The organism is Candidatus Allofournierella excrementavium, from assembly GCF_048526665.1.
In the GTDB taxonomy this organism is placed as follows: domain Bacteria; phylum Bacillota; class Clostridia; order Oscillospirales; family Ruminococcaceae; genus Allofournierella_A; species Allofournierella_A excrementavium.
Window position 1 is genome coordinate 57,168 of sequence record NZ_DBGFPE010000014.1, and the last position, 55,424, is coordinate 112,591.

Annotated in this window: 57 protein-coding genes and 1 tRNA gene (1 of these 58 only partly in view); 48 read left to right on the plus strand and 10 right to left on the minus strand. The window is 61.8% G+C overall.

From position 1 onward, the window contains the following. A protein-coding gene (holA, locus tag ACMI1Q_RS04045) for a DNA polymerase III subunit delta (protein ID WP_419502895.1) crosses the window boundary here: on the plus strand, window positions 1-818 show its 3' portion. 217 nt of this gene lie to the left of the window's left edge; 818 of the gene's 1,035 nt are visible here — the last part of the coding sequence; the start codon falls outside the window, past its left edge; it ends in the stop codon at window positions 816-818. Continuing rightward, window positions 815-1,414: a toprim domain-containing protein gene (locus ACMI1Q_RS04050; RefSeq protein ID WP_419502896.1), complete on the plus strand. Its 600-nt coding sequence runs from the start codon at window positions 815-817 to the stop codon at window positions 1,412-1,414. The genes holA and ACMI1Q_RS04050 overlap by 4 nt, the downstream gene beginning before the upstream one ends. 23 nt (window positions 1,415-1,437) lie before the next feature. On the opposite strand, the gene ACMI1Q_RS04055 is transcribed toward ACMI1Q_RS04050, so the two are convergent. Continuing rightward, complete coding sequence (locus ACMI1Q_RS04055) at window positions 1,438-2,391, minus strand: RluA family pseudouridine synthase (RefSeq protein ID WP_419502897.1); 954 nt, start codon at window positions 2,389-2,391, stop codon at window positions 1,438-1,440. Between the two features lies 1 nt (window position 2,392). Beyond that, on the minus strand, window positions 2,393-4,441 hold the full coding sequence (locus tag ACMI1Q_RS04060) for a DUF6311 domain-containing protein (RefSeq protein WP_419502898.1): 2,049 nt from the start codon (window positions 4,439-4,441) through the stop codon (window positions 2,393-2,395). Window positions 4,442-4,585: 144 nt separating this feature from the next. On the opposite strand from ACMI1Q_RS04060, the gene ACMI1Q_RS04065 reads away from it, so the two are divergent. From ACMI1Q_RS04065 to nrdR, 6 genes are all read left to right on the plus strand, one after another. After that, window positions 4,586-4,672, plus strand: a tRNA-Leu gene (locus ACMI1Q_RS04065). Between the two features lie 343 nt (window positions 4,673-5,015). After that, a complete protein-coding gene (locus tag ACMI1Q_RS04070; protein WP_330057796.1) occupies window positions 5,016-6,335 on the plus strand; it encodes a uracil-xanthine permease family protein in 1,320 nt (439 codons plus the stop codon). Window positions 6,336-6,579: 244 nt separating this feature from the next. Further along, window positions 6,580-7,857: an aminotransferase class I/II-fold pyridoxal phosphate-dependent enzyme gene (locus tag ACMI1Q_RS04075; protein ID WP_330057794.1), complete on the plus strand. Its 1,278-nt coding sequence runs from the start codon at window positions 6,580-6,582 to the stop codon at window positions 7,855-7,857. Window positions 7,858-7,986: 129 nt separating this feature from the next. Continuing rightward, window positions 7,987-8,271 (plus strand): autorepressor SdpR family transcription factor, encoded by a 285-nt coding sequence (locus tag ACMI1Q_RS04080; RefSeq protein ID WP_177521293.1) that lies wholly within the window; start codon window positions 7,987-7,989, stop codon window positions 8,269-8,271. Beyond that, window positions 8,255-9,304, plus strand: coding sequence for an SdpI family protein (locus ACMI1Q_RS04085; protein ID WP_419502899.1), 1,050 nt, complete (start codon window positions 8,255-8,257; stop codon window positions 9,302-9,304). The genes ACMI1Q_RS04080 and ACMI1Q_RS04085 overlap by 17 nt, the downstream gene beginning before the upstream one ends. Before the next feature lie 97 nt (window positions 9,305-9,401). Beyond that, the gene (gene nrdR, locus ACMI1Q_RS04090; protein WP_177521291.1) at window positions 9,402-9,878 is read left to right on the plus strand and encodes a transcriptional regulator NrdR; all 477 of its coding nucleotides are present in this window, start codon (window positions 9,402-9,404) and stop codon (window positions 9,876-9,878) included. Here the strand turns inward: nrdR and ACMI1Q_RS04095 are convergent. Both ACMI1Q_RS04095 and ACMI1Q_RS04100 read right to left on the minus strand, forming a co-directional pair. After that, window positions 9,858-10,226, minus strand: a complete 369-nt coding sequence (locus ACMI1Q_RS04095; RefSeq protein WP_177521290.1) for a DUF4363 family protein — start codon at window positions 10,224-10,226, stop codon at window positions 9,858-9,860. The genes nrdR and ACMI1Q_RS04095 overlap by 21 nt on opposite strands. Window positions 10,227-10,259: 33 nt before the next feature. Continuing rightward, on the minus strand, window positions 10,260-10,937 hold the full coding sequence (locus ACMI1Q_RS04100; RefSeq protein WP_177521289.1) for a YetF domain-containing protein: 678 nt from the start codon (window positions 10,935-10,937) through the stop codon (window positions 10,260-10,262). 71 nt (window positions 10,938-11,008) lie between these two features. Between ACMI1Q_RS04100 and ACMI1Q_RS04105 the strand changes: the two genes are divergently transcribed. From ACMI1Q_RS04105 to tyrS, 35 genes are all read left to right on the plus strand, one after another. After that, complete coding sequence (locus ACMI1Q_RS04105) at window positions 11,009-12,472, plus strand: spore germination protein (protein ID WP_419502900.1); 1,464 nt, start codon at window positions 11,009-11,011, stop codon at window positions 12,470-12,472. Beyond that, complete coding sequence (locus ACMI1Q_RS04110) at window positions 12,462-13,469, plus strand: hypothetical protein (RefSeq protein WP_419502901.1); 1,008 nt, start codon at window positions 12,462-12,464, stop codon at window positions 13,467-13,469. Before ACMI1Q_RS04105 ends, ACMI1Q_RS04110 begins: the two co-directional genes overlap by 11 nt. Further along, window positions 13,466-14,494: a hypothetical protein gene (locus ACMI1Q_RS04115; protein WP_419502902.1), complete on the plus strand. Its 1,029-nt coding sequence runs from the start codon at window positions 13,466-13,468 to the stop codon at window positions 14,492-14,494. Before ACMI1Q_RS04110 ends, ACMI1Q_RS04115 begins: the two co-directional genes overlap by 4 nt. Before the next feature lie 225 nt (window positions 14,495-14,719). Further along, window positions 14,720-15,652: an HPr(Ser) kinase/phosphatase gene (hprK, locus tag ACMI1Q_RS04120; protein ID WP_177521538.1), complete on the plus strand. Its 933-nt coding sequence runs from the start codon at window positions 14,720-14,722 to the stop codon at window positions 15,650-15,652. A gap of 21 nt (window positions 15,653-15,673) precedes the next feature. Beyond that, window positions 15,674-16,423, plus strand: coding sequence for a phosphatase (locus ACMI1Q_RS04125; protein ID WP_419502903.1), 750 nt, complete (start codon window positions 15,674-15,676; stop codon window positions 16,421-16,423). Continuing rightward, complete coding sequence (locus ACMI1Q_RS04130; RefSeq protein ID WP_177521537.1) at window positions 16,420-17,385, plus strand: ROK family protein; 966 nt, start codon at window positions 16,420-16,422, stop codon at window positions 17,383-17,385. Before ACMI1Q_RS04125 ends, ACMI1Q_RS04130 begins: the two co-directional genes overlap by 4 nt. A gap of 45 nt (window positions 17,386-17,430) precedes the next feature. Continuing rightward, window positions 17,431-18,327, plus strand: a complete 897-nt coding sequence (gene murB / locus ACMI1Q_RS04135) for a UDP-N-acetylmuramate dehydrogenase (protein ID WP_419502923.1) — start codon at window positions 17,431-17,433, stop codon at window positions 18,325-18,327. Between the two features lie 28 nt (window positions 18,328-18,355). Next, window positions 18,356-19,219, plus strand: coding sequence for an RNase adapter RapZ (gene rapZ / locus ACMI1Q_RS04140; protein ID WP_177521536.1), 864 nt, complete (start codon window positions 18,356-18,358; stop codon window positions 19,217-19,219). A 37-nt stretch (window positions 19,220-19,256) separates the two neighbouring features. Further along, window positions 19,257-20,174 carry a DNA-binding protein WhiA gene (whiA, locus tag ACMI1Q_RS04145; protein WP_419502904.1) on the plus strand — a complete coding sequence of 306 codons (918 nt, stop codon included), beginning with the start codon at window positions 19,257-19,259 and terminating at the stop codon, window positions 20,172-20,174. Then, window positions 20,167-23,625, plus strand: a complete 3,459-nt coding sequence (locus ACMI1Q_RS04150) for a DNA polymerase III subunit alpha (RefSeq protein ID WP_419502905.1) — start codon at window positions 20,167-20,169, stop codon at window positions 23,623-23,625. The genes whiA and ACMI1Q_RS04150 overlap by 8 nt, the downstream gene beginning before the upstream one ends. A gap of 206 nt (window positions 23,626-23,831) precedes the next feature. Next, a complete protein-coding gene (gene pfkA / locus ACMI1Q_RS04155) occupies window positions 23,832-24,806 on the plus strand; it encodes a 6-phosphofructokinase (protein WP_177521533.1) in 975 nt (324 codons plus the stop codon). Between the two features lie 221 nt (window positions 24,807-25,027). Beyond that, window positions 25,028-26,020, plus strand: coding sequence for a helix-turn-helix domain-containing protein (locus tag ACMI1Q_RS04160; RefSeq protein WP_419502906.1), 993 nt, complete (start codon window positions 25,028-25,030; stop codon window positions 26,018-26,020). A 207-nt stretch (window positions 26,021-26,227) separates the two neighbouring features. Further along, window positions 26,228-26,740, plus strand: coding sequence for a sporulation protein YunB (locus tag ACMI1Q_RS04165; RefSeq protein WP_419502907.1), 513 nt, complete (start codon window positions 26,228-26,230; stop codon window positions 26,738-26,740). A 53-nt stretch (window positions 26,741-26,793) separates the two neighbouring features. Then, on the plus strand, window positions 26,794-28,791 hold the full coding sequence (gene ligA, locus ACMI1Q_RS04170; protein ID WP_419502908.1) for an NAD-dependent DNA ligase LigA: 1,998 nt from the start codon (window positions 26,794-26,796) through the stop codon (window positions 28,789-28,791). Window positions 28,792-28,914: 123 nt separating this feature from the next. Further along, a complete protein-coding gene (locus ACMI1Q_RS04175; RefSeq protein ID WP_419502909.1) occupies window positions 28,915-29,814 on the plus strand; it encodes an ATPase, T2SS/T4P/T4SS family in 900 nt (299 codons plus the stop codon). After that, the gene (locus tag ACMI1Q_RS04180; RefSeq protein WP_330057769.1) at window positions 29,811-30,284 is read left to right on the plus strand and encodes a stage III sporulation protein AB; all 474 of its coding nucleotides are present in this window, start codon (window positions 29,811-29,813) and stop codon (window positions 30,282-30,284) included. Before ACMI1Q_RS04175 ends, ACMI1Q_RS04180 begins: the two co-directional genes overlap by 4 nt. Window positions 30,285-30,304: 20 nt before the next feature. After that, complete coding sequence (gene spoIIIAC / locus ACMI1Q_RS04185; protein ID WP_177521527.1) at window positions 30,305-30,499, plus strand: stage III sporulation protein AC; 195 nt, start codon at window positions 30,305-30,307, stop codon at window positions 30,497-30,499. Between the two features lie 5 nt (window positions 30,500-30,504). Then, complete coding sequence (locus tag ACMI1Q_RS04190; RefSeq protein WP_330057767.1) at window positions 30,505-30,885, plus strand: SpoIIIAC/SpoIIIAD family protein; 381 nt, start codon at window positions 30,505-30,507, stop codon at window positions 30,883-30,885. After that, the gene (locus tag ACMI1Q_RS04195; RefSeq protein ID WP_419502910.1) at window positions 30,882-31,937 is read left to right on the plus strand and encodes a stage III sporulation protein AE; all 1,056 of its coding nucleotides are present in this window, start codon (window positions 30,882-30,884) and stop codon (window positions 31,935-31,937) included. Before ACMI1Q_RS04190 ends, ACMI1Q_RS04195 begins: the two co-directional genes overlap by 4 nt. Before the next feature lie 2 nt (window positions 31,938-31,939). After that, entirely contained in the window at window positions 31,940-32,371 is a 432-nt protein-coding gene (locus ACMI1Q_RS04200; protein ID WP_419502911.1) for a hypothetical protein, read from the plus strand. An 11-nt stretch (window positions 32,372-32,382) separates the two neighbouring features. Continuing rightward, entirely contained in the window at window positions 32,383-32,910 is a 528-nt protein-coding gene (locus tag ACMI1Q_RS04205; RefSeq protein ID WP_177521523.1) for a hypothetical protein, read from the plus strand. A gap of 15 nt (window positions 32,911-32,925) precedes the next feature. Next, window positions 32,926-33,525 carry a SpoIIIAH-like family protein gene (locus ACMI1Q_RS04210; RefSeq protein ID WP_330057760.1) on the plus strand — a complete coding sequence of 200 codons (600 nt, stop codon included), beginning with the start codon at window positions 32,926-32,928 and terminating at the stop codon, window positions 33,523-33,525. Window positions 33,526-33,619: 94 nt separating this feature from the next. Beyond that, window positions 33,620-33,979 (plus strand): Asp23/Gls24 family envelope stress response protein, encoded by a 360-nt coding sequence (locus tag ACMI1Q_RS04215; RefSeq protein ID WP_177521521.1) that lies wholly within the window; start codon window positions 33,620-33,622, stop codon window positions 33,977-33,979. A 74-nt stretch (window positions 33,980-34,053) separates the two neighbouring features. Then, on the plus strand, window positions 34,054-34,485 hold the full coding sequence (nusB, locus tag ACMI1Q_RS04220; RefSeq protein ID WP_330057757.1) for a transcription antitermination factor NusB: 432 nt from the start codon (window positions 34,054-34,056) through the stop codon (window positions 34,483-34,485). 3 nt (window positions 34,486-34,488) lie between these two features. Further along, entirely contained in the window at window positions 34,489-35,421 is a 933-nt protein-coding gene (locus ACMI1Q_RS04225; RefSeq protein WP_419502912.1) for a glycoprotease, read from the plus strand. After that, window positions 35,414-36,649, plus strand: a complete 1,236-nt coding sequence (xseA, locus tag ACMI1Q_RS04230; protein WP_419502913.1) for an exodeoxyribonuclease VII large subunit — start codon at window positions 35,414-35,416, stop codon at window positions 36,647-36,649. Before ACMI1Q_RS04225 ends, xseA begins: the two co-directional genes overlap by 8 nt. Next, window positions 36,627-36,854 (plus strand): exodeoxyribonuclease VII small subunit, encoded by a 228-nt coding sequence (xseB, locus tag ACMI1Q_RS04235; RefSeq protein WP_177521517.1) that lies wholly within the window; start codon window positions 36,627-36,629, stop codon window positions 36,852-36,854. Before xseA ends, xseB begins: the two co-directional genes overlap by 23 nt. Continuing rightward, complete coding sequence (locus tag ACMI1Q_RS04240) at window positions 36,851-37,732, plus strand: polyprenyl synthetase family protein (protein WP_394979148.1); 882 nt, start codon at window positions 36,851-36,853, stop codon at window positions 37,730-37,732. The genes xseB and ACMI1Q_RS04240 overlap by 4 nt, the downstream gene beginning before the upstream one ends. 15 nt (window positions 37,733-37,747) lie before the next feature. Further along, complete coding sequence (locus ACMI1Q_RS04245) at window positions 37,748-38,215, plus strand: divergent PAP2 family protein (protein WP_177521515.1); 468 nt, start codon at window positions 37,748-37,750, stop codon at window positions 38,213-38,215. A gap of 16 nt (window positions 38,216-38,231) precedes the next feature. Continuing rightward, the gene (dxs, locus tag ACMI1Q_RS04250; protein WP_419502914.1) at window positions 38,232-40,112 is read left to right on the plus strand and encodes a 1-deoxy-D-xylulose-5-phosphate synthase; all 1,881 of its coding nucleotides are present in this window, start codon (window positions 38,232-38,234) and stop codon (window positions 40,110-40,112) included. Beyond that, window positions 40,096-40,893, plus strand: coding sequence for a TlyA family RNA methyltransferase (locus ACMI1Q_RS04255; RefSeq protein WP_394979144.1), 798 nt, complete (start codon window positions 40,096-40,098; stop codon window positions 40,891-40,893). Before dxs ends, ACMI1Q_RS04255 begins: the two co-directional genes overlap by 17 nt. A 22-nt stretch (window positions 40,894-40,915) precedes the next feature. After that, window positions 40,916-41,755, plus strand: a complete 840-nt coding sequence (locus ACMI1Q_RS04260) for an NAD(+)/NADH kinase (RefSeq protein WP_394979142.1) — start codon at window positions 40,916-40,918, stop codon at window positions 41,753-41,755. Between the two features lie 5 nt (window positions 41,756-41,760). After that, complete coding sequence (locus ACMI1Q_RS04265) at window positions 41,761-42,225, plus strand: arginine repressor (protein ID WP_330057824.1); 465 nt, start codon at window positions 41,761-41,763, stop codon at window positions 42,223-42,225. A 41-nt stretch (window positions 42,226-42,266) separates the two neighbouring features. After that, window positions 42,267-43,928 carry a DNA repair protein RecN gene (recN, locus tag ACMI1Q_RS04270; protein ID WP_419502915.1) on the plus strand — a complete coding sequence of 554 codons (1,662 nt, stop codon included), beginning with the start codon at window positions 42,267-42,269 and terminating at the stop codon, window positions 43,926-43,928. A 350-nt stretch (window positions 43,929-44,278) separates the two neighbouring features. Further along, window positions 44,279-45,499: a tyrosine--tRNA ligase gene (tyrS, locus tag ACMI1Q_RS04275; protein ID WP_419502916.1), complete on the plus strand. Its 1,221-nt coding sequence runs from the start codon at window positions 44,279-44,281 to the stop codon at window positions 45,497-45,499. Window positions 45,500-45,562: 63 nt separating this feature from the next. On the opposite strand, the gene ACMI1Q_RS04280 is transcribed toward tyrS, so the two are convergent. The 5 genes from ACMI1Q_RS04280 to asd form a co-directional block, all read right to left on the minus strand. Next, entirely contained in the window at window positions 45,563-46,027 is a 465-nt protein-coding gene (locus tag ACMI1Q_RS04280; protein ID WP_330058039.1) for an ACT domain-containing protein, read from the minus strand. 18 nt (window positions 46,028-46,045) lie between these two features. Continuing rightward, entirely contained in the window at window positions 46,046-47,266 is a 1,221-nt protein-coding gene (locus tag ACMI1Q_RS04285; protein WP_419502917.1) for a CapA family protein, read from the minus strand. Between the two features lie 10 nt (window positions 47,267-47,276). Beyond that, window positions 47,277-48,035 carry a 4-hydroxy-tetrahydrodipicolinate reductase gene (gene dapB, locus ACMI1Q_RS04290; protein ID WP_419502918.1) on the minus strand — a complete coding sequence of 253 codons (759 nt, stop codon included), beginning with the start codon at window positions 48,033-48,035 and terminating at the stop codon, window positions 47,277-47,279. 68 nt (window positions 48,036-48,103) lie between these two features. After that, complete coding sequence (gene dapA / locus ACMI1Q_RS04295; protein WP_394979133.1) at window positions 48,104-48,991, minus strand: 4-hydroxy-tetrahydrodipicolinate synthase; 888 nt, start codon at window positions 48,989-48,991, stop codon at window positions 48,104-48,106. Window positions 48,992-49,006: 15 nt separating this feature from the next. Then, on the minus strand, window positions 49,007-50,086 hold the full coding sequence (gene asd, locus ACMI1Q_RS04300) for an aspartate-semialdehyde dehydrogenase (protein ID WP_394979131.1): 1,080 nt from the start codon (window positions 50,084-50,086) through the stop codon (window positions 49,007-49,009). 200 nt (window positions 50,087-50,286) lie between these two features. On the opposite strand from asd, the gene queA reads away from it, so the two are divergent. The 5 genes from queA to ACMI1Q_RS04325 all read left to right on the plus strand — a co-directional run bounded on the left by queA (window position 50,287) and on the right by ACMI1Q_RS04325 (window position 54,328). After that, a complete protein-coding gene (gene queA, locus ACMI1Q_RS04305) occupies window positions 50,287-51,315 on the plus strand; it encodes a tRNA preQ1(34) S-adenosylmethionine ribosyltransferase-isomerase QueA (protein ID WP_419067358.1) in 1,029 nt (342 codons plus the stop codon). A gap of 18 nt (window positions 51,316-51,333) precedes the next feature. After that, a complete protein-coding gene (gene tgt, locus ACMI1Q_RS04310) occupies window positions 51,334-52,467 on the plus strand; it encodes a tRNA guanosine(34) transglycosylase Tgt (RefSeq protein ID WP_330058027.1) in 1,134 nt (377 codons plus the stop codon). Window positions 52,468-52,553: 86 nt separating this feature from the next. Further along, window positions 52,554-52,883: a preprotein translocase subunit YajC gene (gene yajC, locus ACMI1Q_RS04315; RefSeq protein ID WP_330058025.1), complete on the plus strand. Its 330-nt coding sequence runs from the start codon at window positions 52,554-52,556 to the stop codon at window positions 52,881-52,883. A 119-nt stretch (window positions 52,884-53,002) separates the two neighbouring features. Next, window positions 53,003-53,380: a TIGR04086 family membrane protein gene (locus tag ACMI1Q_RS04320; RefSeq protein WP_394979127.1), complete on the plus strand. Its 378-nt coding sequence runs from the start codon at window positions 53,003-53,005 to the stop codon at window positions 53,378-53,380. 93 nt (window positions 53,381-53,473) lie between these two features. Next, window positions 53,474-54,328: a hypothetical protein gene (locus tag ACMI1Q_RS04325; protein WP_419502919.1), complete on the plus strand. Its 855-nt coding sequence runs from the start codon at window positions 53,474-53,476 to the stop codon at window positions 54,326-54,328. Here the strand turns inward: ACMI1Q_RS04325 and ACMI1Q_RS04330 are convergent. Beyond that, entirely contained in the window at window positions 54,290-55,357 is a 1,068-nt protein-coding gene (locus tag ACMI1Q_RS04330; RefSeq protein WP_419502920.1) for a tyrosine recombinase XerC, read from the minus strand. The two genes, ACMI1Q_RS04325 and ACMI1Q_RS04330, sit on opposite strands and share 39 nt — an antisense overlap. Between the last annotated feature and the right edge of the window lie 67 nt (window positions 55,358-55,424).

Here is a 55,424-nt window from a genome sequence, read left to right on the forward strand (position 1 = left end):
CACGGCGCATCGTTTCGATGCCAAACCTGCAGCCCGCTTCCTACGGTGAAAAGGACCTGGAAGAGGTGTGCGACGTGCTGGCCAGCACAGAGAACGCCACGTTTGTGATGTTCAGCGTGTTCATCGAGGAACGCGGCCAGCTCAAGATCGGCAAACAGGCCAAAAAGCTCATCGCCCTTTGCGAAAAGGAAGGCTATGCGGCGCAGATGGTCCACCCCGGCCCGCAGCAGCTGCGGGCGCTTTTGCGCCAGCGCGCCCGGGAACAGGGCACCGAACTGTCAGAAAACGCCGCAGCCGCCATGCTGGAGCGGTGCGGCCAGGACATGTTCCTGCTGGAAAACGAGGTGGACAAGCTGGCCGCCGCCAGCGGCTACACCGAGATCACCCCCGCGCTGGTGGTGGAGATGGGCACCCGCAACCTGGAGGCGGATGTGTTCGACATGGTGCGCTGTGTGACCTCCCGCAACGCCGCCCGCGCCTGCGAAATGCTGGAGGTGCTGCTGCGCCTCAAAACTGACCCCATCGCCATCACCGCCGCGCTTGCCAGCAGCTTTGTGGATATGTACCGCGTCAAGGCGGCCCAGGCCCAAAAGCTGGACTACAACCGGGTCTGCAAGGATTTTGGCTACACCGGCAAGCCCACCCGCCTTCAGATCAGCGGCAGGAACGCGTCCAGCTACACCCTGGCTCAGCTGGCCGCCTGCCTGGAAGTGCTGGCCGAACTGGACGGCGATTTGAAGGGTGGTTCGCCCACCGCCCCGGACGTGCTGCTGCAAACAGCGCTGTGCCGCCTTGCGGCGGCGGGAGGCCGCCGATGACGGGCGAAAGGCCGCGTATCCGTCAGGTGCTGGTGGTGGAAGGCCGCTACGACGCGGCAGCCCTCACCAACGCAGTGGATGCGCTCATCCTGACCACCGACGGCTTTGGCATCTTCAAGGACAAGGAGACCCAGAGCCTTCTGAAAGAGTTGGGCCGTCAGCGGGGCGTCATTGTCCTGACCGACCCGGACGCGGCGGGCTTTCGCATCCGTCGCTTTGTGGCGGACCTTGTGGGGGCGGAACATGTGCGCCACGCCTATGTGCCCGCAGTGGAAGGCAAGGAAAAACGCAAAGCCGCTCCCGGCAAAGAGGGCCTGCTGGGCGTGGAGGGCTTTGACGTGCAGGCGCTTCGGCAGGCGGTTTTGTCCGCGGGAGGGCAGGAGACCGCCCGCCGCGCGGGACGCGTCATCACCTACGGCGACCTTTACGCCTGGGGCCTTTCCGGCACCGCCGGCAGCAGGGAAGAGCGCTACGCCTTTTTGAAGCACCTGGGCCTGCCGCCGCGGCTTTCCAAAAAGGCGCTGTGCGATGTGCTGAACAGCCTTTATACCTGGGAAGAGATCGACGAAATACAAAACGGACCGCAGCGGGGCTGATGCCCGCGCCGCGGTCCGTTCTTTTATTTCAGTTCGCCGTCCAGCAGCTGGCGGCAGTACCAGGGCTTTTCAAGCGTAAAGCATTTTCCGTTCACAGAAGCGAGGGAGGAAGGGCAGTCCGCCGGGAAGGTGAGCCGCCAGGCACACAGCGCCTGATACTTGAAGTGCAGCTGCCGGTTCACGGCGTTCTGACCATACTTTCCGTCCCCCAGGATGGGGCAGCCGATGCTGGCCAAATGGGCGCGTATCTGGTGGGTGCGCCCGGTGATGAGTTCCACCCGCAGAAGGGCCAACCGCCCGCTGACGGCCATTGTTTCGTAGCGGGTCTCGATGGGCACTGCGTCCGCCGCCGGGCGGTCCACCACGGTGACCCGGCCCTTTGCCGCATCCTTCTTCAGCCAGCCCGTCAATGTGGCGGCAGGGGGCTCCGGCCGCCCGAAGGTGACGCAGAGATACTCCTTTTTCAGTCGCCGTGCCCGGATGAGCTCGGTCAAATCTGCCAGCGCCTGGGCGGTCTTGGCCACCAGCACAAGGCCGCTGGTGCCGGTGTCCAGCCGGTGGCACAGCGCCGGGGCAAAGCCCTCGCCGGGGCGGTATTCGCCCTTTTTATAGAGATACAGCTGCACCCGGTGGATGAGAGTGTCCGGGTCGCTTTCGTCGTTCACCGGCAGGCCAGCGGGTTTGTCGGCGATGAGCAGCTGGTCATTCTCATATACAACTTTGGCGGGGTACTTCGCCCGCAAGAAAGCCGGGCCTTCCACGGGCAGCGCAGCGTTCAGCTGGTCGGGCAAAAGAAACAGCTTTATCTCGTCGCCCGCCTGCACACGGGTGGAGAGGGGCTGCTTTTTGCCGTTCAGCTTAATTTTGTTTTCCCGCAAGGCCTTGTTCAGGCGGCCCGGCGTCAGCACCGGGTACTGCTGCATCAGGTATTTGTCCAGCCGGGTGGGCAAAAGGCAGTTTACGCGCAGCACTTCCATGTTATTGAATCACCAGATCCTTTCCGGCCAGAGGGCGGGCGTCCGCTGTGTCCAGCGTCACCATCAGCCAGCCCTCATCGCTGTCGTCCACATCCAGAATGGGGTAGCGCTGTCCCGCGCAGAGGATGGCAGCGCCCGGGGTCAGGCGGCAGCGGGCAAGGGGCGTATCATAAAACAGCACTACTTTGTTTTCGTCCGCTTCCCGGCCGATGTCGGCCAGATTCAGGCTCAGAACGCCGTCAAACCAGTAGTCGTCGGAATAGTCCGCGATGCGCAGGGGAAAATCTTCGCTGTAAGTCACCGCAAGTTCATGGCTGTACCCGTCCAACCCCGGCGCGATCACATAGAGAGCGGGTTCGCTTTCGCTCTCGCCCTCCCGGGCATAGAGAGCGCCGCACCAGGCGCCCTGTTCTGCGGCGGCGTCTGCCAGCTGCAAAAAGGTCTCGGGCCTCTCGGTCACATACAGGCAGTCGGAGCGCATCTCCCCGGAGAGTACTTCGTCGATAAAGCCGGTACGGCGGGCCCCTGCGGCAACTTCGTCATAGCGGGCCACCACCGAAGTGTCGGTGCTGTTCATCCCCTCGTCAGCGGCATAAAGGGCCAGTTCCATCCCGGTCTGCGTCAGCGGGTCCAGAGCAATGAGAGTATCGTAACGCCCGCTCACCGTCTCAAAGAAATCGGTGGTCATGCTGAGCGCCGGGGTGGTGCCGGTGACAAGGTCGGTCTCAATAGGGGAATATTCCCGCAGGGATGCGGCCTTCTGGGCCAGCGCCGGACTCAGATCCACCAGCTGAACAACGCACAGACAGGCCAGGACCGCGATGCCTGCATGTTTGAAGCGCAACGCACCGCACAGCCGCATCAGCCCCGCCACCGCAGCCAGCATGATGAGGTAATAGACCGGCCAGAACAGCCGTCCGCTGCTGCGCAGGGTGGTGGCCAGCTCTACCAGCGCCTGCGGCAGGGGAATGCGGAAGAGGGTCGCGCCGTTGGCTGTGACCACATGGCTCACCGCAAAGGCGGTCAGGCATGCGCAGACGAACAGCAGCCAGCCGTGCCGGCGCGCAAGCGTCAGCAGCCGGGCGCGCAGCACCCAGAGGCCCCACACCGCGACCACTGCCGCGCCCAGCAGCACGCCCAGGCCCAGGTAGTTGAAACCGTCGTAGTTGCCGCCCGTCTGATTCTGCACGGGCAGGAACAGACTCCAGACAACGCCGCGGCTGGTGGGGTTCCAGAGGGCGTTCAGGTTCATGGAAAAATAGCCGTATTCGTTGCCAGCGCCGCCCGCGCCGGAACCCGTTGAGCTGAACACACCGAACAGCCAGCCCACGCAGGCAGTGGCCGCAAGATTCGCCGCCAGAAAAGCGGCGGGACGCAGAAGCCGGCGGTTACGCCAGGAATATCCCGCCACCAGCGCAAAGGTGATGGCGTAGGTCATGGGCACAAAGTAGGGGTGGATGGCGATGGCCAGCGCATTGACGGCAAAAAGTCCCTTGAAGGCAAAGCGGCTTTGCCGCATGCCCGACACATAGTAATAGAGCGCCGCCAGGATGAGGAAGTGCGCCGCCAGCGAGGTGTGGCGGAACGCCCGCTCCAGCAGGATGGGGCTGAACACAAAGGGCACAGCGCCCAGCAGCGCGGCAAGGTCCGAGCGAGTAAAAAGACCCACCAACAGCGCGGCAAACCCGCCCTGCAGCGCAAAGCACAGCGCGGTGTAAAGCCCGAAGTACTGGAACGTCTCCGGCAGCAGCGGGCTCAGCAGCCGGAAAAAGGCTGCGAAAAGCGGAATGGAATCGGTGAAGGCGATGCTGGTGCCGTCGGGCCAGTTCAGGTGGTCTGTCTCGCACAGCGGCAGCGAGATGGGGGACTGGCGGTAAAACAGCCAGCCGGCGTAATGTTGCTGCACGTCCTGCTCGATGTAGCCGCCGCGCAAAAACGTGTCGTTGGTCACGTCCAGCGCCGAAACGCCGTATAAACACAGAAAGGCTGCGAGCCCCAACAGGGCCCCCAGCAGAAAAAGGCGAATGTTACGCTTGTTGTTCGGGGTCATTGCAGCCTCCGTCATGGCCGCCCGGCTTTGAGCGGGCGGCGTGTTTTCATTATTATAAGGCATTGGCGGCAAAAATACAATTTCCCACCCCTCGTGTTGACTTTGCCGGGTGGGTATTGTATTATAAAATAGCTTTTTAGCTGCGCCGCTGTGGCGGAACTGGCAGACGCAAGGGACTTAAAATCCCTCGGTGGCAACACCGTACCGGTTCGATCCCGGTCAGCGGCACCACGCCGGAGCAAACCTCGGTTTGCTTCGGCGCTTTTCTTTTAACAGAACCCATCATGGCAGCATCTGCCCCTCCCGCAAAATTCCATAAAAAAGAGGCTTGCATTTTGTAAATGAAATTGCTATAATGTAAAAAATTTGCGAAGGGGGCGGCAGACATGCGGATGAAAAAATCGTTTCTGAAGAGTGAGCTGCTGGCTTTTTCGCCGGTTTTGTTTCCAGTTTTCAAAGAGGCATTGGTGTTTTAACACCAATGCCTCTTTTTTGAGCTTTCTATGCGCCGCGCCGGCGGGTCCCCGCAGGCTTTTAGAATAGAGCAGCAAAGAGCAAGAGGAGGAAAATGTAAATGAATGAGAAAGTGAACGAGGGCATTTTTGACGCCCGCCAGCTGGGCGTGCCCAAGATGATCATCCTGGGCGTGCAGCACACCTTCGCCATGTTCGGCGCGACAGTTCTGGTGCCGCTGCTGACCGGCCTGAATGTGTCCACCACGCTGCTGTGCGCGGGCCTGGGCACCCTGCTGTTCCACCTGATCACCAAAGGCAAGGTTCCCGCTTTCCTGGGTTCGTCCTTCGCCTTCCTGGGCGGTTTCGCCATCGTGGCTCCCATGGCCGCCGACGGCACCCCCAACACCGAGATGCTGCCCTACGCCTGCGGCGGCGTTGTGTTCGCGGGTCTTGTCTATCTGGTGATGAGCCTGCTCATCACTGTGTTCGGCATCGGCCGCATCATGCGCTTCTTCCCGCCCGTTGTGACCGGCCCCATCATCATCGCCATCGGCCTGATCCTGGCCCCCAGCGCCATCACCAACTGCGCCACCAACTGGCTGCTGGCCTTCGTGGCCCTGGGCACCGTTGTGGTCTGCAACATCTGGGGCAAGGGCATGGTCAAGATCCTGCCCATCCTGCTGGGTGTGCTTGTGTCCTACGTTGTGGCTCTGGTCACCGGCGCGGTGGACTTTGCGCCCATCGCCCAGGCCGACTGGTTCGGCATCCCCATCCACACCAGCGCCCTGGCCAAGTTTGACATCTCCTCCACCCTGACCATCATGCCCATCGCTCTGGCCACCATGATGGAGCACATCGGCGACATCGCCGCCATCAGCGCCACCACCGGCAAGAACTACATCCGCGAGCCCGGCCTGAACAAGACCCTGCTGGGCGACGGCCTGGCCACCAGCATGGCCGGCTTACTGGGCGGCCCTGCCAACACCACCTACGGCGAGAACACCGGCGTGCTGGCCCTGACCAAGATCTACGACCCCCGCGTGATGCGCATCGCTGCCGTGTTCGCCATTCTGATGAGCTTCAGCCCCAAGTTTGACGCGGTCATCAACACCGTGCCCACTGCCATCATCGGCGGCGTGTCCTTCATCCTCTACGGCATGATCAGCGCCATCGGCGTGCGCAATGTGGTCGAGAACCAGGTCGACTTCACCAACAGCCGCAACCTCATCATCGCCGCGGTCATCCTGGTCAGCGCTCTGGGCTTCAACAGCCTGGGCGGCCTGACCTTCCAGGTGGCCGGTGTGAGCATCACCCTGTCCGGCCTGGCCATCGCAGCCATCATGGGCATCCTGCTGAACGCCATCCTGCCTGGCAACGACTATCAGTTCGACAAGGTGGACACCGAGACTGCCGAGAACCCCATGAACATGCAGGTGTGAGCCTGACCCTCATCCCCAAAAGCAAGGCAGCCCCGCCGTTTGGCGGGGCTGTTTCAGGCTTGTTTGGCATTTTCGTACCTGCAAAAGGGGCGCGAAATGCTTGTTTCCCAAAAGGAATTGTACTATAATATCCGCATACGCTTTGGCAGCCGGGCTGCGCGGCAGGGGAAAGGCCGCGGTGCAGTGAGCAGACAGCCCGGCAGACGCATAAAGTGGAATATAATTTAAGAGGGGAATGGATGCAATGAAGGAGTACGGTTCCATGGACCGGGCCGCGCTGGAGGCAGAACTCGGCTTCCAGCAGAGCAAGTATGAAGCGTTCAAGCAGAAGGGCCTGAAGCTGGATATGTCCCGCGGCAAGCCCTGCCCGGAGCAGCTGGACCTTTCCGCCGACATGATGAAGCTGGAGAACTACATCGGCGAGAACGGTGTGGACACCCGGAACTACGGCTATCTGGAGGGCATTCCCGAGGCGCGGCGTTTCTTCGCCGACGTGATGCGCGTACCCAGCCCCGAGCAGGTGCTGGTGTGCGGCAACTCCGCGCTGTCCACCATGTATTACCTCATCGACCTGGGCTGGCGTGCGGGCTTTGTGGACTCCATCCGCCCCTGGCGCTTCTGCACCAACATCAAGTTTCTCTGCCCGACCCCCGGTTATGACCGTCACTTCAAGGTCACCGAGTACTTCGGCTTCCAGCTGATCCCGGTGCCCATGCTGGAGACCGGCCCTGACATGGACGTGGTGGAGCGTCTTGTGAAGGATGACGACAGCGTCAAGGGCATCTGGTGCGTTCCTGTGTATTCCAACCCGGACGGCTATTCTTACAGCGACGACACCGTGCGCCGTCTGGCCGCCATGGAGACCGCCGCGCCGGACTTCAAGATCTTCTGGGACGACGCCTACTGTGTGCACACCCTCACCGACGAGGTGTATGAGGTGCTGCCCATCCTGGACGAGTGCGCCAAAGCCGGCCATCCCGACCGGGCGATGATGTTCTGCTCCACCAGTAAAATGACCTTCCCCGGCGCGGGCGTTGCCGCCGTGGCCACCAGCCGCAAGAGCGTGGAGCACATCCTGAAGAACATGAGCTCCATGATCATCAGCTACGACAAGATGAACCAGCTGCGCCACGTGCGCTTTTTGAAGGACCGCAAGGGCGTTCTGGAGCACATGGCAAAGCACCGGGCCATCATCGCGCCGAAGTTCGACCTGGTGAAGGAGATCTTCACCCGCGATCTGGGCAGCTGCCCCGGCATCGCCCACTGGACCGACCCCAAGGGCGGCTACTTTCTGAGTCTTTACGTGATGGACGGCTGCGCCAAGCGCACGGTGGAACTGTGCAAGCAGGCGGGCGTCGTGCTGACCCCCGCAGGCGCTGCCTACCCCTACGGCATCGACCCCCACGACCATCACCTGCGCATCGCACCCACCTATCCCAGCCTCGCAGAGCTGGAGCAGGCCGCGACGCTGCTGTGCATCTGCGTGCGCATCGCCACGCTGGAAAAACTGCTGACCAAATAAATTTGCGCCTCAAAGGGCCGCTCTCCGAAAGGAGGGCGGCCCTTTTGTTTTCCCCCCCCATTGACAAGGCGAGAAGGCAGTGCTATATTACGTTTAACGATTAAGTTGAATGTTAAATGAGGTGACGCCATGGCGATGCAAGACACGCTTCGAGCCCTCGCCGACCCCACCCGCCGGGAGATACTGACGCTGCTGCGGGCCGGCCCGCTGACGGCGGGGCAGATCGCGGAACGGTTCCCGGTGTCGGCGGCGGCCGTCTCCCGCCATCTCTCGGTGCTGAAAGAGGCCGACCTTGTGCGGGACCGGCGGGAAGGAAAGTATATTTATTACGAGCTGAACGCGTCGGTGCTGGAGGAAATCCTTCTCTGGCTCACCACGCTGAAAGGGGAGGAGAACGATGAAACTCTTGAATAAACGCAAGGCGCTTGTTGGCTCCGCGCTCATCCTGCTGCCTGCGCTGGCGGGCATCGGGCTGTGGGAGCGGCTGCCCGGCGAAAGCTGCCCCGCAAAGCTGGCCTTCTGCCTGGGGATGCCCGCCGCAATGCTGGCGACCTATTGGCTGTGCCTGCTGCTCACCTTTCACACCAACCGGCAGAACGGCCAGAGCAAAAAGGCGCTGGAACTGGTCTACTGGCTGCTGCCCTTCGTCTCGCTGTTTTACTGCGCCGGCACCTGGGCGGTGGCGCTGGATGTGGAGCTGGGCTGGGAGCGTCTTGTGCCCGCCAGCCTGGGACTGCTGTTCCTCATCATCGGCAACTATATGCCCAAGATGAAGCAGAACCCCACGCTGGGCATCCGTCTGCCCTGGACGCTGGCCAACGAAGAGAACTGGAACCGCACCCACCGCTTGGGCGGTAAAGCGTGGGTGGCGGGCGGCCTTGTGCTGCTGTTGTGCTGCCTCTTGCCCGGGGCCGCCATGGTCGCGGGAATGATGGCGGCCATTCTTGTTCTGGCGGTGGTGCCCTGTGTCTATTCCTACTGGCTTTACCGCAAACAGGTCCGGGATGGCAGCTGGAGCGGGTGCCTGTTCAGATCGAAAGCGGACCGTGTTGTAACGGGCATCGTCCTTGCGATTTTGGCCGTTGCCGTGGTGGGCACGCCGGTGCTTCTCTTCACCGGAGACATTCATTTCACGGTGGGGGAGACCGCCCTGAACATCGAAGCAAGCTACTGGTCTGACGCCGAAATAGACTACGCCGACGTGGAGAGCATCGAATATGCCGAGGACATCCCCGCCGGAAGCCGCACCAACGGGTTCGGCTCGCCCCGCCTTTCCATGGGCTCTTTCCGCAACGACGCCTTCGGCTCATACACCCGTTATGCCTACACCGGCTGCGACGCCTGCATCGTGATGCAGGTGAAGGGGAAGACCGTGGTGCTCAGCGGAGCAGACGAAGTGGCCACAAAAGTGCTTTATGAAGAGCTGGACAGCAGGATTTTTGGCTGAAAATCTTTTCTTTGCGGGAAAATATGCTATACTGTTTGTATAGTGATTCAACGGCGGCGCTCCGCCCGCCCACTCACCAGCCAAGGAGGAAACTGCCATGAAATGTCCGTACTGCGGCGAACTGGATTCCAAGGTGATCGATTCCCGCCCCACCGAGGACGGAGAGAAAATTCGCCGCCGCCGGGAGTGCCTGAGCTGCGCCAAGCGCTTCACGACCTACGAGATCGTGGAGACCGTGCCCCTGATGGTGGTCAAGCGGGACCGCTCCCGCGAAGCCTTTGACCGCCAGAAGTTGCTGGGGGGCATGCTGCGCGCCAGTGAAAAGCGGGAGGTAAGCTACCAGACGCTGGAAGCCGCGGTGGACCGCATCGAGCAGACGCTGCTGAACAGCTACGAGCGAGAGGTCACCTCCATGCACATCGGCGAGCTGGCCATGGATGAACTGAAAAAGATCGACGAAGTGGCCTATGTGCGCTTTGCCTCGGTCTACCGGCAGTTCAGCGACATCAACACCTTCATGGACGAGCTGAAAGACATGCTCAACGGCCATTCCTCAAAGCATACTGAAAAATAAGTGCCCGGTCATCAGAATCTGCGTGCGGGCTTTTCCAAGCTCGCTCTGCAGGTCCTGTTGGTTATCCGGGCCAACATAGGCCGACAGCCCGCCCAGGCACATGGCGATGCCGCTGAGATAGTCCCGCTTGATGAACAGTGCCATCCAGTGCTCCCGCCGGGAGAAAAAGCCGTTCATCCCGTCGATGACCTCCAACGCCGCTTCGTAATTTCCGGCGACACTCAAAGCCCCAATTTGGTCCAGGTCATCCAAAAGTGTGTCGTTGGTGGTCTTCACCAGGATGCTGCTGGCCACGATGAGCACCGCAAGAAAAGCCAGCAGCCCGAAGGCTGCGCGCACCCGTTTCATCCAATCATCCTTTCTGACCGAGAGCCGCTGGTTTCAGCGGCTCTCTTTTTTGACCAGCTGCACCTGCCCGGAATCGTCCCCCAGCAGCAAAAGCACCTGCCGCAGGCTGCATTTGTTCTGGTGCAGCACCTTGTCCAGCCACTTTTCGTTCCTGCCGCACCAGGCCAGATTGTCCGCCAGTACCCGCCCGTCGATGACAAGGGGCACCATGGGCGTTCGCGCTTCGGGCGGCGGCACCTGCATATCCTCCCGGGTGGGGGTGTCCTTCTGCGGCATCCGGCTCACGCTCAGGGTGCCGTTGGTCTCCACCAGGGCGTAGTTTACTTCCGATGGGTCGAAAATGTCCTTGCCTCGCAGCGCTTCCAGCAGGTCGCTGGCGCTGAACCGAAGCTCCCGCAGGGTCTTCTGGTCGATCTTGCCGCCCCGTATCACCGCCACCGGCGTGCCGGACAATAGCTTTGCCGCCGTGGGGCTCATATAGCAAAGCGCAGAGGAAAACAGTTCCAGCACCACGATCAGGCAGACGGGCGCAAGGCTTGCCGCCAGCGGCACCTCGGGGGATTCGATGGAGATGGAGGCGAGGTTGGAAATGAGAATGGTGGACACCAGCTCCGAGGGCTGTAATTCTCCAAGCTGACGTTTGCCCATCAGCCGCATGGCGGCCACGATAAGCAGGTAGATCATCAATGTGCGAAGCACGAGCACCAGCATACAAAACTCCTCCCGGCAAATGGTTTTGACCCGGCGGGTGCGGGGCATACTAAGCAGCGAGGTGAAGAACGATGCCGCGACCCCTGACCGATTCGCTGGATGCGAATGTTGCCCACCTGAAAGAGATGTTTGGCAACTCCGCCGACCTGTATGCAAAGTCCGTCAACGTGCGGGGCGTGCCTTGCTGTTTGTGCTTCTTTGAGGGGCTTTCCACCCTGGAACGGCTGTGGGTAGTGATGCTCTCGATGCTGAACGAGAGCCATTTTGAGCCCGCAAACGGCCAGGACCTGTTCAACTACATCCAGCACCAGACCGACCTGCCGGTAGAAAATACGCCGGTGGAGGACTTTGAAGCCCTGCGCACCCAGCTGACCGCGGGCACCACCGTGATGCTCATTGACAGATGCCGTAAAGCAGTTGTGCTTTCCACGCAGAACATGCAGTTCCGCTCGGTGCAGGAACCCTCCGGCGAAGGGGACATCCGCGGCTCCCGGGAAGGATTCTGCGACCTTGTGCGCATCAACGTCAGCCTTGTGCGGCGGCTGGTGCGCACTGAATCACTCACCATCAAAATCTTCCCCGTGGGCAAGCGCACCGGCACCGAGGTGGCCATGTTGTACGACCGCACGCTGGCAAAGCCGGAATTTGTCGAAGCCATCGAGAAAAAGCTCAAGTCGGTGGACCTGCCGGTGTTGTTCGACAGCGGGTATCTCGCGCCCTATCTCCAGCGGGGCAGCTTCAGCTTCTTTCAGGAGGTAGGCTATACCGAGCGCCCCGTGACCGCCGCCGCCAAGATATGCGAGGGGAAAATCGTAGTTCTCGTGAACGCAAGCCCATTCGCGATGATCGTGCCGTATTTTTTCAATGAAAACTTCCAAAGCCTGGACGATTATGCCGGCAAGGCCTACTTCGCCAGCGCCGTACGGCTGCTCAAGTATACGGCGTTCTTTTTGTCGGTGCTGCTGCCGGGCCTGTTCGTCTCTATCGCGGAGTACACCCCGGAGCTGTTCCCGCCACAGCTTCTTTACAAGGTGGCTGCCGCCGAGACGGCCACGCCTTTGCCGCTGTTCATGGAGATGATGCTGGTCATCGTCCTTTTGGAGATCATCCGGGAGGCCGGCCTGCGCCTGCCCAAGCCCATCGGACACTCGGTGAGCCTCGTGGCGGCGCTCATCGTGGGAGACGCGGCCACCAAGGCGGGCATCATGAGCACGCCGGTGCTCATCGTAGCGGCCCTGACCACCATCTCCATCTTCGTCATCCCGTCGCTGTATGAGCCCGCCACCGTTCTGCGAGTGCTGTTTGTGCTGGCGGGCGGCCTGTTCGGGCCCTTCGGTCTGGTGACCATGTTCTTCCTGATGCTGGTGAGCATCTGCGGCATGCACTCTTTCGGCGTGCCCTACACCTCGCCGCTGGTGCCCTTTGGCCGCAGCGCCCTGCGGGACGGCCTTGTGCGCATGCCCTGGCAGCGGCTGGCGAGCCATCCCTTTGACGTGAACGACCTGCCCGGTGGTGAGGAAAACTATGAATCGTGAGTCCGTTTTTGAGCGAAAGCAGGCGGGAACGCTGGTCCTCGCCGCTTTTTTGACCGACAGCTTCATCCAGCCCTTTGGCAGGCAGACGGAAGTGCTGCCCGCCCGCACGGCCATTCTGGCGGGTGCACTGCAGTTCGCCCTTCTGTGTGCTGTGATGGCGGTCTATCTCCGCTGGTGCGGCAGCGAAAAGCCGGGGCCCGTCCGCTCGCTGCTCCTGTGCGGCGCGCTGGTGCTCTCCATCGCGCTGGAGGTCATTCAGGGGGAACGGTTCTATAACTATGTGATGCAGCAGCAGCTGGCGGCGCTTCTGTTCTTGATTTTGGTGTTCGGCGCGGCCTATTACGGCGCCTTTGCCGGGGTACAGGCCCTGGGGCGGGCAGCCTGGCCGGTGCTGGCGCTGGCGGCGACCTCGGTGCTGGTGCTGGGCTGGTCGGTGGCGGGGCAGATGCAGTTCAGCCACCTTCAAACGCCCGAGACCAGCGCCGGGACACTGGCAAAGCTGGCGCTCACACGCTTTTACCTGCCGCCGGAACTGCTGCTTTTGCCCTTTTTGTGCCCCAAAGGCGCCAGCGGAAAGGGCGCGGCCAAAATCATCGGAGCGATATTCCTGGCAAACAGCCTGTTGGCCCTGCTGGGCGAGATGACTATGGGCACGGCGTATACCAGCGAAAGCCAGCCCGTCTACACCATCGCGCGGCTGGGCGGCCTGTCGGTGTTCCGCCGGCTGGACGCACTGCATGTGGGAGTATGGCTGCTGCTGTTCCTCATTAAGATAAGCCTGTATTTTGCCGGATTCATCAAGCTTTGGCAGAACATCAAGCCGTGTAAAGGCCATTGCCCTTACTGGGTGGCGTTGGCGACTGTGATGGTGACATTTCTGGCGGTCTGGAACCAGAACGAAGCGGTGGCAATGGCTGTTCAGCAGGTCTTGCTGGCGCTGGTGCTGCTGGCGGCGCCGCTGAACTGTCTTTGGAATGAGAGGGGGAGGAACGCATGAAACGCTGGCTGGTTTGTTTTGCGCTGCTGGGGGCTGCGCTGTTGGTCGGATGCGCGAGCAGCGGACTGGGCGACAGGGTTTCAGTGAAAGCGGTGTATGTGGAGAAGGAGCGGCAGTATGAGGCGCGGCTGCTGGTGCTGGAATCCACCCCCAACGCCGACACGGGGCAGGTGAGCGAGCAGGCCCGCTGCCTTTCGGGCAGCGGCGAGACGGTGTACGAGGCGCTGCTGGACGCCGAGCAGAGCGAGAGCCGCCGCCTTTTTTACGGCCAGAGCGAACTGCTTTTCATCGGGCCGAAGCTGATGAAGGAAGGCGTGTTCGACGCCTGCCGGTACCTTGCCAGCAACACCAGCGGCAGACCGAACATGGCGGTCTACGGGCTGGACGCCGGCCCTGACGCCTTTGAGCGGCTGCAGGAAAAGGGGACCGACTTTCTCTCCAGTGTGCAACAGCTGGAAAAACGCGGCCTGTACAGAACATTTCTCTATCAGTTCAGCGGACAGAGCGACAGCGGCGTCATCCCCGGTCTGTCGGTGCAGGAGGGGAGCGCCGCCTTTGAAAAGCTGACCCTTTACCGTGAGGGTAAGCCCGACACCGTCTGGAAGGGGGCAAAGGCACAGCTGGCCCGTTTGCTGGCGGGTCAGGCAGACATGCTGGAGCTCACGCTGGAACCGCTCTCGGTGAGTTTTCAGGTGCGCTCGCCCAAGCTGCGCTTCGAGCCCGCGTTTTCCGAAGAGGGCATGGAGCTCTCGGTGCGTTTCAGCGGCGACATCCAGCGGCTTGTGAGCCCGGAAGGCGCCGCCCTTCCCGGGCAGGACCGGCAGCTGGAGCAGGCCATCGACGAGGAGGTGAAGTCCCTGCTGGAGGAACTGGTGGCCGACACCTTGGGCCGCCGGAACGACGTGTTCCTTTTGCGCAGCCGCTTTGCCAATCTGGACGAGGCGCTTTGCCGGGCAATGGAGGAAGACGGGCGAATGGCCCGGCCCGGCGCGGTGAACTTTTACTGCCTGCTGCGGATGGTTTGAAAACAGCGCGATCTGTGCCGGCTGCCCCAAAGAGCAGCCGGCACGTTCTCTGTGATGGGATACAAAAATCCATCCCGCACCGATTGAAAATTGCCAATCCCGGCTGTATATTATATAATGAGTTTATATGCAGGCAGGTGTGGGCCGTTCCGCCCGCACGAGCCGGAGCAAAGGGGCTTTGCGGTGCCCGCCCGGTCCTGCCGAATAAAAGAAAGGGTGTTCTGAATGCCAGCGTTTTCCGTACCACTGAGCGAACTTGCGGCCACCTTGAAAATGGATACCATCTATGCGCCCAAGGAACTGTCCGACATCCCCATCTACACCGCGGATGTGAACCGTCCGGGCATCATGCTGGCGGGGTACTACCAGTATTTTGACGCCAGCCGCATCCAGATCTGCGGCATGGTGGAGATCTCCTATCTGAAGGAGCTGCCCGAGGCGGACCGCCGCCGCCATCTGGAAAAGATGCTCTCTCTGAAGCCGCCCGCTGTCATCATCAGCCGCGGGCTGGAAGTTCTGCCGGAATTTCTGGAGTTTGCCCGTCAGTACGAGGTGCCGCTGCTGGTCTCCACCGAGAGCACTTCCACGCTGCTCAGCTCCCTCATCAACATCCTGAACGTGGAACTGGCCCCCCGCGTGACCCGTCACGGCGTGTTCGTGGAGGTCTACGGCGAAGGCATCCTCATCCTGGGCGACAGCGGCGTGGGCAAGAGCGAGACCGCCGTTGAGCTGGTGAAGCGCGGCCACCGTCTGGTGGCGGACGACGCGGTGGAGCTGCGCAAGACCTCCAACCGCACCATCGTGGGCACCGCGCCGGAGAACATCCGCCACTTCATCGAGCTGCGGGGCATCGGCATCGTGAACGTGGCCCGCGTGTTCGGCATCGGCGCGGTCAAGGTCAGCGAGCGGGTTGACCTGGTGGTCCAGCTGGAGCCCTGGGACAAGACCAAGAACTACGACCGCACCGGCCTGGAGAACGACACCTACGACATCCTGGGCGTGCAGATCCCCTGCACGGTGATCCCCGTCATGCCCGGGCGCAATCTGGCGGTCATTCTGGAGACGGCGGCCATCAACAACCGCCAGAAAAAGATGGGTTACAACGCGGCCAAAGAGCTGCTGGCCCGCCTCGGCCTTGAGGACGACGTGGGTATTTAACGGGAAAGGAAGCATAGTATTTTGTATCGTATCGCTGCGGACCTGCACACGCACACCCTTGTGTCCAACCATGCCTTCAACACCATCACCGAGATGGCGCGGGCGGCGAAGGAGATGGGCTACTGCGCCCTTGCGGTCACCGACCATGGGCCGGCCATGCCGGACTCGCCCCATATCTGGTATTTTTACAATGTCCGCCGTCTGCCGGACGTGCTGGAAGGCATCCCCGTGCTGAAAGGCGCGGAGGCCAACGTGATGGATGTGAACGGCACACTGGACCTTCCCTCGGAAGTGCTGAACGGGTTGGACTGGGTCATCGCCTCCATCCACACCGACTGCCTGCCCGGCACGCTCACGGTGGAACAAGCCACGGACCTCTGGCTCAAAGTTGCCGAAAACCCGGCAGTGGACATGATCGGCCATTCCGAGCAAGCCAGGCATGTCTACGATTACGAGCGGGTGGCAAAAGTGTTTGCCGAGCGTCACAAGGTGGTGGAGCTCAACGGCAACTCCTGGGCGGTGCGCCCGGAAGGGGCGGGCAACATGAAGGCGCTGGCACTGGCCTGCAAAAAGGCCGGCTGCCCGGTGGCGCTGAATTCCGACGCCCACTCCATCTATCAGATGCAGGCGGGGGTAGGGCATCTGGTCCGGCTGCTGGAGGAAATAGACTTTCCCGAAGAGCTGGTGGTCAACTCGTCGCCCCGGCGGCTTTTGGAGGAACTGAAACTGCACAATAAACCTGTTGTGGAACGTATAGGAGGAACATTATGAAAAAGTACACCATCGGCGTCGATCTGGGCGGCACCACCATCACCGCCGGCATTGTGGACGAGGACTGCCACATCATTGCCAAGTCCACCTGCGCCACCGACCTGCCCCAGCCTCAGGAGGCGATCGAGCGGAAGATTGCCGACCTCTGCAAGCGGGTGCTCACCGAGAATCAGCTCTCCTTTGACGACATTCAGTGGGTGGGCATCGGCACCCCCGGCAGCGTGAACAGCCAGCTGGGCGTGGTGGACTTCAACGCAAACTTCGGCTACCGCGACTGGGAGCTGCAGCACCACATGGAGGAGCTGCTGCCCTGCCAGGTCTTCATTGAAAACGATGCCAACGCGGCGGCTTACGGCGAATACATAGCCGGCGGCGCGAAGGGCGCGCGCTATGCGGTGGTCATCACCCTGGGCACCGGCATCGGAGGCGGCATCATCATCGACGGCAAGATCTTCGCCGGCTTCAACTATGCCGGCGCGGAGCTGGGCCATATGGTCATCCAGAAGGACGGCCGCCCCTGCATGTGCGGGCGCAACGGCTGCTGGGAGAAGTACGCTTCCGCCCGGGCCCTCACCGAGGACACCAAGGCAGCTCTGCTCTCTCATCCGGACAACATGATGTGGAAGCTGGTGGACGGCGACGCCAACAACACCAACGCCAAGACCGCCTTCGAGGGCATGCGCGCCGGCGATGAGCTGGCCAAGCGCCTCATCGACAAGTACGTGGAGTACGTCGCCTGCGGCCTGACCAACGTCATCAACATCTTCCAGCCGGAGATCATCTGCATCGGCGGCGGCGTCTCCCGCGAGGGCGAGACCCTGCTGGGTCCTGTGCGCCGTCAGGTGGACTGGGAGGACTACGCCCGCGACGGCAAGCGCCGCGTGAAGATCAAATCCGCCGAGTTGTTCAACGACGCCGGCGTGGTGGGCGCCGCCCGCCTGGGCGATCAGGTCAAGACCTGAGCCCCGCAAAAATCAATCGTTCGGAGGCTGAGCGCAGTGGAGCAGATAGAAGCCCTGTGTCAGGAACTGAAAAAAAGAAACATCGATTTTCTCCGGGATGAGCCGCTGTCAAAGCACACCAGCTTTCGCATCGGCGGCCCGGCCAGGGTGTTCTGCACCCCCAAAAACAGCGAACAGATGGCCGAAGTTGTCGGGCTGTGCCGTCAGAACGGCGTGCGGTATTATCTCCTTGGCAAAGGTTCCAACGTCCTGTTTTCCGATGCCGGATTTGACGGCGCCGTGCTGAACACCGCGGCCATGGCCGGCGCGCCCCGCTTTGAGGGGACGACCGTTTATGCCGATGCCGGCCTTGGGCTGAACACCCTGTGCAAGGCCGCGGCCGCCCAGGGCCTTTCGGGGCTTGAGTTTGCCTTCGGCATTCCCGGCAGCGTGGGCGGCGCGGTGTACATGAACGCCGGCGCCTACGGCGGCGAGATGCGTGATGTGCTCACTGCCGTGACCTTTCTGGACGAAACGGGCACTGTTCGCACGCTGCCCGCCGAGGAACTGGAACTGGGCTACCGCACCAGCATTTTTGAGCGCACCGGCTGGCACGTTCTCAGCGCGCAGCTGCATCTTGTTCCCGGTGACCCGGCGCAGATCGAGGCGGCCATGCAGGAACTGATGGCCCGCCGCGTGGAAAAGCAGCCGCTGGAATACCCCAGCGCAGGCAGCGCCTTCAAACGGCCCCAGGGCGCCTTTGCCGGCGCGCTCATTCAGCAATGCGGCCTGCGGGGCGCACGGGTGGGCGGCGCTGCCATCAGCGAAAAGCACTGCGGCTTTATCGTGAATCTGGGCGGGGCCACCTGCGCCGATGTTCTGGCGCTGGCGGACCTCGTTTGCAAAACAGTGAAAGAGCAGACCGGCTACACGCTGGAAAAAGAGATCCGGGTGGTGGAGTGAGCCCCGGAAAGAAAAAGGGAAGAGCAAAATGGAACTTTTGATCGTGACGGGTCTTTCCGGCGCCGGCAAATCGCTGGCGATGAATGTGCTGGAAGACATCGGCTATTTCTGCATCGACAACATCCCGGCGGGGCTGATGCCCCGCCTTGTGGATTTTGCCCAGCAGGGCGAGAACATGCTGCAAAAGGTGGCCGTGGTGCTGGACGTGCGCGGCTGCCGCAGCGCCGCCGATGTGGAGGAAGCGCTGGACGGGCTTGACAAATGCGGCGTAGACTACCGCATCCTGTTTCTGGACTGCTCCGAGGAAGTGCTTCAGCGCCGCTACAAGGAGACCCGCCGCATCCACCCTCTGACCAGCTACGAAGGGGTGCCCACCGCCCGCGCCATCGCAATGGAGCGGGAAGTGCTGCGCCCCCTTTTCGAGCGGGCGGATTTTGTGCTGGACACCTCGCTTTTGTCGCCCGCGCAGAACAAAGAGCGCATCTGCAGCCTGTTTTTGCAGGAAGAAAAGCAGGGGATGGTGCTGAACATCGTCTCCTTCGGCTTCAAATACGGCCTGCCCAAGGAGGCCGACATCGTTTTTGACGTGCGCTGCCTGCCCAATCCCTTTTATATCCCCGAGCTCAAGCCCCTCACCGGCCTGGACCAGGCGGTGGTGGACTATGTGATGAGCTTTGAGGAGTCGAAAGAACTTCTGCGCCGCATCCAGTCTCTGCTGGAATACTCGTTGCCCCTCTATGTCAAGGAGGGCAAAAGCCAGCTGACCATCGCGGTGGGCTGCACCGGCGGCAAACACCGCTCCATCACCTTTGCCCGGCTCATCGGCCAGTTCTGCACGGGCCTTGGCTACCATCCCGCGCTTCACCACCGGGACGCCGGCCGCACTGCCTGAACCGGCCCGTATCTTGCTTTGAAAGGAGGCGAAAGGCTTGAGCTTTTCCCAGGATGTAAAGAACGAGATCGTGCAGAAAAAGATCACCCGTGAGTGCTGCGCCCTGGCCGCAAGCTACGGCATCGCCTGCTTTGGCCGTTATTTCGACAGTAAAGGTCTTGTACTTCACACCGAACTTTTTGGCGTTGCGCAGTATGCGAAGCGCCTGTTTGGCATCTGCGGGGTCCACGGCGCCATCATCACGAAGGAGAGGCCCAGCGGCCCCCTTTATGAGTTCAAGGTGGACGACCCGCAGGAAGTGGACAAGATGCTGAAGCTGTTCCACTGCGAGGAGGAACAGGTCAGCCGCCACATCGACCCGCGGCTCATCCGCTGCGGGCATTGCTTTTCCGCATTTGTTGCGTCGGCATTCCTGTGCTGCGGCACCATGACCGATCCCAGCAAAGAGTACAATCTGGAATTTTTGTGCCCCCGCTATAATTTGGCAAAGGACCTGGAGGGCATTTTGGCAGAGCACGAGTTCACCCCCCGGCGCACCGTGCGCAAAGGCGTGAACGTCATCTACGTCAAGGCCAGCGAGCAGGTGGCGGACCTGCTCACCTTCATGGGCGCGGGCGGCGCCGCCATGCAGATCATGGACCACAAGATGTTCAAGGAGCTGCGCAACAAGACCAACCGCCTGAACAACTGCGAAATGGCCAACATCGACAAGGTGGTAACCGCCAACGTGGCGGCGAGAAAGGCCATCGAGTACTTACAGCAAAAGGGCGACTTCGACGCGCTGCCCGCCCCCCTGCGGCAGGCGGCGCAGCTTCGTCTGGACTGGCCGGACCTGTCGCTGGCGCAGCTGGTGCAAAAGAGCCCGGAGCCCATCAGCAAATCGGGCCTTTCCCACAGGCTGAAAAAGCTGGAGCAGCTGGCCGATGAACTGCGGCAAAGGAGAAACGATGTCTGAAAAGCAATTTGTGCACCTGCATGTGCACACGGAATACAGCCTGCTGGACGGCGCCTGCCGCATCGACCGCATGTTCGACCGCCTCAAGGAGCTGGGTCAGACCGCCATCGCCATCACCGACCACGGCGTGATGTACGGCTGCGTGGACTTTTACAAGGCCGCCAAAAAGGCGGGCGTGAAGCCCATCATCGGCTGCGAGGTCTATGTGGCCACCCGCTCCCGCTTTGACAAGGTGAACCGCATCGACGGCTCCAACCATCTGGTGCTGCTTTGCAAAAACGAAACGGGCTACAAAAACCTCATCAAGCTGGTCTCCGCCGGCTTCATCGAGGGCTTTTACTCCAAACCCCGGGTGGACAAGGAACTGCTGGAACAGCACCACGAGGGTCTGGTGTGTCTTTCCGCCTGCCTTGCGGGCGAGATACCCCAGGCGCTGCTTGCGGGAGACTACGAAAAGGCAAAGGCCGCCGCGCTCTATTTCAACGACCTGTTCGGTCAGGGCAATTTCTATATTGAAATTCAGGACCACGGCATCGACGCGCAGCAGCAGATTTTGCCGCTGCTCATCCGCCTTGCCCGGGAGACGGGCATCCCGCTGGTGGCCACCAACGACGCCCACTACCTCCGCAAGGAGGACAGCAAGATGCAGAGCATTCTCATCTGCATCCAGACCGGCAAGACCGTGCAGGACGCGGACAAGCTGGAATTCGAGACCGACGAGTTCTATCTCAAGAGCACCGAGGAGATGTACGACCTGTTCTCCATCGCGCCGGACGCCTGCGAGAACACCGTCAAGATCGCCGAGATGTGCGACTTTGACTTTGAGTTCGGCGTCACCAAGCTGCCGTATTTCGAAGCGCCTGACGGCATGGACAACCAGGTCTATTTCGAAAAGCTCTGCCGCGAGGGCCTTGTGCGCCGCTACGGAGACGTTGTGACCGACGAGATGCGCGAGCGTCTGGAATACGAGATAGACGTCATCCGCCGCATGGGCTACACCAACTATTACCTCATCGTCTTCGACTTCATCAACTACGCAAAACAGCAGGGCATCCCCGTGGGCCCCGGCCGCGGCAGCGGCGCGGGCAGCCTCGCGGCTTACTGCGTGGGCATCACCAACATCGACCCCATCCGCTACAACCTTCTGTTCGAGCGCTTTCTGAACCCCGAACGGGTGAGCATGCCCGACTTCGACGTGGACTTCTGCTACGAGCGCCGGCAGGAGGTCATCGACTATGTGAACGAGAAATACGGCCACGACCATGTGGCCCAGATCATCACCTTCGGGACCATGGCCGCCCGCGCTGCCATCCGTGACGTGGGCCGGGTGCTGGGCATGCCCTACGCCCAGGTGGACTCCATCTCCAAGATGGTGCCCATGGAGCTGAAGATGACCCTGAACCGGGCGCTGGAGGTCTCGCCGGAGCTGAAAGCCCAGTACGAGGCTGACCCGCAGGTGAAGGAGCTCATCGACACCGCCATCAAGATCGAGGGCATGCCCCGCCATGCCTCCACCCACGCGGCGGGCGTGGTCATCACCCGGGAGGCCGCCAACGAATATGTGCCGCTGGCCTCCAACGACGGCGTGCCCGTGACCCAGTTCACCATGACCACCATCGAGGAGCTGGGCCTTTTGAAGATGGACTTTCTCGGCCTGCGCACCCTCACGGTCATCAAGAACGCCGAGGAGATGGTGCGCCGCCGCGAGCTGGACTTCTCCATGGACAACATCTCCTACGACGACGCTGCCACCTATGACATGTTGGGCCGCAGCGAGACCGAGGGCGTGTTCCAGCTGGAAAGCACCGGCATGAAGCAGGTGCTCACCGGGCTGCAGCCGAAGAACCTGGAGGACATCATCGCCCTCATCAGCCTCTACCGCCCGGGGCCCATGGATTCCATCCCCACCTACCTGCGCAACCGCCACGAGCCGGACAAGGTGCGCTACAAAACGCCCCAGCTGGCCCACATCCTGGACGTGACCAACGGGTGCATCGTCTATCAGGAGCAGGTTATGCAGATCTGCCGTGAACTGGCGGGCTTCACGCTGGGCCAGGCGGACCTGGTGCGCCGTGCCATGAGCAAGAAAAAGCACGACGTCATGGAAAAGGAGCGCCAGCACTTCGTCACCGGCTGCGCCGCCAACGGCATCAGCGAGCAGGCTGCCAACGACATCTTTGACGACATGAGCAGCTTTGCGTCCTACGCCTTCAACAAATCCCACGCGGCCTGCTACGCCTACGTGGCGTTCCAGACCGCCTACCTCAAGTGCCACTATCCCAGCGAGTTCATGGCCGCCCTGCTCACCAGCGTGCTGGACAACACCGACAAGGTCATCGAGTACACCGGCGAGTGCCAGCGCCTCGGCATCAAGGTGCTGCCGCCCAGCATCAACGTCAGCGACGGCGGCTTCACGGTGGACGGCAAGAGCATCCGCTTTGGCCTGAACGCCACCAAAAACGTGGGCCGCAATCTCATCGCCGCCGTGGTGCGGGAACGAAAGGAAAAGCCCTTCACCTCGCTCTATGACTTCTGCCGCCGCCTGCACGGGCAGGAGCTGAACCGCCGCGCGGCGGAAAGCCTTGTGAAGTGCGGCGCCTTTGACGAGACCGGCGTCAGCCGCAAGGCAATGCTGGAGAATGTGGACGCCATCTTCAAGAGCGTGGAGACCGACGTGGGCCGCAACGTGGAAGGTCAGCTGGACCTGTTCAGCCAGCTTTCCGGCGAGAGCGCCGGCACAGCAGGGGAGGACTTCCACATTGAGGACCACGGCGAGTTCCCGCTGCCCGAATTGCTGAAAATGGAGAAGGAGGTCAGCGGTCTGTATCTGTCCGGCCACCCGCTGGACGGCTACCGCCAGCAGATCCAGAAGATCGGGGCCTGCCGCATCGCCGACCTGATGGGGGAGGAGGCCCGCCGCTACGACGGCAAGCACGTGAACATCGTGTGCGCGGTCATCAAAAGCAAGTTCATGACCACCCGCTCCAACACCATGATGGCCTTCACCAATGTGGAAGATTTGAGCGGCACCATGGAGATCATCGTGTTCCCCAAGGTGCTGGCGGACTGCCGCAGCGCGTTGCAGGACAACGCCGTGGTGGTCATCAACGGGCGGGTGTCGGTGAAGGACGAGGAGAATGCCAAGCTGGTGGCGGAAAAGATCACGCCCATCGAGGAGTATTCCGCAAACGGAGCCGCCGCACCGCGTCCCGCACAGGAAAAACCGGCCCGCAAGGGGATGTACCTCAAAGTGCCCAGCCGCAGCTGCCCGCAGTTTGCCAAGGTGGAGAATCTGCTCTCTATCTTTGAGGGCCCCTTGCCGGTGTATATCTATTTTGAGGACCAGAAACAGCTCACGCTCGCGCCCCGCAACCTGTGGAGCATGGAGCATGAACTTTTGACGTGTGAGCTGAAACGCATTTTGGGGGATGGAAATGTGGCGTTCAAATGAAAAAACGCCTGATAAAGCCATTCGCACAATTTGCGGCGTGCTGGTTTGACAAAATTTGTGAACATTTGGTCACATCTTTCTTTTGCGTTTTTGTTGCACCGATGGTATAATAGCCCTGTGGTAATCCACAGCTGTGAGGCCGCGGTGTTTTTCCGCGAAGAGCCTGTCGGCTTTTTTGTAATGAATCGTTTTAGGGGGGCTTTTTTATGGCAAAGGAAGTCAAGACGATTGGCGTACTTACCAGCGGCGGCGATGCGCCTGGCATGAACGCTGCGGTGCGCGCCGTTGTGCGTACCGCCCTTGGCCACGGCATGCGGGTGATCGGCATCCAGCGCGGCTTCAACGGCCTGCTGAACGGCGAGACCTACGAGATGAATCTGCGCAGTGTTTCCGAGATCATCCATCGCGGCGGCACTGTTCTGTATACCGCGCGCTGCCTTGAGTTCAAGACGGAGGAAGGTCAGCGCAAGGGCGCTGAAATGTGCGAGAAGCTGGGCATCGACGCGCTGGTGGTCATCGGCGGCGACGGCTCCTTCCGCGGCGCCAAGGCGCTTGCCAATCTGGGGATCCCCTGCATCGGCATCCCCGGCACCATCGATAACGACATCGCCTGCAGCGAGTACACCATCGGCTACGACACCGCCATGAACACCGCGGTGGAGATGGTGGATAAGCTGCGCGACACCACCCAGAGCCACGACCGCTGCAGCGTGGTGGAGGTCATGGGCCGCAACGCCGGCTACATCGCCCTGAACGTGGGCATCGCCACCGGCGCCATCGCCACCCTCATCCCCGAGCGGCCCTACGATCTGGAGCGCGACATCCTGGAGCGGATGCAGTTCACCCAGAAGACCGGCAAGAAGCACTTCATCGTGATTGTTGCCGAGGGCGCCGGCCATGCGCAGGATCTGGCCAACGAGATCCAGGCCCGCACCGGCATCGACTCCCGTGCCACCGTTCTGGGCCATGTGCAGCGCGGCGGTTCTCCCACTCTGCGGGACCGCGTCACCGCTTCCCGCATGGGCTATCAGGCGGTCATCCTGCTGGAAAAGGGCATCTTCAACCGCGTTGTGGCAGTGTCCGCCGACAAGATCGTGGACTACGACATCAATGTGGCCCTGTCCATGCACAAGAGCATCGACACCACCCTGCTGGATGTGGCCGAGACCATCTCCATCTGAATCCTGTCCTCACGGGCTCGCCGCTGTGCGGCGGACCCGTTTTCTTTTCCCTGTTTGTGCCATACTCTCTGTGGCGTTTCGTATGGTTTTCGCGGGCTGCAACCCCGGGTTGACAAATTTCAAGCTGCCGTTTGGTGGCGCGCAACCGGGTTTTCCTGTATGCTGGACCCAGGCGAAGGGCACGATATGCCCGCCGCACTCGAACTATGGAGGAACACGCAATGATCTTTGCCGACAAACTGATCCGCCTTCGGAAGAAAAACGGCTGGTCACAGGAAGAACTGGCCGAAAAACTCAATGTATCCCGTCAGGCGGTGTCCAAATGGGAGGGCGCGCAGACCGTGCCGGAACTGGAAAAGCTGCTGCAGATGAGCGCGCTGTTCGGTGTGACCACCGATTATCTTTTGAAGGACGAACTGGAGCAGGAAGAGTATGCCCCAGGCGGGGAAGAAGCGGCCGTGAAACGCATCACTCTCGGGCAGGCCCAGGAGTTTTTGCAGTGGCGCAAAAAAGCCGCCGTTCTCATTGCCGCGGGCGCTTTTCTCTGCATCGCTTCCATCATTCCGCTTTTAATGCTTGGGGCTGCTTCGGATGCAGGCGTTGCCGGCGTTACGGAGGAGATCGCCGGTGCTGCCGGGCTGTGCGCTCTTGTGGTGCTGGTCGCCGCGGGCGTTTCACTCTTTGTCTGGTGCGGCTTCAAGAACGCCCCCTATGAATTCATCGACAGCGAGCCCTTTGAGACGGAATATGGCGTGCACGGCTTGGTGACTGAGAAAAAGAAGAATTACCGCGGCACCTATGCCGCCTGCAACATTGCGGCCACCTGCATCTGCATCCTTTCGATCATTCCGCTGTTTTTGAGCATCCTGCTCAAAGGCGATCTGCTCCCAACGGTCCTGCTCTTGTGCCTGACCATCCTGCTGGCCGGCGTCGGCGTGGTGCTCTTCATCCTGTGCGGCGTGCGCTGGGCCAGCATGGCAAAACTTCTCCAGGAAGCGGACTACGCCTATTGTGAAAAGGAAAAAAACGGCGCGAAAGAGGCTGTTGCCTGGGCTTATTGGTCCCTTGCCGTAGCGATTTATCTCGGCTGGAGTTTCCTGTCCGGGCGCTGGGGCATCACCTGGGTTGTCTGGCCGCTGGCCGGCGTGCTGTATGCCGCGCTGAGCAGCATTCTTCAGCTGACCGTCTGGCGCAGCGAGGATTCAAATTCCTGAATTTTCACGTTTTTCCCTCTGCCCGAATATCTTTTTAAAAGAACATCGGGTGAAAAGGGGGCGTTTTCCATGCGGCGGCAGAACAGCGAAGCAGGTCGAAAAAAGGGGAAGTTGAATCGATTTGCCCTGTGTGCGCTGCTTTTGTCCGCGCTGCTGCTTTTCAGTCTTGTAAAGCTGGAGCAGAAGATACGGCCTGTTGCCCGAACGATGGCAGAGTATGAATGCCGCGAGCGGGCGGTGCGCTGGATGCAGGCCGCGGTGGGCGACTGCCTGCGCCGGTCGCCTGAACTGCTGGAGGACTTGTATATTCTCCGCTATGACGAGACCGGTCTGGTGCAGAGCGCCGAAACTGACACTGCCAAGCTGGCCCGCCTGCAGTACACGCTGGAGGGCGATCTGACCCAGGCGATGGAAGAGGGCGCGGCGGATTTCTCCATCCCGCTGGGCACCCTTCTGGGCCTGCAACTCTTCTCCGGGCGCGGGCCAGACATCACTGTAAAGGTTATCCCCCTGTCACACGTGGAAAGCCAGGTTGAGACCGATTTTTCCGCCGCGGGCGTGAACCAGACCAAGCTGCAGACCGACCTTGTGTTTTCGGTGCAGATGTGCGCCGTGCTGGCAGGCATGCAGGTGGAAACGACGGCCCAGAGCACCATCTGTGTGGCTCAGGTACTGATCGTGGGCCAGACCCCGGAATTTTATGTGGAAGGGTCCGGCTGATTGTGGTATAATGGCTCGAGACGACCAGCCGCCCGCAGGCGGCTTTTGCAGAGGTGAAAAACGTGGAACTGGAACAGGCAAAGGAGCGGGTCGCGTATCTCCGCCAGGTGATCGAACGCAACAACCGCCTTTATTATGAGCAGGACGCCCCCGAACTGGAGGACTATGAATATGACGCGCTGACTCGGGAACTCAAGGCTCTGGAAGCCGAGTATCCCCAGCTGGTCACGCCGGATTCGCCCACCCAGAAAGTGGGCGGCGCGCCTTCCGGGCGGTTCGCCAAGGTGACCCATCAGGTCAAGATGGAAAGCCTGCAGGACGCTTTCAGCTTTGATGAGCTGCGGGAGTTCGACCGCAGGGTGCGGGGCGAAAGCCTCGAACCGCTGTATGTGGTGGAGGTCAAGATCGACGGCCTCTCGGTGAGCCTGGAATACGAGAACGGGCGCTTTGTGCGCGGCTCCACCCGGGGCGACGGCGTGGTGGGCGAGGACGTGACCGCGAACCTCGCCACCATCGCGGACATCCCCAAACAGCTGGAAAACGCGCCGGAATATCTGGAAGTGCGGGGCGAGGTCTACATGCCCCACGCAGCCTTTGAAAAGCTGGTGGAAGAGCAGGAGCTCAGCGACAAACAGCCCTTCAAGAATCCCCGCAACGCCGCCGCCGGCTCGCTGCGCCAAAAGGACAGCCGCATCACCGCGGGCCGCGGGCTCTCCATCTTCGTGTTCAACATCCAGCAGATGCGGGGCGGCCCCACCATCACCAGCCATCGCCAGAGCCTCGATTATGTCAAATCCCTGGGCTTTCCCGTGTCGCCCCGCTACAACAGCTTCACCGACATCGAGGACGCCATCGGCGAGATCGAGGACATCGGCCGCCGCCGCGGCGAACTCTCCTTCGATATGGACGGCGCGGTCATCAAGGTGGACGACTTCGGCCAGCGGGAGGTGCTGGGCAGCACCAACAAGTTCCCCCGCTGGGCCATCGCCTTCAAATATCCGCCGGAGGAAAAGCCCACCACGCTGCTGCAGGTGGATGTGACGGTGGGCCGCACCGGCGTGCTCACCCCCACGGCGGTGTTCGAGCCGGTACAGCTGGCGGGCACCACCGTCAGCCGTGCCATCCTGCACAACCAGGACTTTATCGACCAGCTGGGCGTGTCCATCGGCGACACCATCCTGGTGCGCAAGGCGGGGGACATCATCCCCGAGGTGGTGGCGGTCACCGCCCATGCCCACGAGGGCGCCGCGCCCTTCCGCCTGCCGGACACCTGCCCCAGCTGCGGCGCAAAAGTGGTGCATCTGGAAGACGAGGCGGCCCTGCGCTGTATCAATCCCGAGTGCCCGGCCCAGACGCTGCGCAACCTCATCCACTTCGCCTCCCGGGCGGCCATGGACATCGACGGCCTGGGCAAGGCGGTGGCGGCCCAGCTGGTGGACAAGGGCTACGTGCGCTGCGCCGCCGACCTCTACGACCTGACTGCCGAGCAGCTTCTGACGCTGGACAAATTCAAGCAGAAGAGCGTGGAGAATCTCTTGGGCGCCATCGAGGCCAGCAAGGAGAACAATCTGGACAAACTGCTCTTCGGCCTTGGCATCCGCAACATCGGCGACAAGGCCGCCGCCCTGCTGGCGGAGCATTTCGGCTCGATGGAGGCGGTGCAGGCCGCCGACGCCGAGGCCATCAGCGCCATCGACGGGTTCGGCGGCGTGATGGCCCAGAGCGTGGTGGAGTTCTTTGCCCGCGAAGGCACCGCCGACCTGGTGGACCGTCTGCGCCGCGCCGGGGTGAACATGACCTGGCACGGCGAGGAAAAGACCGACAAGCTGGCGGGCAAGACCGTCGTGGTCACCGGCACGCTGGAGACCATGTCCCGCGCCGAGGCCGAGGCCCTCATCGTCAAGAACGGCGGCAAGGCCAGCGGCTCGGTCTCCAAAAAGACCGCCTATGTGGTGGCGGGCGAGGCCGCGGGCTCCAAGCTCACCAAGGCCCAGCAGCTGGGCGTGCCCGTGCTCACCGAGCAGGAATTCCTGGCAATGCTGCAAAGCTGAAGCCCTTCACACAACAGAACATGGCGCAGAGCGCCCGTTTCCCATCGGGGAAGCGGGCGCTCTTTTTGTTCTATCCCGGCCCGGGGCCTCATACCATAGAAAGCAAAGGGACGGTGAAACAAAATGGACGAGTATTACGCCGCGATACGCCGGCTGCCCGGCTTTCTGCGCCGCCCGCTGGAGGACTTGTCTCCCCGGCAGGCACAGACCATCCACGAGATACACCTGCGCAGCGGCAGGCCGGTGGTGCTGACCTGCGCCGACGGGCAGTTCTGTCTGCCGGGCCAGGGCGCGGGACAGGGCGGGCCGACGCTGACCCACGCCCAGCTGCAGGAGTGCTTTTATTCCTTGTGCGAACATTCGGTCCACAGCTATGAGCAGCAGCTTGCCCGGGGCTTTTTCACGCTGCCGGGCGGGCACCGGGTGGGGGTGGCGGGCCTGTTCCACATGCAGGGACAGGCCATGAAGGGGCTTTGCACCGTCACCTCCCTGAACATCCGCATTGCCCGCACGGTGACAGAGGAACTGCCCGCCCCGCTGCGGGACCATCTGCTGGGGCCTTTCCGTGGCCTTGTGCTGGTGGGCCCTCCGGGCAGCGGCAAGACCACCTTGCTGCGCGGCGTGTCGGCGCTGCTGAGCCGCGCTGGCAAAAAGGTGGCGGTGGTGGACGAGCGCATGGAGATATGGCCCTGCGGCCCGGCCGGCTTTGCCGCGCCGGTGCCGATGCACTGCGATGTGCTCAGCGGCTGTGACAAGCGGGAGGGCATCATCAGCGCCCTGCGCAGTCTTGGCCCGCAGGTCATCCTCTGCGACGAGCTGGGGGACGAAGGGGATTTTGCCGCGGTGTGCGCCGGTTCAAAGGGCGGCGTGAGCTTTGTCTGCACCGTCCACGGCGACGCGGTGGAAGCGGTGGAACAGCGCTTTTGCGCCACGCGGGAGCAGCTGGCAAAAAGCTTTTCCTGCATCGGGCTGCTGGCGGGTGCGAACCGCCCCGGCGCTGTGCAGCAGGTGTGCTGGCTGTGAGCGCGGCGGTCCGTCTTCTGGGCGCCGCACTGGTGGCTTTTTCCGGCTGGGCCGCCGGATGGTGGCTGACCGAAAAAAAGCGGCGGCGGCTGGCGGCGCTGGAACAGCTGGAACGGCTCATCGCGCTGGCGCAGGATGAGATCGTCTACCGCGCCGCCCCTTTGAGCGAGATCCTCGCGCTGCTCAAAGCGCGGCGGGACATGCCCGGCCTCTGTCTTGAGGAGTGCGGGCAGCTGGAGGCGTTTTCCTGCCCGCCCGACCTGGACAGGCCCGCCTGGGACCAGCTGGAGGGATTCTTCACCCGGCTGGGCAGCGCGGCAGGGCAGGAGGAGGCGCGGCACTGCGCCTATTATCTCAAGCGCTGCGCGCTCCTGCGGGAAGGCGCGCGGCAGGAGTACGAACAGGCCAAACAGCTTTATACAAAAGCAGGGCTGTGCTGCGGTGTGCTGGCGGCGCTGATGCTGTTTTGAGCCGGGAAAAGGAGCTGCAAATGGATATTGACCTTGTGTTCAAGATCGCCGCCATCGGCATCATCGTGGCGGTGCTCAATCAACTGCTAATACGCTCCGGCCGGGAGGATCAGGCCATGATGACCACCCTTGCCGGCCTGATCGTGGTACTCTCCATGCTGGTGCAGCAGATAAGCGATCTGTTCATCAGCATCAAATCACTGTTCAATCTCTGAAGGCCATGGAGATCTTCGGGATAGCGGCCTTCGTGCTGGTGGCGGCCATGCTCACCGTGCTGCTGCGCCAGTATCTGCCCGCCTATGGAGCGGTGTGTCTGACTTTGTGCGCGGTGCTGCTGCTGGGGCGCATCCTGCAGCTGGCACAGCCGCTGGTGGAGTGGTTTTCCGCCGCCGCCGGCTATCTGGACGGCGACAGCTTTCTGGTGGTGCTCAAGGCCGCAGGCATCGCGCTGGTGGCTCAGAACATGCAGGACGTGTGCAAAGACGCGGGTCTTTCCACCCTGGCGGGCAAAGTGGAGCTAGCGGGGCGCTGCCTGATCCTGGTGTGCGCACTGCCGCTGTTCGAAAACATCATGGGGGCGCTGATCGCGTTTTTGCAATGAAACGAATCCTTTGTATCCTTTTTCTGCTGCTGGTGCTGCCCGCCGTGGTTTTTGCCGAGGGCGAAGCCCTGCCGCCGGACGTGCAGCAGGCGCTGGACGAGCCGGGCATCACCGCCGAAGAGTTCCAGCAGGCGTCGCTGGGCGAGATGCTCAGCGCGCTGCTCAAAACCGCCCGGCAGCAGTTTGAAAAGCCGGTGCGCCTGCTGGTGCAGCTGCTGGGCGCGGCGCTGCTGGGCGCGGTGGCGCTGGCCCTTGCGCCTCAGGGCGACTGGTCCGGGCCGCTGGAGAGCGTCTGTGTGTTGGGCATGTTCACCGTGAGTCTTTCCCCGGCGCTGGAACTGGTGAACACGGTGAGCGAGAGCGTCGCCCGGTGGCAGGTGTATCTGGTCAGCTTCGTGCCGGTGTTTTCCGGCGTCGTTGCCAGCTGCGGCCAGCCCACCCAGGCCATGGTGTACAGCGGCATGTTCCTGACCATGGCCAACTTCAGCGCCCAGGTCATCTGCGCGGCGGCGCTTCCGGTTTTGCAGGTCTATCTGGCGCTCAACACCGCCGGAGGCCTGTGCGGCATCGGCGGCGTGGCCGACGGCTGCGAACTTCTGGCAAAGGCGGTCAAATGGCTGCTGGGGCTGGTGTCGGTGCTGTTCGGGGCGGTGCTTGGGCTGCAGAGCGTGCTGGCCCAGAACGCCGACACTCTGGCCATGAAGACCGGCAAGTTCCTTATCAGCAGCAGCATCCCGGTGGTGGGCAGCGTAGCCTCCGACGCAATGGGCAGCGTGCTCAGCGGCCTGCGGGTGCTCAAAGGCTCACTGGGGTTTGCCGCCATCGCCGTGCTGGCCATCGATTTTCTGCCCATTCTGGTGCAGAGCGCCTTTTATTATCTGGCCTATCAGCTGGGCGGCGCTGTCTCCAAGGCCTTCGGCCTGAACCGGGCGGGCCGCGTGCTGGAGGGCATGGGGCAGGCGGTGGGTATCTGTGTGTCGTTTCTGGTGTTCTTTTTCATGCTGGTGGTGCTGTCCACCGCGCTGATGATCACGATGGGGGGAGGGGGATAGTCATGAAACTCTGGGCGCTGAATGTCTGCGTGGCGTGCATCCTGGCCGGGGCGCTGGACCTGTTTTTGCCCCGGCAGGGCAGTTTCAAAAGCATAAAAACCGTGCTGGCGCTGTATATTTTAGTGTCGGTGGTGACCCCGGCGGCAGGTGCGGACTGGACGGGGCTGGCAAGCCTCTCCTTTGAATCGGACGTCCAGCCCGCCGATTACTCGGACTATGTCTCTGGCTACGCCTGCCAGAGCCTTGCCGGGCAGCTGGAAGAACGGCTTGCGGCCGCCGGCATCCAGGCGCAGGTGGAGATAGCGCCCGGCAGCGGCCAGACGCTTCCCGAAGTGACGCTGTGCACCGACCAGCCGGAAAAGGCGTTGGAACTGGCGAAGGAGCTTCTGGGCGAGTCGGAATATTCCTGGCAAACAACGGAGCCGCAGGCATGAGGGAAGGAAAAATGAAATTGGAACGGATCGGAGCGCTGCTTCCCAAGCAGCTGGCCGGGCGCGGCAGCCTGGTGTTTTTCGCAGGGGTGCTGGGGGTCTTTCTCCTCATCGCGGGCGGCCTGCCCTTCTCCGGCAAAGAGGAAGCGGCGGACGCCTCCGCGGCCTCCGGCGCCACCCGTCAGTGGAGCGAAGCCTATGTCCGGCAGCTGGAGGAGACTCTCACCGAACTGATCGGCTCCATCGAGGGCGCGGGCCGCACGAAGGTGGCGGTCACGCTGGACGCCAGCGCCGAGACGGTCTATGCCCTGGACGAGACCGACGGCGGCGAAAACGGCCAGCGGCAGCTGGAGCACATTCTGGTGGATACCCGTGAGGGTCAGGATGCGCTGGTGGAGATGACCTGGGAGCCCGTCATCCGCGGCATTGCCGTGGTGTGCGAGGGCGCGGACGATGTGACGGTGAACGCCCAGATCACCCAGGCAGTCTCGGTGCTCACCGGGGTGTCCACAAACCGGATCAGCATATCAAAAATGAGTTAAGTTGGAGGTATCGTGATGCGCAGCAAAAAATTGAACCAGAAGATGACCCTGCTCACCCTTGTGGTCGCCTTGGGCGTGGCGGTGTACCTGAACTGGGAGTACGCCAAAAGCACCGACCTTGCCCTGGACGCCGCCGAGGCCAACGCCCCGGTGACCACCACCGGCGTGGTGACCGATGCGCTGGCGGTGGACGGCGATGTGGAGACCGGCGACAAGAACTACGGCGAGGCCCAGCTGGTCAGCGTGGGGGAGCCCACCGGCGAAGAGTTCTTCGAGCAGGCGCGCCTTGACCGCACCAAGACCCGGGACGAGGCGCTGGACACCCTGCAAAAGAGCCTGAAAAGCGCCAAGCTCTCGGACGAGGAGAAGGACGCGCTCACCGCGCAGCTCACCGCCGCCATCGACAGCATCACCGCCGAAAGCGACATCGAGACCCTTGTGAAGGCCAAAGGCTTCGTGGACTGTGTGGCCTTCATCAACGGGGACGCGGTGGATGTGACGGTGATGACCACCAGCGACGGCCTCACCAAGGAAGAGGTGGCCCAGATCCGGGACATCGTGCTCAGCAAGTGTCAGGTGACCGCCCAGAACATCACCATTGTGGAGGTAAAATAACAGTTGTAGAATGGGGCGGAAGATGGTATAATAACAAGGAAAGTTCCCATGCCGCGGCATGGACGCAAAATTGCTTGTTTTGGGAGGACCGGGTATGGACGTTTCAAATACCTGCGTTGTGAATGGCAGCCTGCAGATCTCTACCGAAGTGATCGCCAAGATCGCCCGCATGGCTGCGCTGGAGATCGAGGGCGTCAAGGAAGTCAGCCCCGCCACCGCCGGTGTGAAGGGCCTGCTCTCCAAATCCAAAAGCGTGGCCGTGAGCCTGAACGACGATGTGGCTGAACTGACGCTGCAGGTCGTGGTGTTCTACGGCGCAAAGATCCCCTCGGTGTGCGAGAAGGTGCAGAAGAACGTGAAGGCCGCCGTGCAGAGCATGACCAGCATCACCGTTTCCCGCGTGAACGTGATCGTGGCCGGCGTTCAGGTCCGCCCTGAGGCCGCCGCCGAATAACCCCCACTGACCAACAAAGAGCCAGGGCCCTCCCGCGCCATGCAGGGGGGCCGCTCGCTGTGAAAGGAACAACGATGGAGAAATTATCCCGACGCGCGTCGCGCGAAAACGCCTTCCTGGCCGCCTTTGCCGCCACCTTTGACGACATGCCCCTGGACCAGGTGATCGAGCAGGCCAACGAGGCCGGCGACTACCCGCTGGACGAGTTTGCCCAGGCCCTGCTGACCGCCTATTATGACCACAGCGCCGAGATCAACGACCTCATTCGCGCAAATCTGAAAGGCTGGACCCTGGAGCGCATCCCCCGGGTCAATCTGACCGTGCTTCGCCTTGCCATTGCCGAGGCGGCCTACGGCCCGGAAAAGCTGCCCGGCGTTGCCATCAACGAAGCGGTGGAGCTGACCAAGAAATATGCCGACGAGACCGACTATCAGTTCGTCAACGGACTGCTGGGCAGTGTGGTGCGCCAGCTGGGCCTCGAGAGCGGCGAGCCCGCCCAGGTGTGAGCCATGCTGACGCTGGGTTTCGATACGAGCAACTATGCAACCTCTTTGGCGGTGTACGACACCTGCTCCAAAGAGGTTGTTTGTGATAAAAAGAAGTTTTTGCCGGTGCGCCCCGGCCAGCTTGGCCTGCGCCAGAGCGATGCGCTGTTCCACCACACGGCAGCGCTTCCGGGCCTGCTGGAAGAGCTTGCCGCCGAGGCGGACCTGACGAAGATCGAGGCCGTGGGCGTCTCCGCCCGGCCCCGCCCGGTGGAGGGCTCCTACATGCCTTGCTTCCTTGCGGGCATCTCCGCCGCCACGGCGTTCAGCAAGGCGAAGGGCATCCCCCTCGTCCAGACCACCCACCAGCAGGGGCACATCGCGGCGGCGCTATATGCCAGCAGGGACGAGAGCCTGTTTGAGCGGCAGGCGCTGGTCTTTCACGTCTCCGGCGGCACCACCGACCTTTTGCTCTGCCACGGCGCGGACAAGGTGGAGTGCATCGGCACCAGCACCGACCTCTACGCCGGGCAGGCGGTGGACCGGGTGGGCGTGCGCCTGGGCTTTGCTTTTCCCGCCGGCGCGCAGGTGAGCGAGCTGGCGGCGCAGTGTACCGAGCGCATCCGCCCCAAGGCCAGCGTGAAGGGCACCCAGTGCAGCCTGTCCGGGCTGGAGAACCAGTGCAATCAGCTGCTGGCCGCGGGCAAAAGCCCGGCCTATGTGTGCCGGTATTGCCTTTTGTGTGTTGCCGAAACGGCTTACAAAATGGTCGTTGCCGCGCTGGAAGACCACCCCGGCCTGCCGGTGGTGTTTGCGGGCGGCGTCATGAGCAGCGACATCATCCAGAAGGAGCTGTCGGTGCGTCTGCCCGGCGCTCACTTTGTGCCCGGCCGCTTTTCCAGCGACAACGCCATCGGCGTCGCCCTGCTGGCGGCGCGGGAGGTGGCCCATGACTGATGTGATCGGCGTTTCCGCTCTGAACCGCTATGTGAAGTCCACGCTGGACAGCGACGGCTTCCTCTCGGATCTTGCCCTGCGGGGCGAGGTCAGCGGCTTTGTGAACCATGTGAAGAGCGGACACTGGTACTTTACCCTGAAAGACGAAAAGGCCAGCGTCAAGGCGGTAATGTTCCGCCAGGAGGCCCGCCGTCTGGGCTTTGTGCCCCAGGACGGCATGCGGGTGGTGGTGCGCTGCCGGGTCAGCCTTTACGAGGCCACCGGCTCCTTCCAGGTCTACGTGCAGGACCTTTTCCCCGACGGGCTGGGCGCGGCGCAGCTGGCCTTTGACCAGCTGAAGGCGCGGCTGGAAGCGGAAGGTCTCTTCCGCCCGGAACACAAAAAGCTGTTGCCCGCTTATCCTGAGCGCATCGGCGTTGTCACCAGCGCCACCGGCGCCGCTTTGCAGGACATCCGCAACGTGCTCAGCCGCCGCTGGCCGCTGGCCACGCTGCTGCTGGCAGGCGTGAACGTCCAGGGGCTCGCCGCCGCAGAGGAGATAAGCCGGGCCATCGCAGAACTGGATGCCAGCGGCCTTGCGGACGTCATCATCGTGGCCCGGGGCGGAGGCTCTCGCGAGGACCTGTGGGTCTTCAACGACGAGCGCATCGCCCGTGCGGCCTACGCCTGCAAAACGCCCCTCATCAGCGCAGTGGGGCACGAGATCGACGTCTCCATCCTGGACTACGTGGCGGACCTGCGTGCCCCCACGCCCAGCGCTGCCGCAGAACTGGCCACCCCGGACCGGGAGGCCGAGCGGCAGAAGATATGCACGATTTTGTCAAATATTCATGAATATATGCATTCCAGGCTGAATTTGTGCTATAATGAACTTGCTGCGGCCCAGCAGACTGCCGGCCAGATCACCAGCGAGACGCTCTGCCGCCCCAGGCGGGACAAGCTTCTGGCGTTCTGCGGGCAGTTGAGCGCCGCCAAAGCTGGTCTTATGGCGGAAAAGCGGCGGGAACTGGCGTCGGCTTGCGCGCTGGCCCATTCCCTGAGCCCCTATGCGGTGCTTGGCCGTGGCTACGCCATCCCTCGCAGCGAAGCGGGGGAGTGCATCCCGGTGGCATCGCTGCAGCCGGGGCAGTCTGTTCTGCTGCAGGGGCACGACGCAAGCGCCCGCTGCCGGGTGGAACAGGTCATCCAAACACAGGAGGACACCGATGAAAAATCCCAAGAGCTTTGAGGAGGGAATGACCCGCCTGCAGGACCTGTTGGACCGTCTTGCCAGCCCGGACACTCCGCTGGAGGAAGCCATTTCCCTTTACACTGAGACTGCCGCCCTGGCGGAGTACTGCACCGCCGCGCTGGACAAGGCTCAACTGAAAATGCAGACCATCGACGAGCGCATCGCGCAGCTTTCAAAGCCCCAGGAGGCGAGCGAAGGATGAATTACCATCAGCAATACGACGCGTATCTCCAGGCCTTCAACGACCGGCTGACAGCCTGCTGTGACGCGTATCTGCCTCTGGGCAGCCAGGTGAACGCGGCCGCCCGTTACAGCCTCCTTGCCGGCGGCAAGCGGGTGCGGGCGGTGCTGTGCATGGCCGCCTGCGAACTGCTGGGCGGCGAGGCCCCGCAGGCGGCGCAGCTTGCCTGCGCGGTGGAGATGCTGCACTGCTATTCTCTCATCCACGACGACCTGCCCTGTATGGACAACGACGATTATCGGCGGGGCAAGCCTTCCTGCCACAAGGCCTTCGGTGAAGCGACGGCTCTGCTGGCGGGCGATTTGCTGCTCACCGAGGCCTTTGAGGTCATCGCGGCCGCGCCCGTCAGCGAAATTGCCCGCGTCCGGGCCAGCGCGGCGCTGGCCCACGGCGCCGGCAGCGCGGGAATGGTGCTGGGCCAGGAACTGGACCTTCGGTACGAGAGCCAGCCGGTGGGGGAGGAGACTCTCCGTCTGGTGCACCGCAACAAGACCGGCGCACTCATCAACGCGGCCATGCAGATGGGCGCCGCGGCCGCCGAGGGCGGCGAAGAGGACTGCCGCCGGCTGGAGCAGTTCGCCTATGACCTGGGGCTCGTGTTCCAGATCGTGGACGACGTGCTGGACGTGACCAGCACCAGCGAGGAACTGGGCAAACCCGTCGGCAGCGACGCCGAGAACAACAAGACCACCTTTGCCACTCTTTACGGTCCTGAAGGGGCCATGGAACTGGCGCAAAAGATCAATGCGGAGGCCTGCGGCCGGCTGAGCCGGGCGTATGGTGAACGATCGGAGTTTTTGACCGCACTGGCCGAGAACCTTCTTTGCCGGCGCACCTGAAAGGGAGTATCGCTTTTGGAACTGTTCAAACAAGTTTACGGGTTCAACTATCTTCTGTCGATCTCGCTGACCGGCTGGCTGGTGGCGCAGGTCCTCAAGACCCTGATCAACGGCCTTTTTCTGGGCAAATTCTCGCTGGAGCGGATGTGGGGCTCCGGCGGCATGCCCAGCTCCCATTCCGCCACTGTCTGTTCTCTGGTGGTGGCGGCGGCCCGGCTCTACGGGCCGGATTCTGCCATCTTCGCCCTTGCGTTCATCATGGCCATCATCGTCATGTATGACGCCATGGGCGTGCGGCGGGAGACCGGCGAGCAGGCGAAGATCCTGAACCGGATGCTCACCGACTGGATGGAGGCCGAAAGTGCCAACAGTCCCTTCCTGGGCGACAAGAAGCTCAAGGAGATGGTGGGCCACACCCCCTTCGAGGTGCTGGGAGGCGCCATCGTAGGCGTGGCCGTTGGCTGGCTCATCCCCATCATTTGAAGAAAGGGCGGGTGACATGGGTTACCCTTTGTTGCAGCAGGTCAATGACCCGCAGCAGCTCAAAGCGCTGCCGGCCGACCGCTTGGAGCCGTTGTGCGAAGAAATACGGCAATTTTTGATCGAAAACGTCTCAAAAACAGGAGGACATCTGTCCTCAAACCTTGGCACCATCGAACTCACTGTGGCCCTGCACCGGGCGTTCAGCACCCCGCAGGACAAGTTTGTCTTTGATGTGGGCCACCAGTGCTACACCCACAAGATCCTCACCGAGCGGCGGGAGCAGTTTGGCGGGCTTCGGCAGCTTGGGGGCATCTCCGGCTTCCCGAACCCGCGGGAGAGCGTCCATGACGCCTTTGTGGCCGGCCATGGCAACACCGCCATCTCGGTGGCCATCGGCATGGCTCAGGCCAAGAAGATCATGGGCGAGCCGGGCAAAGTCATCGCTCTGGTGGGCGACGGCGCTTTCACCGGCGGCATGGTGTATGAGGGTATGAACAACATCGACACCCTCAACAACCTGATCGTCATTCTGAACGACAACAAGATGTCCATTTCCAAAAACGTGGGCTCTCTGGCGCGCTACCTTACCCAGCTGCGCACCAACCCCGAATATTCCAAGGCGAAGGCCAATCTGGAAAGCGTCCTCGGCGCCATCCCCGGTGTTGGCGCGTCGGTGGTGCGGGTGCTGCAGGCCGGCAAGGCGCTGCTGCGGCGTGGCATCTACCACTCCACCATGTTCGAAGAAATGGGCTTTCAGTATCTCGGCCCGGTGGACGGGCACGACGTTCTGCGCCTGAGCGAGCTGTTCACCAACCTGCAGACCCAGTACGCCCCCGTCTTCATCCACGCCATCACTGTAAAGGGGAAAGGCTTTAAGCCCGCAGAAGAAAACCCCGGCGAGTTCCACGGCGTTTCCTCCTTTGACCCGGCTCACATCACCGACCCGGACGTGGCGCCGGACGCCTCCTTCTCCACTCAGTTCGGCAACGATCTGGTGGAGCTTGCCAAAACGCGGCCGAACATCTGTGCCATCACCGCGGCCATGAAGTACGGCACTGGGCTTCAGTTCTTCTACCGCCGCTTCCCCGAACGCTTCTTTGACGTGGGCATGGCGGAACAGCATGCTGTCACTTTCGCGGCGGGGCTGGCCAGCCAGGGCATGCTGCCGGTGGTGGCCATCTATTCCACCTTCCTGCAGCGCTCCTACGACCAGCTCATCCACGATGTGAAGCTGATGAACAACAACGTGGTGCTGGCCATCGACCGGGCGGGGCTTGTTCCCGGCGACGGCGAGACCCATCAGGGCATCTACGACACCGCGTTTTTGAGCCAGATCGGCATCCCGGTGTACGCCCCCTGCAACTACGCGGAGCTGGACCACTGGCTCACCTTTGTGGTGGACAAGCTCAGCGGCCCCCGGGCCATCCGCTATCCCCGGGGCGGCCAGAGCCCCACGCTGGAGGCGCTGGGCTGCACCGGCAGCGCCTTTGACTGCTGCCTTTCCTCCCCGGAGGCTTCCGTCGCGCTGGTAAGCTACGGCAGCATGACTGAGGAAGTGCTGGCGGCGGCGGAACAGCTGCGCCAGCAGGGCGTGAACGCCGACGTGTACAAGCTGGTGCAGCTTTATCCGCTGCCCGAAGGCCTGTGCGAGGCGCTGCTGCGCTATCCCACCGTCCTCTTTGCCGAGGACAGCATTGCGGCCGGCGGCATCGGCGAGCACCTTGCCCGCCGTCTGGCGGCTCAGAACTACCAGGGCCGTTACATCCACAAGGGCATTTCGTCCCGTCAATCACTTCCGCACGCCACGGTGCCTCAGATCCGGAACGTTCTGGGTCTGGATGGCGCCGGTCTGGCGGCGCTCGTATGCGAGGAGCAACACATTGAAGATCCGTCTTGATCAATATCTTTGCCAAAACGGCCTAGTGCCCAGCCGGGAGCGTGCCAAGGCCCTCATCATGGCCGGCGTCGTGTTCGTGGACCAGCAAAAAGCGGACAAGGCCGGCATGATGATCGCCGAGACCGCCAAGGTGGAGGTGCGCGGCCATGACATCGGCTATGTGAGCCGCGGCGGCCTCAAGCTGGAAAAGGCAATGAAGGCGTTTCCGCTCACCCCCGAAGGGAAGGTGTGCATGGACATCGGCGCCTCCACCGGCGGCTTCACCGACTGCATGCTGCAAAACGGGGCGGTCAAGGTCTACGCGGTGGATGTGGGCTACGGCCAGCTGGCCTGGAAGCTGCGCACCGACGAGCGCGTGGTGAACATGGAGCGCACCAACATCCGCAACGTCACGCCGGATATGCTGGCCGAGCCGGTGGAGTTCTTCAGCGTGGACGTCTCTTTCATCTCCCTCAAACACATCTTTCCCGTGGCCCAGGCCGTCACCGCGCCCGGCGCGGCCGGGGTCTGCCTTGTGAAACCTCAGTTTGAAGCAGGCCGGGAAAAGGTGGGCAAAAAGGGCGTCGTGCGGGAGGCCGAGACCCACCGGGAGGTCATCCTGCAGGCCGCGGAATACGCCGTGCAGAACGGCTTTTCCGTCAGCGGACTGGAATATTCGCCCATCAAGGGCCCCGAAGGAAACATCGAATTCCTGATGTTCGTGGAGAAGAGCGACGAGCCCGCGCCTCTGGACCCGGCGCTGGCCGACGCGGTGGTGGCTGCTGCCCACGCCGCACTGTGACGCAAAAAGGGGAGTGCCGTCCATGACGATCTGCCTGACCGGCTACAACAAACCCGAGGCCGCCGGTGTCCTTCTGCAGGCCGCCCAGCTGCTGCTGGCGGAGGGCACACGGGTGGTCCTTGCCGCCGAGGACGGCTTTGCGCCGCCCGACGGGGCAGTCTGCCTGCCCGGCGCGCAGGCGCTGACTCAGGCCGACGCGGTGGTGACGGTGGGCGGCGACGGCACCATGCTCCACGCGGCAAAGGAATGCGCCCGCCACGGGCTGCCCGTGCTGGGCATCAACCTGGGACGCACCGGCTTTCTGGCCACCTGCGAGCTGGACGAGATGGAGCAAAAGCTGCACAAGCTGGCGGCAGGGGAGTTCTCGGTGGAGCACCGGGCCCTTTTGCAGGCGGAGTGCACCGGCGCCGACGGGCCGCTGATCGCCCTCAACGATCTGGTCGTGTACAGCGGGCACCGGCGGCAGACCGTCGATCTGGACATCCTTTGCGACGGTCTGCCCGTGAGCAACTGCCGTGGCGACGGAGTGATCCTTGCCACCCCCACCGGCTCCACGGCCTATTCGCTTTCCGCAGGAGGGCCCATCCTGGACGCCCGCATCCGCGGCCTTGTGGTCACCAGCATCTGTGCCCACAGCCTGCAGCGCCCGGCCATCGTTTTCGCGGCCGACCGGCGCATCACCGTGCGCCCGGGCGCGGACCAGCGCGGCCCCATCCTCATCAGCTCTGACGGCGAGCGGGAGATAGAGCTTTCCGCGGGCGGAGAGTTGCGGGCAGGGCTTTCCGAAAAGTCTGTAAAGCTGATAACCTTTAATGGCACAGACCAGTTCGATGCCATCGATAAAAAACTTCGCGGCAGGTGATTCAAATGAAAAATGACCGACATGCAAAGATTCTGGAACTGATCGAGCAGTATCCCATCGACCGGCAGGAGGACCTGCTTGAGCACCTGAATGAGGCAGGCTTTTCGGTGACGCAGGCCACCGTCTCCCGGGACATCCGGCAGCTTCATCTGGTGAAGGCGGCGGTGGGCGGCGGCAAATACCGCTATGTGTCCAGCGCTTCCGCCAAAGGGGCCCGGCATTCCCAGGGGCGGTTCGAGACCATTTTCCGGGAATCCGTTCTCAAGGCGGACTGGGCGGGATGCACCGTCATGGTGCGCTGCTATCCCGGCATGGCCAGCGCCGCCTGCGAACTGTTCGACTCCATGCAGTGGGACTGCGATGTCATCGGCACCCTTTCGGGCGACGACACCTTCCTGGCTTTGATGCGCACTCCGGAGGCGGCCCAGGCCATTTGCGCTGAACTGCAGCAATACATCACCCGTCACTGACCGGCCCGGCCGCGCAGAACGGAAAAGGGGGCCGAAGGGCTTTGCTGAAAAATCTGAAAATCGAAAATGTTGCGGTCATCGAAAAGGCCGAAGCGGAGTTTTCGCCCGGTCTGAATGTTCTGACCGGCGAGACAGGCGCAGGCAAAAGCATCCTGATCGACTCCATCAACGCCATCCTGGGCAACCGCACCAGCCGCGACCTGGTGCGTACCGGCGCGGGCAAGGCCTGCATCTGGGCCACCTTCACCGACCTGCCCGAGGCCGTGCGCAGCCAGCTGGAACAGGCCGGCTATGAGGCGGGGGACGAGCTGCTGCTCTATCGTGAGATAAGCGCCGAGGGCAAGAGCAACTGCCGGGTCAACGGCATGCCTTCCACCGCGGCCATGCTTCGGGACCTTTCCGCCGGCCTCATCAACATCCACGGCCAGCACGACAACCAGAACCTGACCAACCCCTCCCGCCATCTGGCGCTGCTGGACCTGTATGCGCAGAACGAGAAGGAATACGCTGCATACCGGCAGGTCTACCGTCAGCTGATCGCCGTCAAGCGGCAGGCGGACGCCCTTCAGATGGACGAAGAGGAGAAGCAGCGCCGGCTGGAACTGCTTCGTTTCCAGGTGGACGAGATCGAGTCTGCCGCGCTGCAGCCGGAGGAGGAAGAGCAGCTGACCGCCCGCCGGCAGGTGCTCAGCCACGCCCAGACCATTCTGGAGCAGGTGAGCGCCGCCCACAACGCCCTTGCAGGGGGCGATGACTTTGGCGGAGCCGCCGACCTTCTGGGCGACGCGGCCGGGCAGCTGGAAGGAGCCGCCCAGCTGGATGAATCGCTGCAAAACGCCTGTGAGCGGCTGAACGACCTTTACTACACCGCCCGGGAGCTGGCCACCGACCTGGCCGACCGGCTGGAAAGCTACGGCATGGACCCTGCCGAACTGGACCGGGTGGAGACCCGTCTGGACGAAATTTACCGTCTCAAGCAGAAATACGGCGGCTCGGTGGAGAAAATTCTGGAGCACGGGCAGGCAGCCCGGGAGGAACTGGAAAGCATCGAGCAGTCGGACGAGACCCTGGCCAAGCTGAATTCCGAAAAACAGGCGCTCTACCGTCAGGCCAAGGAAAAGGCGGAAGCCCTCACCCAGACCCGTTTGAACGCGTTCAACGACCTGGAAAAGAAGCTGGTGGAGGCCTGTACCTTTCTGAACATGCCGGGCGTGCGCTTTGCGCTGCAGCACAGCCGCGGGCCGCTGGCCGGGGCAGGGCAGGACACGCTGGAGTTCTACATCTCCCCGAACCCCGGCGAAACGCCGAAGCCTCTGGCCAAGATCGCCAGCGGCGGCGAGCTGAGCCGCATCATGCTGGCGCTCAAAAGCGCGCTGGCGGAAAAGGACGCCATTCACACCGTCATTTACGACGAGATCGACACTGGCGTGTCCGGCTCGGCGGCAGGACGCATCGGCCAGATGCTTAAGCAGACCTCCGCGGGCCGGCAGGTCATCTGCATCACCCACACCGCCCAGATCGCGGCACTGGCGGACCGGCACCTGCTCATCCAGAAGAACGTGGAAGGCGAGCGCACCTTCACCAAGCTCTATCCGCTGGACGGCGACGGCCGGGTGCGGGAACTGGCCCGCATCATCTCCGGCGACCAGATCACGCCCATCGCCCTGGCCAACGCCCGGGAAATGCTTGGCCTGGCCCCTTGACAAAGGGAAAAGGCACAGGTATACTGTACAGTATCAAATGCGAAGAAGGGAACCAGTACCCCTTGAAAGCGCGGCACAGAGAAGCCCTGGTTTGGTGAAAAGGGAAGCGTGCGCAAGGGCGAATACATCCCGGAGCAGCAGGCTGAACAGCGCGTTTTGCGCCCGGTAGGCCGCGCCGTAGTGCGCACGTTACAGCGCAAGGGTGTCTATTGTGCACCCGCCGAGGCCGTCTTCCGCGAGGAGGGCGGCGAACAGAGGTGGTACCGCGAAGTTTCGCCCTCTGCCAATTCATTTTGGCAGAGGGCTTTTTTATGCCCTTTGCCCGCAAACCAAAGGAGGAAACAGAAAGCATGACCATTTACGACGAGCTGGTCGCCCGCGGGCTTATCGCCCAGGTGACCGATGAGGAAGAGATCAAGGACCTCATCAACAACGGCAAAGCCACCTTCTACATCGGCTTTGACCCCACGGCGGACTCTCTGCATGTGGGCCACTTCATGGCCCTGATGCTCATGCGCCGGCTGCAGAAGGCGGGCAACCGTCCCATCGCCCTGATCGGCGGCGGCACCGGCATGGTGGGCGACCCCAGCGGCCGCACCGACATGCGCACCATGATGACCGTGAAGACCATCCAGCACAACTGCGAGTGCTTCAAAAAGCAGATGAGCAAGTTCATCGACTTTTCCGAGGGCAAGGCTCTGATGCTGAACAACGCCGACTGGCTGATGAAGCTGAACTACATCGAGCTGCTGCGCGAAGTGGGTGCCTGCTTCTCGGTGAACAACATGCTCCGGGCCGAGTGCTACAAGCAGCGGATGGAGAAGGGCCTGTCCTTCCTGGAGTTCAACTACATGATCATGCAGTCCTACGACTTCTATCACATGTTCCAGACCGTGGGCTGCAACCTGCAGTGCGGCGGCGACGACCAGTGGTCCAACATGCTGGGCGGCACCGAGCTCATCCGCCGCAAGCTGGGCAAGGACGCCTACGCCATGACCATCACCCTGCTGCTCACCAGCGAGGGCAAGAAGATGGGCAAGACCCAGAAGGGCGCCGTCTGGCTCGACCCGGAAAAGACTTCCCCCTACGAGTTCTACCAGTACTGGCGCAACGTGGACGACGCCGACGTGCTGAAATGCCTGCGGATGCTCACCGACCTGCCTCTGGAGCAGATCGACGAGATGGATCATTGGCAGGGCGGCGAGCTGAACAAGGCCAAGGAGATCCTGGCCTTCGAGCTCACCAAGCTGGTACACAGCGAAGAGGAGGCCCGCAAGGCCCAGGAGACCGCCCGCGGCCTGTTCAGCGGCTCCGCGGACGCGGCCAACATGCCCTCCACCACCCTCACCGCCGACCAGCTCACCGACGGCAAGATCGGCATTCTGGACATGATGCTGGCCGCGAAACTGGTCCCCAGCAAGCGGGAGGCCCGCCAGCTCATCCAGCAGGGCGGCGTTCTGCTGGACGGCGAGAAGGTGACCGACCCCACCATGACCGTGAGCGCCGAGGCTCTGGCCGCCGGCGTGGTCATCAAGAAGGGCAAGAAGGTCTACCACAAGGTGCAGCTGTGATGCAATAAAACTAAAAGGAGCACTGTCAAAATGACAGTGCTCCTTTTTTGATTTCAAGACCGGTCACAGTTCAAATGCCTGCCGCAGCGCATCCAGGGCTGTGTCCTCATCCTCAGCGGCCACCAGCAGGGAAATATCCACCGAGCTGGTGGTGATGAGGTGGATGGGCACCCGGGCCTCTGCCATGACCTCCATCACCCTGGAAGCCACACCGCACAGGTTCGGCATGTCCTGCCCGAAGAGGGTCAGCTTGGTGTAACCGCCGCTGATGAGCGGAGCAGGGCCGCTTTTACCCGCCGTGACCTGGGGCAGAGTGCGCATCACGATGGACCAGTTATCATACGAGGTGGTGAAGCTCATGGCCGCCACGTCGCCCTGGGGCAGACCCTGGCAGATCATGTCCATATTGACCCCGGCCGCCGCGAAGGGGGAGAGGTACCCCGCGGGGCCGCCCTCGCTCTGGCGCACGGCAGGGAAGGCCACCACCATGATGTTCTGTTCACTGGAAAGCTGGGAGATGCCGTACATATTGCTCTGCCTCCATTTTTATAGATCAAGGAATTGGTTGTCGATGTTGTTCCGCAGGACCGATTCTATGTAGCTGCGGCTGAAGTCCGGGAAGTTCTCCCGCACACCGTGGCTTTGGGCCAGTTCGTCGGTGTAGTCCTTATAAAGGTAAATGCGTATCTGGGAATAGTTCTGGCCGTAATGGTTCACCGTGGGATGCAGCATCGGGTCCTTCAGGACCGTCTCGCTGCTTCCGTCCGGCTGGGTGGTCTTTTCCAGTGTGAAGCTCAGCACCGCGCCGATCATCGTGTCCGCCGTGGACTGGGCGTTCAGGAAATTGCCCAGGGAATAAGCCACAAATACCTGGCGGCCATCCGCCGCAGTGAGCCACTGTGCGTCCTGCACCACATGGGGGTGAGTTCCGATGACCACGCCGGCTCCCCAGTCGGCCATCTGCTGGGCCAGCGCCCGCTGGGCATCGGTGGCTTTGTGGCTGCCCTCCACGCCCCAGTGAACACCCACCACCACAAAGTCCGCCTGCTGGCGGGCCAGTTCGATCTGGTGCTGTATCACGTCGGTCTGGCTGGTGTAAATGAGGTTCGCTTCCGCTCCTGAGGGAGTGGGGATGCCGTTGGTGAATTCTGTATAAGAAAGATAGGCAATGCGGATGCCATTGGTCTCCCGGATCACGATGTTGTCGTAGTCTTCTTCGCCCGCGTACAGTCCGCAGGTGACTGCATCTTCCGGCAGGCTGGACCAGAACCGTCTGGTGGCGGCAATGCCCTCGGCGCCCTTGTCATAGGTGTGGTTGTTCGCCAGACTGAACACTCTGAAACCCGTGTCGTACAGCTCGCGCCCCATATCGCCCGGCGTGGAAAAGCATGGATAGCTGCTAGGCTCCAGTTCATCGTTCACCAGCGTTTCCTGGTTGATCCAGTTCACGTCAAAACCGGCGTAAAAATCCCGCACCGCATCGTAGCAGAAGGAAAAATCGTAGCCCTCTTTGCCCTCCGCCTGGGCTCTGCGGGCCGCCTGGTTGTAGATGCCGGTATGGATGAGGTTATCGCCTGTGGCGGAAAAGCGCACCGTGGAAACAGTCGGCGTCGGCTCCGGCGTGGGGGAAGGGGAGGGAGCAGGCGTGGGGTCAGGCTGCGCCTGGGAGGCCGCATCCCGCACCGAATCGACCGCGCTGTCCAGCAGAGGAACGATCATCAGCAGTGCCAGAATGGCAAGCACCAGAACGATCAGTCGTTTCTTCATGGTATTTCCCTCACAGAAGTTCCTTCATCAGGTCTTTCATGGTGTAAAGTCCAGGGCCTTTATCCGCAAGGAACACCGCAGCATTCACCGCGCCGTTGGCAAACACACGGCGGGAACCGGCACTGTGGCTCAGGGTGATGACCTCATCCGGCCCGCAGAACAAAATCTCATGCTCGCCCACGATGCTGCCGCCCCGCACCGAGTGCAGGCCGATCTCACGGGGGGAGCGCTTCTGCCGCACACTGTGGCGGTCATAGACGTATTCGTAGGGCTCGCTGGCCACCTTGTTGATCTCATCCGCCAGCAGAAGCGCGGTGCCGCTGGGCGCGTCCAGCTTGTTGTGGTGATGCTTCTCGATGATCTCGATGTCGTAGTCCAGCCCCAGGGCCGTGGCGGCCTGCTGTGCCAGCTGGGCCAGCAGGTTGATGCCCATGGACATGTTCGCGCTCTTGAACACGGCGCAGCGGGTGCTGGCCTCGGTCAGCAGCTTTTCGGTGTCCTCGTCCAGGCCGGTGGTGCAGATGACGCAGGGCAGTGCATTCTTAGCGCAGAAGCGCAGAGCGTTCCTGGTGGCCGCGGGGCTGGAAAAGTCGATGAGCACGTCGGCCTCCACGTTCAGTTCCTCCAGGCTCGCCGCCACGGGGATGGCGCCGCTCTGAGGGGTGACGTCCACGCCGCCCACAACGCGGCAGTCCTCACGCTGTTCGATCAGCTCGCACAGGACCTTGCCCATGCGGCCGTTGATGCCCTGAATGATAATGCGGGTCATGATATCTTTCTCCTGTTCTTTTTACAAAAGGCCCGCGCAAAAAACGCGCGGGCCTTTTGGTGTTCCTTTTAAATCAGGCCGGCGTTCTGCAGCTCCCGGCGCACCTGTTCGGCGTGGTCGTCGCTCAGGGGCACCAGCGGCAGGCGGCAGGGCCCGGCCGGAAGGCCCATCATGCCCAGGGCAGCCTTCACGGGGATGGGGTTCACCTCGCAGAACATCGCTTTGCAAAGGCCCATCAGCTGCAGCTGCAGGTCCAGGCTTTCCTTCGTCTTGCCCTCGAACCAAAGCTGGCACATGCGGTGCATCGGTTCCGGCGCCACGTTGGAGACCACCGAAATGACGCCCTTGCCGCCCAGGGCCAGAATGGGCACCACCTGATCGTCGTTGCCGGAATAGAGGGGCAGCTCATCGCCGCACAGCGCGGCGGTCATGGCGATCTGGCTGATGTTGCCGCTGGCTTCCTTGATGCCGCAGATGAGCGGGTTCTTGGCCAGTTCCTTCGCGGTGGCGGACTCGATGTTCACGCCGGTGCGGGAGGGCACATTGTAGAGGATGGCCGGCAGACCGGCCGCGTCCACGATGGTGTTGAAGCTGGCAACGAGACCCCTCTGGGTGGTCTTGTTGTAGTAAGGAGTCACCAACAGAAGCGCGTCCGCGCCCCGGGCCTTGGCCTCCTTGGACATCTCCACCGCGTGCTCGGTGTAGTTGGAGCCGGTGCCCGCGATGACGGGGATGCGCCCGGCAGCGGTCTCCACCGCCACACGGATGCACTCCAGATGCTCGTCGTCCTTCAGAGTGGCGGACTCGCCGGTGGTGCCGCAGATCACAACGGCATCGGTGCCGCCTTTGATCTGGAACTCGATCAGATCAGCCAGGCCCTTGTAGTCCACACTGCCGTCCGGCAGCATGGGGGTGATGATGGCAACAGCGGCTCCAGTGAAAATCGGCGTTTTCATTGCGCTCAACTCCTTTTAGTCAAAATAGCCCTTGGCGGCAAGCAGTTCCGCCAGCAGCACGCCGCCGCCCGCAGCGCCCCGCAGGGTGTTGTGGGACAGGCAGACGAACTTGTAGTCATACTGGGTGTCCGGGCGCAGACGGCCGATGGAAACTGCCATGCCGTTCTCCAGATTGCGGTCCAGCTTGGTCTGCGGCCGGTCGTTCTCTTCAAAGTAATGCAGAAAGTGCTTGGGGGCGCTGGGCAGCGCAAGGCGCTGGGCCTCGCCCTCAAAGTTCGCCCAGCGGTCCAGGATCTCTTCCTTGGCGGGCTTTTTGTCAAAGCTCATGAACACAGCGGCCATGTGCCCGTCGGTCACGGGGATGCGCAGGCACTGGGCGGTGATGGAAGGGGAGGCAGCCGGCACAATGGCGCCGTTCTCCACCTTGCCCCACAGCTTCAGCGGCTCCTGCTCGCTCTTTTCCTCTTCGCCGCCGATGTAGGGAATGCAGTTGTCCACCATCTCCGGCCAGGTGGCAAAGGTCTTGCCGGCGCCGGAGATTGCCTGATAGGTGCACACCAGCACTTTGGAAAGACCGAATTCGTCTTTCAGCGGGTGCAGGGCAGGCACATAGCTCTGCAGGGAGCAGTTGGATTTCACCGCCACAAATCCCTTTTTGGTGCCCAGGCGCGCGCGCTGGGCTGCAATGACGTCCAGGTGCTCGGGGTTGATCTCCGGCACCACCATGGGCACGTCAGGGGTGAAGCGGTGGGCGCTGTTGTTGGAGACCACCGGGCATTCCGCCTTGGCGTAGCTCTCTTCCAGCGCGCGGATCTCCTCTTTCTTCATATCCACCGCGCAGAACACGAAATCGACTTTGGAGGCCACTTCTTCCACATGGGAGGCATCCAGCACCACCATATTCTTGACCTGCTCCGGCATGGGGTCAGGCATGGCCCAGCGGCTGCCAACGGCCTCTTCGTAGGTCTTGCCCGCCGAACGGGGAGAAGCCGCCACCACGGCCAGATGGAACCAGGGATGCTGCGCCAGCAGAGACACGAAACGCTGGCCGACCATGCCGGTGGCGCCCACAACGCCCACTTGATACTGTTTCATAGTTCACTCGTTCCTTTCCGCAAAGCCCTCTTGTGTTCGCCGGTGCCGGGTGTATAAAAAAAACCGGCTTGAAAACCGGCAATGTATGCAATATAATAAATTAGATTGCATAGCGTGCACAGCGCACCAACACCTTAAAACATGTCTTTACTATAGCATTGCCGTGAAGCAATGTCAATTATCAAGAAAGGCAATACTCCATGCTGAAAAAAGATTTTTGGTTCGACCTGCCCCATGAACTGATTGCGCAGGAACCCGCCGATCCGCGGGATTCCGCCCGCCTGCTGTGCGTGAAGCGCGGCAGTGATGAGATCCGCCATCAGGTGTTTCACGATTTGCCTGACCTATTAAATGCCGGCGATCTTCTGGTTGTGAACGATTCCAAAGTTTTGCCCGCCCGTTTGGTGGGCGAAAAGGCCGGGACCGGCGCGGTAAGCGAAATTCTGCTGCTGCGGCAGGTGAAGGGTGACGTCTGGGAGTGCCTGGCAAAACCCGGCAAGCGTCTGAAGGCCGGCACCGAGGTCATCTTTGGCGATGGCAGCCTGCGGGCGGTCATCCGGGAAACGATGGAAGACGGCAACAAGCTTGTGGAGTTTTTCTACGACACCCAGACCCTCTACGAAAAGCTGGATGAGTTCGGCAAGATGCCTCTGCCGCCCTACATCACCCGCCAGCTGGAGGACCAGAGCCAGTACCAGACCGTCTATGCCAAGGAACTGGGCAGCGCCGCCGCTCCCACCGCCGGCCTGCACTTCACGCCGGAACTGATGGACCGCCTGCGCCAGAAAGGCGTGGATTTTGCCGAGGTGACCCTGCACGTGGGCCTTGGCACCTTCCGCCCGGTGAAGGAGGATGACATCGCCGACCACCAGATGCACTCCGAGTGGTACTGTGTCAGTGAGGAGACCGCCCGCAAGATCAACGAGACCAAGGCCCGGGGCGGCCGGGTGATCTGCGTGGGCACCACCAGCTGCCGCACGCTGGAGTCGGTGGCGGCCAAATACGGTGAGATCCGTGCCTGCAGCGGCGACACCGATATTTTCCTGTATCCCGGCTGCGAATTCCGCTGCATGGACGGCCTCATCACCAACTTCCATCTTCCTGAAAGCACGCTCATCATGCTGGTCAGCGCCTTCTATGGTTATGAGCGCACCATGGCCGCCTACAAAGAGGCTGTGGAGCAGAAATACCGCTTTTTCAGCTTTGGCGACGCCATGCTTATCCTGTAAAAGAAAGGAACTTTACACATGCCTTACCGCTTGATCAAAACCGAGCACGCCGCACGCCGGGGGCAGTTTGAAACGGTGCACGGCACGGTGCAGACGCCTGCGTTCATGAACGTGGCCACCGCCGCCGCCATCAAGGGCGGTCTGTCCGCCTTTGACCTGAAAGACATCGGCTGCCAGGTGATGCTGTGCAACACCTATCACCTGCACCTGCGTCCGGGGGATAAGCTGGTGGCAGAGCTGGGCGGCCTGCACAAGTTCACCCGCTGGGACGGCCCCATCCTCACCGACAGCGGCGGGTTTCAGGTGTTCAGTCTCGCCAAGCTGCGCAACATCACCGAAGAGGGCGTGACCTTCCATTCCCATCTGGACGGCCACAAGATCTTCATGGGCCCGGAAGAGAGCATGCAGATCCAGGCAAATCTCGGTTCCACCATTGCCATGGCCTTCGATGAGTGCGTGGAGAACCCTGCCCAGTACGACTATGCAAAGGCCAGCTGTGAGCGCACCGTGCGCTGGCTGGCCCGCTGCAAGGCGGAGATGGCACGACTGAAAAATGAAGGTCTCGCCACCAATCCGCACCAGCTGCTGTTCGGCATCAACCAGGGCTGCACCTTTGACGATTTGCGGGTGGAGCACATGAAAACCATCGCGGACATGGACCTGGACGGCTATGCCATCGGCGGTCTGGCGGTGGGGGAGCCCGCGGAGGAGATGTACCGCATCATCACCGCAGTGGAGCCCTTTGCGCCGAAGGACAAGATCCGCTATCTGATGGGCGTGGGCACGCCCGGCAACATCATCGAGGGCGTGTGGCGCGGCGTGGACCTGTTCGACTGCGTCATGCCCAGCCGCAACGCCCGCCACGGCCATCTGAACACCTGGAGCGGCATCATCAACATCAAGAACCTCAAGTACGAGAAGGACGAGCGCCCCATCGACCCGGAGTGCGACTGCCCCGTCTGCCGCAACTTCAGCCGCGCCTATCTGCGGCACCTCTTCAAAGCCGACGAAATGCTGGGCATGCGCCTCGCCGTGATGCACAACCTCTATTTCTACAACCATCTCATGGAGCGCATCCGGGCCGAACTGGACGCCGGGACCTTTGAATCGTTCCATGACCGGTATGTAACTCTGCTGGACACCCGCATTTAACGCCGGTTTCACTTGCAAAATGCGTGCATATCCGTTATAATTGGTTTTAATACGATCCCGGATTTCGAGAGGAGTTAAACAAAACGATGAACATTCAGTTTCTGAGCAGCAGTATGGATTCCACCACCATGAGCAACATCAGCATGATCGTCATGCTGGTCATCATGTTCGCGGTGATGTACTTTTTGCTGTACCGTCCCCAGAAGAAGCAGCAGAAGAAGGACGCCGAGATGCGCAATTCGCTGGAGATCGGCGATGAGGTGACCACCATCGGCGGCATCGTGGGCCGCGTGATCGCCCTGAAGGAGGACACCTTCGTGCTGGAGACCGGCAGCGACCGCACCAAGATCCGTTTCCGCCGCGCCGCCGTGCAGGCCGTGACCAAGCTGGATATGGAGACTCCTGCCCAGAAGTGATCTCTTCGGACTAAAACAACGCCTCCCTGCATACTGTTTAGTGTGCAGGGAGGTGCTTTTTTATGTCAAAACAGCAAAAAACGGGCCGTAAAGCCGGGCAGAATGCCGGCACGGAGCCCTTGAAAAAGATTTTGATCGCAGGCGTCACCGGGACGGCCGTTACATTTCTCGTCCTGCTCTTGTGCAGCTGGCTCTACACCAAGACTCAGCTGCCCGCCTGGTCTGCCGTTCCCATGGCCACTTGCGCCGTGTGCCTTGGCTGCTTTGTCTGCGGAATGATCCTGGCTCGCAGCTTCAAAAAGAATGGCTTGTTCTGCGGGCTTTGCACCGGAACGGTCTTTTATCTCATCTATCTGGCCGCCGCACTGCTGAACGGGCAGTTCGACTTCACCGCCATGGCCGGCATCAAGCTGGTATGCTACATCCTTGCGGGCTGCTTCGGCGGGTATCTTGGCATTCTTCTGGCCGAACGAAAGCGCATCCGCCGCCCGGCCTGACAAAAAAGCTCCGCATTGATGCGGAGCTTTTTTCATATATCGCGGCCAAGCCGCATATCATGTTCTATCACCGCTCAAAAAGAGGTACAAGCTATGTGGACGTATCGACCAGCAGACAGCACTCCCACGCCGCGGGAGAAAAAACTTCAGGACCCCGCGCCTTATTCGGCGGCCCGACTGCAGCCTTCCTCCGCGCCTTTCCAAACCCAGAACGGCGCTGCACCGCATCGCCAGAGTGCGTTCGGCCAAGAGCAGCACACCACCGGCACGGTGCAGAGCGGGAGACGGCCTGAAAGCATGCCCCGAACGGTCTATGAAACATCCGACGTGCCGACCGCGCATAAAGCGCGCATCGTCACCCAGTCAAGGCCCTCCCGGACACTGCGCACCGCCTGCGTGATGGGCTGCCTTTATCTGGCCGGTCTTGCGGCAGGCTCGCTGTGCAGCCGGATGCTGAGCGAACCGCTGCTGACCTACGCCCGTTATTTTGCTTCCATCGACCTGGGTCTGCGGACCGCTGGAAACGCCGCGATGGTGTTCAGCGTGGGCTTTCTGTCGCTGTTTTGCCAGCTGTCTCTGGTGCTCATCGCTGGCTTCTGTGTTCTCGGCATCGGCCTCATTCCCATCACGATGGTGCTCAAGGGCGCAGGAGCGGGCATTTTCACCGCACTGTTGTACCAACAGCTGGGCGCCGCCAAAGGTCTTGTGCTGCAAGCGTTGGTCTTCTGGCTCCCGGAAACGCTGGGCAGCCTGTTCGTGATCCTGTTAAGCGCTTTCGCCTTACATGTTTCCTGCGGTCTTCTGCGCTGCTGTCTCGGTCAGGGCGGAAGCGGGCTTGGCGCAGCCTCGCGCTGCCTGATTCACCGCTATCTGACCATCTGTTTTGTTTCCATGCTGGTGTGCGGGCTTTCAGTCCTCCTGACGCTGGTCTTCGGCGGCCTCTTCTGATGTCACGGAAGGCTTTTCAGGCTCCATGTAGGAGATTTTGGACAGGGGAGTGGACTTCGCCGCCTTGCGCAGTTTTTCGGTGTTGATGTGGGTGTAGATTTCTGTGGTGGACACATGCGCGTGCCCCAAAATTTCTTTCAGCTCCAGCATATCCACGTTCCCGTGGCGGTACATCAGCGTTGCCGCGGTGTGGCGCAGTTTGTGGGGCGAATAGCCTTTGCCGGAAAGCCCCGCAGACTGCAGGCAGCGGTCAACGATCTGCTGCACACGACGCGCGCTCAGCCGCTTGCCGGTCTTCTTGGATACAAACAGCGCCTGCGGTTCCTGCAGGTTTCCGAGGGCTGCCCGGGCCGCACGGTAGTGCTTCAGCGCATCCAGGCAGGCGGCGTTGAGGTAGACCAGCCGCTCTTTATTGCCTTTGCCCACGATGCGGACCGTGTCCTCCTGAAAATCCTTCAAATCGATGGCCACCAGCTCGCTCAAACGCATGCCGCAGTTCAAAAACAGGGTCAGGATGCAGAAGTCGCGCTCGTAAAAGTCACTTTGTATATTTTTTAACAAGCCAATGCTTTCTTCCAGCGACAGATATTTGGGCAGCGCCTTTTTAAGGCTTGGAACAGAGATGTCCTTGGCAGGGTCCTCCGAAAGGCGATTGGATTTCACGGTCATAAAGCGATAGAAGCTTTTGATGCTGGTGAGTTTCCGCGCCCGGGCTGCCGGTTCGTTCTGACGCTCGTTCTTCAAGAAATACAGATACTCATAGATCTCCGATTGGGTCACGCTGCCGATGGTGGCAGTGTCGATGCCTCGGATGTCAATATCGTCAAATTCGCAGTTCGCAGGCACAGAGCCGCGCTCACGCAGAAGGAACTTGAAGAACAGGCGCAGGTCGATGTAGTAGGCATTGACCGTGCGAGGTGATCGGTTGAGAATGGCGCCCAGGTAATTCAGGAAGTCGCGCACGTCCCGCGGGATGTCTTCATAAGGCGCGTGGCGCTCCGGGTGCATGGTGTCGATGTAGGTGCTCATAATCTGGTTTGCGGTGGATGCCCCTGTTTTGCACTCCCCTCAATTTCGCTAAATTTTTATTTAGCGA

Excerpts from the sequence above, each read along its gene's own strand:
- ACMI1Q_RS04050 (WP_419502896.1), top strand. The coding sequence starts at position 815 with ATGACGGGCGAAAGGCCGCGTATCCGTCAGGTGCTGGTGGTGGAAGGC.
- ACMI1Q_RS04055 (WP_419502897.1), bottom strand. The coding sequence starts at position 2,391 with ATGGAAGTGCTGCGCGTAAACTGCCTTTTGCCCACCCGGCTGGACAAA.
- ACMI1Q_RS04060 (WP_419502898.1), bottom strand. The coding sequence starts at position 4,441 with ATGACCCCGAACAACAAGCGTAACATTCGCCTTTTTCTGCTGGGGGCC.
- ACMI1Q_RS04070 (WP_330057796.1), top strand. The coding sequence starts at position 5,016 with ATGAATGAGAAAGTGAACGAGGGCATTTTTGACGCCCGCCAGCTGGGC.
- ACMI1Q_RS04075 (WP_330057794.1), top strand. The coding sequence starts at position 6,580 with ATGAAGGAGTACGGTTCCATGGACCGGGCCGCGCTGGAGGCAGAACTC.
- ACMI1Q_RS04080 (WP_177521293.1), top strand. The coding sequence starts at position 7,987 with ATGGCGATGCAAGACACGCTTCGAGCCCTCGCCGACCCCACCCGCCGG.
- ACMI1Q_RS04085 (WP_419502899.1), top strand. The coding sequence starts at position 8,255 with ATGAAACTCTTGAATAAACGCAAGGCGCTTGTTGGCTCCGCGCTCATC.
- nrdR (WP_177521291.1), top strand. The coding sequence starts at position 9,402 with ATGAAATGTCCGTACTGCGGCGAACTGGATTCCAAGGTGATCGATTCC.
- ACMI1Q_RS04095 (WP_177521290.1), bottom strand. The coding sequence starts at position 10,226 with ATGAAACGGGTGCGCGCAGCCTTCGGGCTGCTGGCTTTTCTTGCGGTG.
- ACMI1Q_RS04100 (WP_177521289.1), bottom strand. The coding sequence starts at position 10,937 with ATGCTGGTGCTCGTGCTTCGCACATTGATGATCTACCTGCTTATCGTG.
- ACMI1Q_RS04105 (WP_419502900.1), top strand. The coding sequence starts at position 11,009 with ATGCCGCGACCCCTGACCGATTCGCTGGATGCGAATGTTGCCCACCTG.
- ACMI1Q_RS04110 (WP_419502901.1), top strand. The coding sequence starts at position 12,462 with ATGAATCGTGAGTCCGTTTTTGAGCGAAAGCAGGCGGGAACGCTGGTC.
- ACMI1Q_RS04115 (WP_419502902.1), top strand. The coding sequence starts at position 13,466 with ATGAAACGCTGGCTGGTTTGTTTTGCGCTGCTGGGGGCTGCGCTGTTG.
- hprK (WP_177521538.1), top strand. The coding sequence starts at position 14,720 with ATGCCAGCGTTTTCCGTACCACTGAGCGAACTTGCGGCCACCTTGAAA.
- ACMI1Q_RS04130 (WP_177521537.1), top strand. The coding sequence starts at position 16,420 with ATGAAAAAGTACACCATCGGCGTCGATCTGGGCGGCACCACCATCACC.
- rapZ (WP_177521536.1), top strand. The coding sequence starts at position 18,356 with ATGGAACTTTTGATCGTGACGGGTCTTTCCGGCGCCGGCAAATCGCTG.
- ACMI1Q_RS04150 (WP_419502905.1), top strand. The coding sequence starts at position 20,167 with ATGTCTGAAAAGCAATTTGTGCACCTGCATGTGCACACGGAATACAGC.
- pfkA (WP_177521533.1), top strand. The coding sequence starts at position 23,832 with ATGGCAAAGGAAGTCAAGACGATTGGCGTACTTACCAGCGGCGGCGAT.
- ACMI1Q_RS04160 (WP_419502906.1), top strand. The coding sequence starts at position 25,028 with ATGATCTTTGCCGACAAACTGATCCGCCTTCGGAAGAAAAACGGCTGG.
- ACMI1Q_RS04165 (WP_419502907.1), top strand. The coding sequence starts at position 26,228 with ATGGCAGAGTATGAATGCCGCGAGCGGGCGGTGCGCTGGATGCAGGCC.
- ACMI1Q_RS04175 (WP_419502909.1), top strand. The coding sequence starts at position 28,915 with ATGGACGAGTATTACGCCGCGATACGCCGGCTGCCCGGCTTTCTGCGC.
- spoIIIAC (WP_177521527.1), top strand. The coding sequence starts at position 30,305 with ATGGATATTGACCTTGTGTTCAAGATCGCCGCCATCGGCATCATCGTG.
- ACMI1Q_RS04190 (WP_330057767.1), top strand. The coding sequence starts at position 30,505 with ATGGAGATCTTCGGGATAGCGGCCTTCGTGCTGGTGGCGGCCATGCTC.
- ACMI1Q_RS04195 (WP_419502910.1), top strand. The coding sequence starts at position 30,882 with ATGAAACGAATCCTTTGTATCCTTTTTCTGCTGCTGGTGCTGCCCGCC.
- ACMI1Q_RS04200 (WP_419502911.1), top strand. The coding sequence starts at position 31,940 with ATGAAACTCTGGGCGCTGAATGTCTGCGTGGCGTGCATCCTGGCCGGG.
- ACMI1Q_RS04205 (WP_177521523.1), top strand. The coding sequence starts at position 32,383 with ATGAAATTGGAACGGATCGGAGCGCTGCTTCCCAAGCAGCTGGCCGGG.
- ACMI1Q_RS04210 (WP_330057760.1), top strand. The coding sequence starts at position 32,926 with ATGCGCAGCAAAAAATTGAACCAGAAGATGACCCTGCTCACCCTTGTG.
- ACMI1Q_RS04215 (WP_177521521.1), top strand. The coding sequence starts at position 33,620 with ATGGACGTTTCAAATACCTGCGTTGTGAATGGCAGCCTGCAGATCTCT.
- nusB (WP_330057757.1), top strand. The coding sequence starts at position 34,054 with ATGGAGAAATTATCCCGACGCGCGTCGCGCGAAAACGCCTTCCTGGCC.
- ACMI1Q_RS04225 (WP_419502912.1), top strand. The coding sequence starts at position 34,489 with ATGCTGACGCTGGGTTTCGATACGAGCAACTATGCAACCTCTTTGGCG.
- xseA (WP_419502913.1), top strand. The coding sequence starts at position 35,414 with ATGACTGATGTGATCGGCGTTTCCGCTCTGAACCGCTATGTGAAGTCC.
- xseB (WP_177521517.1), top strand. The coding sequence starts at position 36,627 with ATGAAAAATCCCAAGAGCTTTGAGGAGGGAATGACCCGCCTGCAGGAC.
- ACMI1Q_RS04240 (WP_394979148.1), top strand. The coding sequence starts at position 36,851 with ATGAATTACCATCAGCAATACGACGCGTATCTCCAGGCCTTCAACGAC.
- dxs (WP_419502914.1), top strand. The coding sequence starts at position 38,232 with ATGGGTTACCCTTTGTTGCAGCAGGTCAATGACCCGCAGCAGCTCAAA.
- ACMI1Q_RS04260 (WP_394979142.1), top strand. The coding sequence starts at position 40,916 with ATGACGATCTGCCTGACCGGCTACAACAAACCCGAGGCCGCCGGTGTC.
- ACMI1Q_RS04265 (WP_330057824.1), top strand. The coding sequence starts at position 41,761 with ATGAAAAATGACCGACATGCAAAGATTCTGGAACTGATCGAGCAGTAT.
- tyrS (WP_419502916.1), top strand. The coding sequence starts at position 44,279 with ATGACCATTTACGACGAGCTGGTCGCCCGCGGGCTTATCGCCCAGGTG.
- ACMI1Q_RS04280 (WP_330058039.1), bottom strand. The coding sequence starts at position 46,027 with ATGTACGGCATCTCCCAGCTTTCCAGTGAACAGAACATCATGGTGGTG.
- ACMI1Q_RS04285 (WP_419502917.1), bottom strand. The coding sequence starts at position 47,266 with ATGAAGAAACGACTGATCGTTCTGGTGCTTGCCATTCTGGCACTGCTG.
- dapB (WP_419502918.1), bottom strand. The coding sequence starts at position 48,035 with ATGACCCGCATTATCATTCAGGGCATCAACGGCCGCATGGGCAAGGTC.
- dapA (WP_394979133.1), bottom strand. The coding sequence starts at position 48,991 with ATGAAAACGCCGATTTTCACTGGAGCCGCTGTTGCCATCATCACCCCC.
- asd (WP_394979131.1), bottom strand. The coding sequence starts at position 50,086 with ATGAAACAGTATCAAGTGGGCGTTGTGGGCGCCACCGGCATGGTCGGC.
- queA (WP_419067358.1), top strand. The coding sequence starts at position 50,287 with ATGCTGAAAAAAGATTTTTGGTTCGACCTGCCCCATGAACTGATTGCG.
- tgt (WP_330058027.1), top strand. The coding sequence starts at position 51,334 with ATGCCTTACCGCTTGATCAAAACCGAGCACGCCGCACGCCGGGGGCAG.
- yajC (WP_330058025.1), top strand. The coding sequence starts at position 52,554 with ATGAACATTCAGTTTCTGAGCAGCAGTATGGATTCCACCACCATGAGC.
- ACMI1Q_RS04325 (WP_419502919.1), top strand. The coding sequence starts at position 53,474 with ATGTGGACGTATCGACCAGCAGACAGCACTCCCACGCCGCGGGAGAAA.
- ACMI1Q_RS04330 (WP_419502920.1), bottom strand. The coding sequence starts at position 55,357 with ATGAGCACCTACATCGACACCATGCACCCGGAGCGCCACGCGCCTTAT.